This window comes from Bordetella flabilis, from assembly GCF_001676725.1.
Classification (GTDB): Bacteria; Pseudomonadota; Gammaproteobacteria; order Burkholderiales; family Burkholderiaceae_B; genus Bordetella_C; species Bordetella_C flabilis.
The window spans coordinates 1,142,802-1,200,472 of record NZ_CP016172.1 but is presented as its reverse complement, the minus strand read 5'-3'; the positions used below and the strand labels follow the sequence as shown (position 1 = coordinate 1,200,472).

General features: G+C 67.9%; 42 protein-coding genes (2 of these 42 cut by a window edge). 25 read left to right on the top strand and 17 right to left on the bottom strand.

Annotation, left to right across the window (positions count from 1 at the left end):
• The 7 genes from BAU07_RS05190 to BAU07_RS05160 form a co-directional block, all read right to left on the bottom strand.
• A protein-coding gene (locus BAU07_RS05190; RefSeq protein ID WP_066654709.1) for a M81 family metallopeptidase crosses the window boundary here: on the bottom strand, window positions 1-339 show its beginning. The gene continues 1,167 nt to the left of window position 1, outside the view; the window shows 339 of its 1,506 coding nt (coding positions 1-339); the start codon lies at window positions 337-339; its stop codon lies off the left edge, out of view.
• Window positions 336-1,631, bottom strand: a complete 1,296-nt coding sequence (locus BAU07_RS05185; RefSeq protein ID WP_066654708.1) for a Zn-dependent hydrolase — start codon at window positions 1,629-1,631, stop codon at window positions 336-338. The genes BAU07_RS05190 and BAU07_RS05185 overlap by 4 nt, the downstream gene beginning before the upstream one ends.
• A gap of 62 nt (window positions 1,632-1,693) precedes the next feature.
• Window positions 1,694-2,392: an ABC transporter ATP-binding protein gene (locus BAU07_RS05180; protein WP_066654707.1), complete on the bottom strand. Its 699-nt coding sequence runs from the start codon at window positions 2,390-2,392 to the stop codon at window positions 1,694-1,696.
• Window positions 2,389-3,243: an ABC transporter ATP-binding protein gene (locus BAU07_RS05175; RefSeq protein ID WP_084025371.1), complete on the bottom strand. Its 855-nt coding sequence runs from the start codon at window positions 3,241-3,243 to the stop codon at window positions 2,389-2,391. The genes BAU07_RS05180 and BAU07_RS05175 overlap by 4 nt, the downstream gene beginning before the upstream one ends.
• Window positions 3,240-4,217, bottom strand: coding sequence for a branched-chain amino acid ABC transporter permease (locus tag BAU07_RS05170; protein ID WP_066654706.1), 978 nt, complete (start codon window positions 4,215-4,217; stop codon window positions 3,240-3,242). The genes BAU07_RS05175 and BAU07_RS05170 overlap by 4 nt, the downstream gene beginning before the upstream one ends.
• Window positions 4,217-5,074: a branched-chain amino acid ABC transporter permease gene (locus BAU07_RS05165; protein WP_066654704.1), complete on the bottom strand. Its 858-nt coding sequence runs from the start codon at window positions 5,072-5,074 to the stop codon at window positions 4,217-4,219. Before BAU07_RS05165 ends, BAU07_RS05170 begins: the two co-directional genes overlap by 1 nt.
• A 69-nt stretch (window positions 5,075-5,143) precedes the next feature.
• Window positions 5,144-6,343, bottom strand: a complete 1,200-nt coding sequence (locus BAU07_RS05160; RefSeq protein WP_066654697.1) for an ABC transporter substrate-binding protein — start codon at window positions 6,341-6,343, stop codon at window positions 5,144-5,146.
• Between the two features lie 182 nt (window positions 6,344-6,525).
• Here BAU07_RS05160 and BAU07_RS05155 point away from each other — a divergent pair, with 182 nt between their 5' ends.
• The 10 genes from BAU07_RS05155 to BAU07_RS05110 all read left to right on the top strand — a co-directional run bounded on the left by BAU07_RS05155 (window position 6,526) and on the right by BAU07_RS05110 (window position 29,167).
• Window positions 6,526-7,365 (top strand): FadR/GntR family transcriptional regulator, encoded by an 840-nt coding sequence (locus tag BAU07_RS05155; protein ID WP_066654696.1) that lies wholly within the window; start codon window positions 6,526-6,528, stop codon window positions 7,363-7,365.
• 236 nt (window positions 7,366-7,601) lie between these two features.
• Window positions 7,602-9,125, top strand: coding sequence for an efflux transporter outer membrane subunit (locus tag BAU07_RS05150; protein ID WP_066654695.1), 1,524 nt, complete (start codon window positions 7,602-7,604; stop codon window positions 9,123-9,125).
• Window positions 9,118-10,302 carry an efflux RND transporter periplasmic adaptor subunit gene (locus BAU07_RS05145; protein ID WP_084025369.1) on the top strand — a complete coding sequence of 395 codons (1,185 nt, stop codon included), beginning with the start codon at window positions 9,118-9,120 and terminating at the stop codon, window positions 10,300-10,302. The genes BAU07_RS05150 and BAU07_RS05145 overlap by 8 nt, the downstream gene beginning before the upstream one ends.
• A complete protein-coding gene (locus BAU07_RS05140; protein ID WP_066654693.1) occupies window positions 10,299-13,499 on the top strand; it encodes an efflux RND transporter permease subunit in 3,201 nt (1,066 codons plus the stop codon). Before BAU07_RS05145 ends, BAU07_RS05140 begins: the two co-directional genes overlap by 4 nt.
• Window positions 13,500-13,592: 93 nt before the next feature.
• Window positions 13,593-14,279, top strand: coding sequence for a heavy metal response regulator transcription factor (locus BAU07_RS05135; protein ID WP_066654691.1), 687 nt, complete (start codon window positions 13,593-13,595; stop codon window positions 14,277-14,279).
• The gene (locus BAU07_RS05130) at window positions 14,276-15,649 is read left to right on the top strand and encodes a heavy metal sensor histidine kinase (protein WP_066654689.1); all 1,374 of its coding nucleotides are present in this window, start codon (window positions 14,276-14,278) and stop codon (window positions 15,647-15,649) included. Before BAU07_RS05135 ends, BAU07_RS05130 begins: the two co-directional genes overlap by 4 nt.
• A gap of 317 nt (window positions 15,650-15,966) precedes the next feature.
• Window positions 15,967-17,514, top strand: a complete 1,548-nt coding sequence (locus BAU07_RS05125; RefSeq protein ID WP_084025366.1) for a TolC family outer membrane protein — start codon at window positions 15,967-15,969, stop codon at window positions 17,512-17,514.
• Between the two features lie 31 nt (window positions 17,515-17,545).
• Complete coding sequence (locus BAU07_RS05120) at window positions 17,546-19,723, top strand: type I secretion system permease/ATPase (protein WP_084025364.1); 2,178 nt, start codon at window positions 17,546-17,548, stop codon at window positions 19,721-19,723.
• Entirely contained in the window at window positions 19,720-21,153 is a 1,434-nt protein-coding gene (locus BAU07_RS05115) for an HlyD family type I secretion periplasmic adaptor subunit (RefSeq protein ID WP_066654688.1), read from the top strand. Before BAU07_RS05120 ends, BAU07_RS05115 begins: the two co-directional genes overlap by 4 nt.
• Before the next feature lie 289 nt (window positions 21,154-21,442).
• On the top strand, window positions 21,443-29,167 hold the full coding sequence (locus tag BAU07_RS05110; protein ID WP_084025362.1) for a retention module-containing protein: 7,725 nt from the start codon (window positions 21,443-21,445) through the stop codon (window positions 29,165-29,167).
• 75 nt (window positions 29,168-29,242) lie between these two features.
• Here BAU07_RS05110 and BAU07_RS05105 read toward each other — a convergent pair whose 3' ends face one another.
• On the bottom strand, window positions 29,243-30,169 hold the full coding sequence (locus BAU07_RS05105) for a dihydrodipicolinate synthase family protein (protein ID WP_066654683.1): 927 nt from the start codon (window positions 30,167-30,169) through the stop codon (window positions 29,243-29,245).
• 216 nt (window positions 30,170-30,385) lie between these two features.
• Between BAU07_RS05105 and sodC the strand changes: the two genes are divergently transcribed.
• The 3 genes from sodC (at window position 30,386) to BAU07_RS05090 (ending at window position 33,481) form a co-directional block, all read left to right on the top strand.
• Complete coding sequence (gene sodC / locus BAU07_RS05100; RefSeq protein WP_066654681.1) at window positions 30,386-30,928, top strand: superoxide dismutase family protein; 543 nt, start codon at window positions 30,386-30,388, stop codon at window positions 30,926-30,928.
• Between the two features lie 163 nt (window positions 30,929-31,091).
• Complete coding sequence (locus tag BAU07_RS05095; RefSeq protein WP_066664866.1) at window positions 31,092-31,691, top strand: hemerythrin domain-containing protein; 600 nt, start codon at window positions 31,092-31,094, stop codon at window positions 31,689-31,691.
• A 173-nt stretch (window positions 31,692-31,864) separates the two neighbouring features.
• Entirely contained in the window at window positions 31,865-33,481 is a 1,617-nt protein-coding gene (locus BAU07_RS05090; RefSeq protein WP_066654679.1) for a methyl-accepting chemotaxis protein, read from the top strand.
• A 229-nt stretch (window positions 33,482-33,710) separates the two neighbouring features.
• Here BAU07_RS05090 and BAU07_RS05085 read toward each other — a convergent pair whose 3' ends face one another.
• Entirely contained in the window at window positions 33,711-34,565 is an 855-nt protein-coding gene (locus BAU07_RS05085; RefSeq protein WP_066654677.1) for a DUF2243 domain-containing protein, read from the bottom strand.
• 334 nt (window positions 34,566-34,899) lie between these two features.
• Here BAU07_RS05085 and BAU07_RS05080 point away from each other — a divergent pair, with 334 nt between their 5' ends.
• From BAU07_RS05080 to chrA, 4 genes are all read left to right on the top strand, one after another.
• A complete protein-coding gene (locus BAU07_RS05080) occupies window positions 34,900-35,541 on the top strand; it encodes a diguanylate cyclase (protein WP_066654674.1) in 642 nt (213 codons plus the stop codon).
• Window positions 35,542-35,715: 174 nt separating this feature from the next.
• Complete coding sequence (gene groES, locus BAU07_RS05075) at window positions 35,716-36,033, top strand: co-chaperone GroES (protein ID WP_066654672.1); 318 nt, start codon at window positions 35,716-35,718, stop codon at window positions 36,031-36,033.
• Window positions 36,034-36,069: 36 nt separating this feature from the next.
• The gene (gene groL, locus BAU07_RS05070) at window positions 36,070-37,689 is read left to right on the top strand and encodes a chaperonin GroEL (RefSeq protein WP_066654671.1); all 1,620 of its coding nucleotides are present in this window, start codon (window positions 36,070-36,072) and stop codon (window positions 37,687-37,689) included.
• Between the two features lie 295 nt (window positions 37,690-37,984).
• Window positions 37,985-39,358: a chromate efflux transporter gene (gene chrA, locus BAU07_RS05065; RefSeq protein WP_084025360.1), complete on the top strand. Its 1,374-nt coding sequence runs from the start codon at window positions 37,985-37,987 to the stop codon at window positions 39,356-39,358.
• A gap of 57 nt (window positions 39,359-39,415) precedes the next feature.
• Here chrA and BAU07_RS05060 read toward each other — a convergent pair whose 3' ends face one another.
• Window positions 39,416-39,979 carry a sugar O-acetyltransferase gene (locus tag BAU07_RS05060; RefSeq protein WP_232338250.1) on the bottom strand — a complete coding sequence of 188 codons (564 nt, stop codon included), beginning with the start codon at window positions 39,977-39,979 and terminating at the stop codon, window positions 39,416-39,418.
• Window positions 39,980-40,244: 265 nt separating this feature from the next.
• On the opposite strand from BAU07_RS05060, the gene BAU07_RS05055 reads away from it, so the two are divergent.
• Window positions 40,245-41,222 carry a Bug family tripartite tricarboxylate transporter substrate binding protein gene (locus BAU07_RS05055; RefSeq protein WP_066654667.1) on the top strand — a complete coding sequence of 326 codons (978 nt, stop codon included), beginning with the start codon at window positions 40,245-40,247 and terminating at the stop codon, window positions 41,220-41,222.
• A 72-nt stretch (window positions 41,223-41,294) separates the two neighbouring features.
• On the opposite strand, the gene BAU07_RS05050 is transcribed toward BAU07_RS05055, so the two are convergent.
• On the bottom strand, window positions 41,295-41,903 hold the full coding sequence (locus BAU07_RS05050; RefSeq protein ID WP_066654665.1) for an SAM-dependent methyltransferase: 609 nt from the start codon (window positions 41,901-41,903) through the stop codon (window positions 41,295-41,297).
• Window positions 41,904-42,086: 183 nt separating this feature from the next.
• Here BAU07_RS05050 and BAU07_RS05045 point away from each other — a divergent pair, with 183 nt between their 5' ends.
• The 4 genes from BAU07_RS05045 (at window position 42,087) to BAU07_RS05030 (ending at window position 46,513) form a co-directional block, all read left to right on the top strand.
• Window positions 42,087-43,043 carry a LysR family transcriptional regulator gene (locus tag BAU07_RS05045; protein ID WP_066654663.1) on the top strand — a complete coding sequence of 319 codons (957 nt, stop codon included), beginning with the start codon at window positions 42,087-42,089 and terminating at the stop codon, window positions 43,041-43,043.
• An 89-nt stretch (window positions 43,044-43,132) separates the two neighbouring features.
• Entirely contained in the window at window positions 43,133-44,017 is an 885-nt protein-coding gene (locus BAU07_RS05040) for an amidohydrolase family protein (protein WP_066654661.1), read from the top strand.
• A 42-nt stretch (window positions 44,018-44,059) separates the two neighbouring features.
• A complete protein-coding gene (locus BAU07_RS05035) occupies window positions 44,060-45,052 on the top strand; it encodes a Bug family tripartite tricarboxylate transporter substrate binding protein (RefSeq protein WP_066654659.1) in 993 nt (330 codons plus the stop codon).
• Between the two features lie 276 nt (window positions 45,053-45,328).
• A complete protein-coding gene (locus BAU07_RS05030; protein WP_066654657.1) occupies window positions 45,329-46,513 on the top strand; it encodes an MFS transporter in 1,185 nt (394 codons plus the stop codon).
• A gap of 67 nt (window positions 46,514-46,580) precedes the next feature.
• Here BAU07_RS05030 and BAU07_RS05025 read toward each other — a convergent pair whose 3' ends face one another.
• Window positions 46,581-47,555, bottom strand: a complete 975-nt coding sequence (locus BAU07_RS05025) for a tripartite tricarboxylate transporter substrate binding protein (RefSeq protein ID WP_066654655.1) — start codon at window positions 47,553-47,555, stop codon at window positions 46,581-46,583.
• A gap of 309 nt (window positions 47,556-47,864) precedes the next feature.
• Between BAU07_RS05025 and gcvA the strand changes: the two genes are divergently transcribed.
• Complete coding sequence (gcvA, locus tag BAU07_RS05020) at window positions 47,865-48,752, top strand: transcriptional regulator GcvA (protein ID WP_066664861.1); 888 nt, start codon at window positions 47,865-47,867, stop codon at window positions 48,750-48,752.
• A 94-nt stretch (window positions 48,753-48,846) separates the two neighbouring features.
• Here gcvA and BAU07_RS05015 read toward each other — a convergent pair whose 3' ends face one another.
• Both BAU07_RS05015 and BAU07_RS05010 read right to left on the bottom strand, forming a co-directional pair.
• Window positions 48,847-49,839 (bottom strand): tripartite tricarboxylate transporter substrate binding protein, encoded by a 993-nt coding sequence (locus BAU07_RS05015; protein ID WP_066654653.1) that lies wholly within the window; start codon window positions 49,837-49,839, stop codon window positions 48,847-48,849.
• A gap of 81 nt (window positions 49,840-49,920) precedes the next feature.
• Complete coding sequence (locus BAU07_RS05010) at window positions 49,921-50,802, bottom strand: amidohydrolase family protein (protein ID WP_066654651.1); 882 nt, start codon at window positions 50,800-50,802, stop codon at window positions 49,921-49,923.
• 161 nt (window positions 50,803-50,963) lie between these two features.
• On the opposite strand from BAU07_RS05010, the gene BAU07_RS05005 reads away from it, so the two are divergent.
• Window positions 50,964-51,854 carry a LysR family transcriptional regulator gene (locus tag BAU07_RS05005; protein WP_066654650.1) on the top strand — a complete coding sequence of 297 codons (891 nt, stop codon included), beginning with the start codon at window positions 50,964-50,966 and terminating at the stop codon, window positions 51,852-51,854.
• Window positions 51,855-52,034: 180 nt separating this feature from the next.
• Window positions 52,035-52,931, top strand: coding sequence for a LysR family transcriptional regulator (locus BAU07_RS05000; protein WP_066664858.1), 897 nt, complete (start codon window positions 52,035-52,037; stop codon window positions 52,929-52,931).
• A gap of 691 nt (window positions 52,932-53,622) precedes the next feature.
• Here BAU07_RS05000 and BAU07_RS04995 read toward each other — a convergent pair.
• The 3 genes from BAU07_RS04995 to BAU07_RS04985 all read right to left on the bottom strand — a co-directional run.
• Window positions 53,623-55,167: a M81 family metallopeptidase gene (locus tag BAU07_RS04995; RefSeq protein WP_066654649.1), complete on the bottom strand. Its 1,545-nt coding sequence runs from the start codon at window positions 55,165-55,167 to the stop codon at window positions 53,623-53,625.
• A 13-nt stretch (window positions 55,168-55,180) separates the two neighbouring features.
• Complete coding sequence (locus BAU07_RS04990) at window positions 55,181-56,770, bottom strand: ABC transporter substrate-binding protein (protein ID WP_066654648.1); 1,590 nt, start codon at window positions 56,768-56,770, stop codon at window positions 55,181-55,183.
• Between the two features lie 150 nt (window positions 56,771-56,920).
• Window positions 56,921-57,671, bottom strand: the end of a protein-coding gene (locus tag BAU07_RS04985; RefSeq protein ID WP_066654647.1) for a dipeptide ABC transporter ATP-binding protein. The gene runs 1,226 nt beyond the window's last position; 751 of the gene's 1,977 nt are visible here — the last part of the coding sequence; its start codon lies beyond the right edge, outside the window — the gene reads right to left on this strand; it ends in the stop codon at window positions 56,921-56,923.

Genomic DNA, 57,671 nt, shown 5'->3' with positions numbered 1-57,671 from the left:
GCCGTCGTCGCTGTTCTGCGCCACCATCGCGCCGTGCAGGTCCAGGAATATCGCGTCGCAGCCGGGCACCGCGGCCAGGATGCGCGCGCACATCTCGTCGTAGGCGTCGGCATGGACCGGCCCGCTGGGATAGGCCCACGCCGATAGCGGCGTCACGATCTCCGCCCCGTGCTCCCTGGCCAGGTCGATGAAGGCGCCCATGGCCGTGCGCGCGCCCTCGTTCTCGCGGCGCGCATCGTCGCCGTAGGCCGGCCCATGGCGCCCGAAGGCCGCCAGCGGGGTGGGCACCGGGGAAAACGTATTGGTTTCGTGGTTCATCCGGGCGATCAGCGCTTTCATGCCGCGTCCTCCCGCCCGGCTGCGACGCCGGCGGCGCGCAGCACCGCCTGCAGCAGCACATTGCATCCGGCTTCCAGGTGCTCCGGCTGCGCGTCCTCGATCTCGTTATGGCTGATGCCATCCTTGCAAGGCACGAAGATCATGGCGGTCGGCGCGACGCGCGCCAGGTAGACGGCGTCGTGGCCGGCTCCGCTCACCACCTCCATCGACGGGTAGCCCAATGCGTCGGCGCTTGCGCGCAAGGCGCCCACCAGGCCGGCGTCGAAAGGCTGCGGCGGGAAATACACGACCTCCCGCACATCCGCCGTCACGCCGGCGAGCCCGGCGCAGAACTCGCGCAGCGCTGCGGACATGGCCGCAAGCGTGGCGTCGTCGGCGGCGCGCAGGTCCACGGTGAGCTGCACGCGGCCCGGGATGACGTTGCGCGAATTGGGATAGGTGTCCAGGCAGCCCACCGTGCCGCGCGCATGCGGCGCGTGGTCCAGCGCGATGCGGTTCACCTGTTTGACGATATCGGCCGCCGCCAGCAGCGCGTCGTGGCGCAGCGCCATGGGCGTCGGGCCGGCATGCGCCTCCATGCCGGTGACCGTGACGTCGAACCAGCGCTGGCCCAGGGCGCCCTGCACCAGCCCGATGACCTTGCCGTTGGCTTCCAGGATGGGACCCTGCTCGATGTGCGCCTCGAAGTAGGCGCCCACGCGCCGGCCGCCCACGGCTGCGCTGCCGTCCTGGCCTATGTCCCGCAAGGCTTCGGCCACGCTGATGCCGTCGCGGTCGCGCTGCGCCAGGGCGTGTTCCAGCGTGAAGGCCCCGACAAATACGCCCGAGCCCATCATGACGGGAACGAAGCGCGAGCCCTCCTCGTTGGTCCATACCGCGACTTCGAGCGGCGCTTCGGTGACGATGCCGTGCGCGTGCAGCGTGCGCAGTACCTCGATGCCCGCCAGCACGCCATAATTGCCGTCGAACTTGCCGCCGGTGGGTTGGGTGTCGATATGGCTGCCCGTCACCACGGGCGGCAAATCGTCGCGGCGGCCCGGGCGCCGCATGAAGATATTGCCGATGGCGTCGATGCTGACGGCGCAACCCAGTTCGCGCGCCCACCGCATGACCAGTTCGCGGCCCTGGCGGTCCAGGTCGGTCAGCGCCAGCCGGCGCACGCCGCCCTTGTCGGTGGCGCCGATGCGCGCCAGCGTCATCAGCGTATCCCAGAGGCGGCCGCCATCGACGCGCAGCTGTTGCAAGTCGCGCAGGTCATGCTGCGCGCGTGCGGAAATTTCAGGATCGGACATGTTCGGTTCCCATGGATGTTCGGCGGGACAGCCCGGCTGCGGCCGCCCCGCGGCGGTTCGGATCACACCCCGACGCCGAGGTAGCGGTCCTTGACCGCATCGTCCGCGACGAAGTCGGCGTTGCCGGCTTCATAGACGATGGCGCCTTGCTCGATGATGTAGTGACGATCGGCCAATTGCGTGCAGACCTCCAGATTCTGTTCCACCAGGAGGATGGGCACGCCCTGCTCGCGGATCAGCCTGAGCTGCGCCACGATTTCCTCCACGATGACCGGCGCCAGGCCTTCCACCGGTTCGTCCAGCATCAATAGCCGCGGATGGTTCATCAGGGCACGGCCGATTGCCAGCATCTGCTGCTCGCCGCCCGACAACTGCGCACCGCCGTTGCGGCGCCGTTCCTTCAGGCGCGGAAAGATGCGATAAACGTCGGCCAGTTGCCAGGGTGACGCGCGGCGCGCGCCCAGCAACAGGTTTTCCTCCACGGTCAGCAGGCGAAAAATGCCGCGGTGTTCCGGCACCAGGCACAGGCCGCGCCCGGCCACGCGGTGCGCCGGCAGCCCGCTGACCCGCGCGCCGTCGAAACACACTTCGCCGCGCGCCGCGGGCAAGGCGCCGGCGATCGTCCGCAGCGTGGTGGACTTGCCCGCGCCGTTGCGGCCCAGCAGCGTCACCAGTTCCCCTTCACCCACGGCCAGCGACACGCCTTGCAGGATGTGGCTCTTGCCATAGTAGGTGTGCAGGTCGCGCACTTCCAGCTTCATGCGCCGCCTCCGGTAATCATGTTGCCCAGGTAGGCCGCCCGCACGCGGGGGTCGTCGCGGATGGCGGCCGGCGGGCCCTCCACCAGGATGCGGCCCTGCTGCATCACGGTCACGGTGTCGGAGATATCCATGACGATGTTCATATTGTGCTCGATCAGCAGGACGGTATGGTCGGCCGCCAGGCCGCGGATCAGCGCCTTCATACCGTCCAGGTCGTCCACGCCCATGCCCGAGGTCGGCTCGTCCAGGAAGATCGCGCGCGGGCGCGCCGCCATGGCCATCCCCACCTCCAGCCGGCGCTGCTGGCCGTGCGACAGCGCCGCGGCCTGAACGCCGGCGCGCGCACGCAGGCCCAGGCGTTCCAGCAAGCCGTCAACCAGTTCGTTCAGCGAGGCGTCGCGGCCCGGCGGACGCCACATGTCGAAGGCGCCCGACGGGTGCGCGCCCTGCGCGGCCAGGCGCAGGTTCTCGCGCACGTCCAGGTTGGCGAACAGGCTGGTCACCTGGAACGAGCGGGCGATGCCGCGGCGCACGCGCACGTTGTCCGGCTCGCGGGTAACGTCGTGGCCGTCGAAGACGATGCGCCCGGCGCTGACCGGCACGGTACCCGTCAAGGTGTGGAACAGCGTGGTCTTGCCCGCGCCGTTGGGCCCGATGACCGAGTGCACCGTACCCGGCATGACGCACAGGTCCACGCCGGCCAGCGCGGTAAACCGGCCGTAGCGCTTGACCACGCCGCGCGCGTCCAGGATGGGGACGGCGCCGGCATGGGCGCCGGCATGGGCGCCGGCATGGCCGCCGGGGCCAGGCACGGACGCCGGCTTGCGGGCGGAGTCGGCCGCGTTGCTCATGCCTGGTCCTCCTTGGCCATCCCCGACGCGCCACGGAGCGCGCTCCACAGCCGCTGGCCCAGGCCCCACAGCCCTTTGTGCATGAACAGGCTGACGCCGATCAGCAGCAGCCCCAACAACAGCAGCCAGCGTGGCCACAGGGTCGACAGCCAGTCCGACACCAGCACGTAGAAAGCCGCGCCCAGCACGGACGCGAACAGATTGCCCGTGCCGCCGATCACCGTCATCACCAGGATCATTTCACTGGTGTGGTATTCGATATTGGACAGCGGCGCGATGCCGGTCATCAAGGCATGGAAGGCGCCCGCCAGCGCGGTCACCGCGCCGGACAGCGCGAACACGGCGAGCTTGAGCGCCCGCGTGTCGTAGCCCACGGCGCGCGCGCGCGCTTCGTTCTCGCGGATCGCCAGCAGCGTACGGCCGAACACCGAATTGGTCACGCGCTGCAATAGCCAGAACACGAGCAGGAAGCACACGCCCACCAGGGCATAGAAACGCCACGGCGTATCCAGCGGCAGGCTTGCCAGCCCGCCCAGGGACAGCGGCGGCCGCGGGATGTCCAGCAGGCCGTTGTCGCCGCCGGTCCAGCTCGGCAGGCTGTAGGCCAGGAAGTAGAACATCTGCGCGAACGCCAGCGTCAGCATGACGAAATAGGTGCCGCGCTGCCGGATGGCGAACCAGCCCACCAGGCCTGCGGTCAGTGCGCCGACGACGATGGCGGCGAGCACCGCGGCGGGCAGGTGCAGCCCGCCTCGGGTCATCAGAATGCCCAGGGTATAGCTGCCCATGCCGAAGAAGATGCCTTGGCCGAAAGACAGCAAGCCGGTATAGCCCAACAGCAGGTTGCAGCCGAGCACCGCCAGCGAATACACCAGCACTTCGGTGGCCAGCGTGCCGGAATCCAGCACCAGCGGCAGCAACAGCACCACGGCCGCCGCCAGCAGCAGGCCGGCATGATCGCGCAACGCCCGCATCACCCTCTCCCCAACAGGCCGTGCGGACGCAGCAGCAGCACCGCGGCCATGGCGACATAAATCATCAGGCGCGCCCCTTCGGGCCACAGCGTACTCATCACGCTTTGCACGATGCCGATCAGCAGCCCGCCCGCCAGGGCGCCGGCGAAGCTGCCCATGCCGCCCACGACCACGATGACGAAAGCCACGCCCAGGGCCTCCAGCCCCATGAACGGGTCGACGCCGCGTATCGGCGCCGCCAATGCGCCGGCCAGCGCCGCCGTTCCGGCGCCCAGCGCGAACACCAGCCCGAACACCCGGAACACGTTGATGCCGAGCAGGGACACCATCTCGGTCGATTCGCTGCCCGCCCGGACGGCGCTGCCCAGCCGCGTCCCTTCCAGCACCCACCACAGCAGCACCGCGAACACCGCCGTGAAGGCGATGACGAACAAGCGGTACTTCGGATAGACGAAGCCGCCCCACATGACCACGCCTTGCAGCAGGCCGGGCGTGGCCACGTTGTCTCCCAGCGGCCCCCAGACCAGGATTACGGCCTCCTGCAGCACCAGGGCCAGGCCCACGGTGACGAGGATGTGGAATTCATGCGCCTGGTCGTAGATGCGCCGCAGCAGCGTGCGTTCGGTCAGCCACGCCAGCAGCGCGACGACCAGCGGCACGGCGAACAGCGCGAGCCAGAAGTTCAGTCCCCAGGCCACCGCCTGGTAGCAGAAGTAGGCGCCCAGCAGATAGAACGCCCCATGCGCGAAGTTGACGAAGCGCAGCAGCCCGAAAATGATGGACAGGCCGACGGCAAGCAGGAAATACAGCATCCCGATGCCGACGCCGTTGACGAGTTGCAGCAGATAAACGTTCATGGGTTCAGCGAGCGGCCTCGTAGGCGCGCGGCGCGGCCGCAGCCCGCACCGGCGCGCGGCCCAGGGCGATCAGAGCTTGCAGCCGGTCTGCGCCACGGGCAGGAAGGACTGCCCGGAACTGAGGATATCGGCGTAATCGTCCTTGTCCTTCATGGCCGACTTTGCCTTGCCGCGCAGCAGGTAGTAGTTCTTCAGCACCTGGTGATCCTCGGCCCGGATGCGCTCCTCGCCCGTCAGGCCGGTGTATTGCATGCCTTCGAGCGTGGCGATGACCTTGGCCGGATCGTCGGTGCCCGCCTTGACGATGGCGTCGATCAGGATCTTGGTGCAGATATACGAGCCCGCCAGGCTGTAGTTGGGATTGGACTTGAAGGCGTCCTGACTGCGCTTGACCAGATCCTTGTTGCCCGGGCTGTCTATGCCGTGCCAGTACTGGGCGCCGAAGTAAACGCCTTCGCACAGGTCGGCGCCAAGCGCCTCGAACTGCTCCAGGCCGGAGGCCCAGGCCATGAGGATGGTGGTGTTCTGCTTCATGCCGAAGCTGACCGCCTGGCGCAGCGCGTCCGAAGACTGCGAGCCGAAATTGAGCAATAGCAGCACGTCGGGCTTGGCCGCCATCGCGTTGGTCAGGTAGCCGCTGAATTCCTTTTCCGTCAACGAATGGTAGCTGTTGCCGACGTGCTCGATGCCCTTTTCCTTGAAGATGTTCTTGGCGGCATTGAGCAGGCCATCGCCGAAGACGTATTGCGGCGTGATGGTGTACCAGCGCTTGGCCTTGGGTAGCTTGTCGATGAGCGGCCGCACGGTCTGCTCGATGGCGCCATAAGTGGGCACCGACCAGCGGAATGTCGCCTTGTTGCAATCCGAGCCGGTGATCTCGTCCGCGCCCGCCGTGGTGATGAAGACGCCCTGGGCCTTCTGCACTTCCTTGCCCATGGCCAGGGCCTCGGAGGACAGGATGCCGCCGGCGAAGTAGCGCGCGCCTTTCTGCTGCGCGAGTTCCTGCACCTTGCGCACCGCGGTGGCGGGCTTGCCCTCTGTATCCAGCGTCGTATAGGCCAGCGGGCGCCCGAGGATACTGCCGTACTGCTGGATGGCCAGCTTCATGCCCAGGTCGGCGTACTTGCCGTTGGCCGCGAAAGCGCCGGACATGGGAACGGGGCAACCGAACTGGATGGCCTGCGCGGCCTGCGCATAGGCGTGGCGCCATGCCATGGAACCGGGCAGGGCCGACAAGGCGGCGATTTTCAGGAGGTCACGGCGGTTCAAGGCACTCCCCTTATTTATCATGATAAATACGATGAGCTGATAATATTGGGGCACAAATTGCGCGTCAACACGACGAGCGCCGCAAAGGGGGCGTAATTACCCTAGTCCCGTTTGATGGCATTTCAGTGCCGCGCAGGATACCGGGCACGACATCGCCCGACGTTCCAGGAGAGAGACCACACATGGCTCGGCCACCCGCCGCGTCCGCGCCCGCCACGCAGCGAAAATCCAAGCGGGCGGACCTGGTCGCCGAGGAGATCAAGCGGCTGATCACGGAACGCGACCTGCGTCCAGGCGACAGGCTGCCGCGCGAACCCGAACTGCAGCAGCTGTTCGCCGTCAGCAAAAGCACCATGCGGGAAGCCCTCAAGTCGCTGGAGGTGCAGGGCCTGGTCACCATCAGTACGGGTCCGGCCGGCGGCGGCCGCATCGTCGAAGTATCGCTGGACCGGACGTTCCAGCTCATGCAGAACTACCTGTTCTTCAAGGAAGTCACGATCGACGACATCTACACGGCGCGCAAGCTGCTCGAACCGGAGCTTGCCGCGGGCGCCGTGCCGCACCTGACGGAAGCGGACCTGGAAGCGCTGACTCACAGCATCGAATGCTGCGACCCGTCCTCCGGCAAGACGGCCGATGTCGTGGCCCAGCGCAAAGAGGACCTGAACTTCCACGACATCCTGGCGCTGGCCAATCCCAATCCCTTCCTGCGCTTCACCTGCCAGCTGATCAACGAAATGCTGCGCCAGCTGACGGTGTTCGAGAACGACACCCCGGTGACCACGCAGCGCCGCTTCGGCCAGGCCAACGTACGCCTGCACCGGGCCATCGTCACGGCCGCGCGCGCCGGCGATGCCGACGAGGTACGCCGGCTCATGGCCGAACACATGGTCGAGGCGTCCGGCTTCGTTAAGAAACTTAACGGCAAGCTGCGCGGGCGGTTGATCCTGGATTCCGAGATGTCGCGCCGCGCCGCCACGCGGCGCAAACCGGCACGGCCGGTGTCCCCCATCGAGGACTGAGGCAGTCATGGCGTGCCGCGGCGGGTGTCCGCGGCGGCGGAGCCGGCGGCTTCCAATGGCGCCGTGGCGACACGCCTGGCAAGCCATGACGGCCCGACGACGGGCCTTCGCTCGATGAGGACGCCCCCACAGTGTGGAACTTGCGCCTGCCCTTCCCGGGCGCGCCGCTGTAACTGACAGGAATGTCAGTTTTCCGACAGCGTACGGTCACGGGGTCCTTCGTAAAGTCGCGCCTCATGACCACCCCCACCTTCCCGCCATCCCGCCGCAGGCCCCGCCGCGCACCGCTCGCCGGCGCCGCGCTGTGCGCGCTCGCGTTGCTGTCCGGCTGCATGGTGGGGCCGGACTACGTGCGCCCCACCATGCCGCTGCCGGCCGCCTACAAGGAGGCTGGCCCGTGGAAAACCGCCACGCCGGGCCAGATCGATGCCAGCCGGAACTGGTGGGAGGTCTATGGCGACACGACGCTGGACGCGCTGATCGAACAGGCGAACCAGGCCAACCAGACCATCGCCCAGGCCGCCGCGCAATACCGCCAGGCGCGCGCGGTGGCGGCGCAGGCGCGGGCCGCCTTCTGGCCGCAGGTCTCCGCCGGGATCGCGGCGGGCCGGGCTCGCACGCAAAGCGCCAGCAGCGGCGCCAGCAGCGGCAGCCGGCTGGACAACACCTACACCGCGTCGCTGGATGCCAGTTGGGAACCGGACCTGTGGGGCGCGGTGCGCCGCTCGGTGCAGGCCAGCGACGCCAGCACCCAGGCCAGCGCCGCGCAACTCGCCGCGGCGCGGCTCAGCGTACAGGCGAGCGTGGCGCAGGACTATCTGCAACTGCGCATCACCGACCGGCAGAAGGCGCTGTTCGGCCGCACCATCGTCGCCTTCCAGCGTTCGCTGCAGCTCACGCAAAGCCAGTACGCAGCGGGCGTGGCCCTGCGGTCGGATGTCGCGCTCGCCCAGGCCCAATTGAAGACCACGCAGGCGCAGGCCATCGACCTGGACACGCAGCGCAACCAGCTGGAACACGCGATCGCCATCCTGCGGGGCCGCTCGCCCGCGGAATTCTCTCTGCCGCCGGCCGGCGACGACTGGCAGCCGCGCCTGCCGCGGATCCCGACGGGCGTGCCCTCGCAGTTGCTGGAGCGACGGCCCGACATCGCCACGGCGGAACGCCTGGCCGCATCGGCCAACGCGCAGATCGGCGTGGCGCGCGCGGCCTGGTACCCCGACGTGGTGCTGAGCGGCGGCGTCGGCTTCGCCAGCGGCGTGGCCGGGCTGGCGCAGTGGTTCAACACACCCAGCCGGGTGTGGTCGCTGGGCGCGACCCTGGCCCAGACCCTGTTCGACGGCGGGCTGCGCGGGGCCCGCGTGGATGAGGCGGTGGCGGCCTACGACGCCGCGGTGGCGCAGTACAAGCAGACCGTGCTGGGCGGCTTCCAGGAGGTCGAGGACAACCTGTCCAACCTGCGCGTGCTGGCCGACGAGCAGGTCGCGCAGGAGCAGGCCGTCGCGGCATCGCGGTTGTCGGAGCAACTGGCGACGGCGCAATACCGGGCGGGCACCACGACCTATCTGTCGGTGGTCACCGCGCAGGCCCTGACGCTGTCCAACGAGCGCACCGCCACCGACCTGCTCGGCCGCCAGTTGCTGGCAAGCGTCGCGCTCGTCAAGGCGACGGGCGGCGGCTGGACCACCGCGCAACTGGACGATCCGATGGGAAATACCGCCCCACGCGGTCCGCAACACGAGAGCAAAGACCATGGCTAATGCAATGTTCCGGCGCCGCGCCGGCTGGACGGCGGTTATCGTGACGCTGGCCGTCGCCGCGGGCGCGTTCTGGGGCATGGCCCGCAAGGCCGCTTCCGCCGACGCGCCGGCCCCGCGCACGCCGCCGGTCATCGTCACCTCCGCGTCCGTCCGCCAGCAGGACGTGCCGATCTACCTGACGGGCGTCGGCACCGTGACGGCCAACCAGTCGGTCACCGTCAAGACGCGGGTGGACGGCGAACTCGACAAGGTCGGCTTCGTCGAAGGCCAGGACGTGCGGGCCGGCCAGTTGCTGGCGCAACTCGATCCGCGGGCCTTGCAGGCGCAACTGGCGCAGGCCAAGGCCACGCAGGCCAAGGACCAGGCGCAACTGGTCAACGCCCGCCTCGATCTGCGCCGTTTCACCGAACTCACCAAGGAGGATGCCGCCACCCGGCAGCAGCTCGACACGCAACGGGCGCTGGTCGCACAACTGGAAGCCACCGTGGAGATGGATGTGGCGCAGGTGTCCTTCGCCCAGGTCCAGCTGGGCTATACCACCATCACCGCGCCCATCGGCGGCCGGGTCGGGGCTCGCCTGGTCGACCCGGGCAATATCGTGCACGCCACCGATGCCGGCGGTCTCGTGGTGATCAACCAGATCGACCCGATATCCGTGGTCTTCACCCTGCCGGAATCGGCCGTCGGCGCCATCAATGCCGCGATGGCCGACACGCCGGCCGGCCTGCCCGTGACGGCGCTGGGCCGCGAATCGAACCAGGAGCTGGGCGCGGGCAAGCTGGTGCTGGTGAACAACCAGATCGACACGACGACCGGCACGGTGCAGCTCAAGGCGGTATTCCCCAACCCGCGCCATGCGCTGTGGCCGGGGCAGTATGTCAACGCACGCCTGCAACTGGGGACCCGCAGGCAGGCGCTGACCGTACCGGCCGCCGCGGTCCAACGCGGCCAGGACGGCACCTATGCCTATGCCCTGGACGACCACGGCGTGGCCCGCATCGCGCCCATCCGCGTCGCCGTGATCCAGGACAACGTGGCGGTGGTTGAGGGCGGCCTGAAGCCCGGCGAACGCATCGTGGTGGACGGCCAGTACAAGCTGCGGCCCGGACTGCACACCGTCGAATCCAAAGCCCCGACCTCGATGGCCGAGGCGACCGCCCCGGGAGCAGGCCAATGAGCGTCTCCGCCGCCTTCATCAAGCGCCCCATCGGCACCAGCCTGCTGGCGCTGGCCATCCTGCTGGTCGGCATCGCGACCTGGCCGCTGTTGCCCGTGGCGCCCCTGCCCCAGGTCGACTTTCCGACCATCCAGGTCACCGTCAACCTGCCGGGAGGCAGTCCCGAGACCATGGCGTCGAATGTCGCGCAACCCCTGGAGCGGCAGTTCTCGCTGATCGCCGGGCTGTCGCAGATGACATCCGTCAGTGCACAGAACCAGACGCAGATCACCCTGCAGTTCGACCTGGACCGCAGCATCGAATCGGCCGCGGTCGACGTGCAGGCCGCCATCAATGCGTCATCCGGGCAACTGCCGGCCAACCTGCCCAACGCCCCCACCTTTCGCAAGGTCAACCCGGCGGACGCTCCCATCCTGGTGCTGAGCGTGCAGTCGACCACGCTGCCGCTGACGCAAGTCAACGACTACGCCGACAACATCCTGGCGCAGCAGATCTCGCAGATCAAGGGCGTGGGCCTGGTCAACATCGCCGGCCAGCAGAAGCCGGCCGTCCGCATCCAGGTGGATCCGGACAAGCTGAAGTCGCTGGGCCTCAGCCTGGAGGACATCCGCAATGTCATCGCGTCGACGACGGTCAACCAGCCCAAGGGCACGCTGGACGGCCCTACGCAAAGCTTCACCACCTACACCAACGACCAGTTGCTCAAGGCCGCCCCGTGGAACGACATGGTGCTGGCCTACCGCAACGGCGCGCCCATCCGCGTGCGCGACGTCGGCGTGGCGGTGGACGGCCCCGAAAACAACAAGCTGGCGGCCTGGGCCTATGCCGGCCCCGCCGCCGCGCCGGGCAACACCCTGACGAACGGCCGCGGCATCGTGCTGCAGGTGAGCAAGCAGCCGGGGGCGAATGTGATCGACACGGTCGACGCCATCAACGCGGCCATGCCGCGCCTGCGCGCCGCCATCCCGCCGACGGTACAGATCAATACCGTCATCGACCGCACGCAGACCATACGGGCCTCGGTGGCCGATGTGGAGTTCACCCTGGTCCTGACCATCGTGCTGGTGGTCATGGTGATATTCCTGTTCCTGCGCGACATGGCCGCCACGCTGATTCCCTGCGTGACGGTGCCGCTGGCGCTGATGGGCACCGCCGCCATGATGTATGTCGCCGGGTTCAGCCTGGACAACCTGTCGCTGATGGCATTGACCATCGCGGTCGGATTCGTCGTGGACGATGCCATCGTCATGCTGGAGAACATCTACCGCCACGTCGAGGAAGGCATGTCGCCCCTGCAGGCGGCATACAAGGGCGCCGGCGAAATCGGCTTCACCATCATCTCGATCTCGGTGTCCCTGGTCGCCGTCTTCATCCCGCTGCTGCTGATGGGCGGCATCGTGGGCCGCCTGTTTCGCGAATTCGCCGTCACCGTGACCCTGACCATCCTGGTATCGGTGATCGTTTCGCTGACCCTGACGCCCATGCTGTGCTCGCGCTACCTGAAGAACCAGCACGGCCGGGGGCATGGCCGGCTATTCCTGCTGTTCGAACGCGGTTTCGACGCCATGCTGGGCGGGTACAAACATGGCCTGCACTGGGTACTGCGCCACCAGCGCGCCACCCTGGCGGTTTTCATCGCCACGGTGGCGCTGACCGGCGTCATGTTCGCCACCATACCCAAGGGATTCTTCCCGCAGCAGGACACCGGCTTCATCTATGGCTTCGCGCAGTCGTCGCAGGATTCCTCGTTCGCGGCGATGAACCGCCGCATGCTGGAACTGGCGGACATCGTGCGCCAGGACAAGGACGTATCCGCCTTCGGCATGAACGGCAACCAGACCCAGTTCAACACCGGCAACTTCTACATCGGCCTGCGGCCCAAGGAGGACGGGCGCACCGCCAGCGCGGACGAAATCATCCGGCGCCTGCGGCCCAGGCTGGCCCAGGTGGAAGGCGTCACCCTGTATATGCAGGCCGGCCAGGACATCAATGTGGGGGGGCGGCTGTCGCGCACCCAGTACCAGTACACGCTGACCGACTCCAACCTGGACGAACTGAACCAGTGGGCCCCGCGGCTGCTGGCGCGGTTTTCGCAACTGCCCGAACTGGCGGACGTGGCCTCCGACCAGCAAAGCAACGCGCCCACCGCCACATTGACCATCGACCGCGCCCGCGCATCGAGCTTCGGCATTTCGCCGGCCCTGATCGACTCGACGATCTACGACGCGATCGGCCAGCGGCAGGTGGCGCAGTACTTTACCCAGTTGAACAGCTATCACGTGGTCCTGGAGGTCACGCCCGCGCTGCAGCGCGACCCCTCGCTGTTCAGCAAGCTGTACCTGACCTCGCCGCTGACCGGAACCCAGGTGCCGCTGTCGACCTTCGTCACCCTGGACACCACGCGGACGGCCTACCTGGCCATCAACCACCAGGGCCAGTTCCCGGCCGTCACGCTGTCGTTCAACCTCGCGCCCGGCGCCTCCCTGGGCGACGCCGTCAAGGCCATCGACGCCGCGAAGGCGCAGATGGGCGTGCCCGACACGCTGACCGGTTCCTTCCAGGGCGCGGCCAGGGCCTTCGGCGACTCGCTCAAGTCGCAGCCCTACCTGATCGCCGCCGCGCTGATCGCGGTGTATATCGTGCTGGGCCTGCTTTACGAGAGCTACATACACCCCATCACCATCCTGTCCACCCTGCCTTCGGCCGGCCTGGGCGCGCTGCTTATCCTGCGGGCTGGCGGCTACGACCTAAGCGTGATCGCCCTGATCGGCATCATCCTGCTGATCGGCATCGTCAAGAAAAACGGCATCATGATGATCGACTTTGCCCTGCATGCGGAGCGTGAACGCGGCATGCCGCCGCAGGAAGCCATCTACCAGGCCTGCCTGCTGCGCTTCCGGCCCATCATGATGACCACGATGTGCGCCCTGCTAAGCGGCCTGCCCCTGATGCTGGGCAACGGCCAGGGCGCCGAATTGCGCCGTCCCCTGGGCTACGCCATGGTGGGCGGCCTGCTGGTGTCGCAGGCGCTGACCCTGTTCACCACGCCGGTGGTCTACCTGTACCTGGATCGCGCCCACCACTGGTACATGCGCCGCAAGCAGGGGCGCGCCGCTGCCCGCGCGGGGGCCGCCGCGCCGCCCGCGCACCCGGACGTTCCCCGGGACGGCCCGCCTGAACCGCTGGTGCAGAAATAGAGTAAAAGAGGTGCGTCTCCAGCCCAGGGCCCGTTCGCACCCGAAGGACGCCGGCGCCAGGCTCCCGACTCCGCGTACAGACCCTGACCCGCCATGAAGATACTGATCGTCGAAGACGAGCTCAAAACGGCCGACTACCTGCACAAGGGCCTGACCGAGCAGGGCTGCGCCGTCGATCTCGCCCACAACGGCATCGACGGCCAACACCTGGCGCTGGAGCACGGCTACGACGTGATCGTGCTCGACGCCATGCTGCCGGGCATCGACGGCTTCCAGGTGCTGCGCGAGCTGCGTCGCGTGCGCCAGACGCCGGTCATCATGCTGACCGCGCGCGACACCGTTGAAGACCGCATCCGCGGCCTGCACGACGGCGCGGACGACTACCTGGTCAAGCCGTTTTCCTTCCTGGAACTGCTGGCCCGCCTGCAGGCGCTGACCCGCCGCGGGCGCGCCCAGGAGCCCATGCATCTGCGCATCGGCGACCTGCACATCGACCTCGCCAGCCGCAAGGCGCAGCGCGGCGGGGTACGCATCGACCTGACCGCCAAGGAGTTCGCGCTGCTGGCCGTACTGGCCCGGCGCAAGGGCGAGATCCTGTCGAAGACCGCCATTGCCGAACTGGTCTGGGACATGAACTTCGATAGCAACGTCAACGTGGTCGAAGTCGCCATCAAGCGCCTGCGCGCGAAGATCGATGGCCCCTTCCACACCCGGCTGCTGCATACCATCCGCGGCATGGGCTATGTATTGGAACAGCGCGACGAAGGGCCCGCGGAATGAAGCGGTCCATCACCACCCGGCTGGCCCTGATGTTCGCCTCGGTGGCCCTGCTGACCTTTTCGCTCATCGGGGTCGCGCTGTATGGCGTGCTGCGCAACGAACTGGCGCGCCAACAGGCCGATGTGCTGACCACCACGACGACGGAAATGCTGTTCTCGCTGGTGCGCATGGGCAACACCGAACGCTGGTCGCACGCCGAAACCAAGATGGACACCCTGACGCCCGCGGACGGCAGCCTGCGCTTCTGGATCATCAGTCCCGACCCGCGCTATGCCTATGGCAAGGACCTGCCCCTGCCCGCCGGCACGACGGCGCCGGCGGATGGCTTCGGAACCGTCACCATGCCGCAGCGCGAATATCCCATGCGTATCCTGACCCGCACGGTCCCGGCGCTGCTGGATCGCCCGGAGGTGAAGCTGGTCATCGGCATCGACACGGCGCCCTACTTCCATACCCTGCACACCTTCCTCACCGCGCTCGCCGGCCTGCTGCTGAGCGCGGTGCTGCTGATCATGCTGCTGGGGCATTGGGTCGCACGCGTCGGGCTGCGGCCGCTGCAACGCCTGTCCAGCGAGGCCCGCATGCTCAGCCCCCGCCACCTGGCGCAGCGGCTGGACACGACCACGCTGCCGATCGAACTGGCGGACCTGGCCAGCGCCTTCAATGGCGCCCTGAGCCGGCTGGAGACCGCCTACACGCGGCTGGAAGCCTTCAATGCCGACGTGGCGCATGAATTGCGCACGCCGCTGACCAACCTCATCGGCCAGACCCAGGTGGCGCTCTCGCGGCAGCGCTCGGCGCGGGACTTCGAGGAAGTGCTGCAATCCAATCTGGAAGAACTGGACCGGCTGCGCGCCATCGTCAACGACATGCTGTTCCTGGCCCGCGCCGACCAGGGCGAGGCCGCCACCGGACTGGTGCGCACTTCCGTGGCGGACGAGGTCGCCAAGACGATCGAGTTCTTCGAGTTCGTGCTGGACGACATGCGCCTGACGGTGGACATCGAGGGCGACACGCGTGCGCAGGCAGCCCTGGACACGGCGCGCTTCCGGCGCGCCATGACCAATCTCCTGCAGAACAGCATCCAGCACACGGCCCGCGGCGAACGCATCGTTGTGCGCATCACGCGGCAGGCCGCCGCGGTGGTCATCGCCGTCTCCAACCCGGGGCAGCCAGTCGACCCCGTCCACCTCCCCCGCCTGTTCGACCGCTTCTATCGCGTCGACGCGGCGCGCCATGATGCCGGCCAGACACACGGCCATGGCCTGGGGCTGGCCATCGTCAAGGCCGTGGCCACCATGCATGGCGGCGAAGTGTTCGCCGCCAGCAGCGACGGCGTCACGACGGTCGGCTTCAGCGTTCTGGCCTGAGCGCCCGCCGCGCGGCCTGCGCACGGGACTACCGGCAGCGGCGGCGCCGCGCGGACACCGCGCCGCGCAGGAAAACCGGACTGCCAGGGCGTACGACCTGGCGTCGGCCGGCCCCATCCGCCGCGCTCCGCCTTTGCACGCCGAGACCGAAAAGGTCCGAATTTCCGACTAGGGAAAGCCCCTAGCGGCCGACCCAAGCAGAATCGCGGGTTCCCGTTTTCTGGCTGCTGCACGCATCGTCCCTCCGCGCCGCGCCATGGCGCGCGCCGCCGGCTCGTGCAGCCCTCAGCAGAACATCCCTCACCCCCGACAAGTTCATGGACCGCACCCACACCGCCCAGGCCTACGCCGCGCTCGTCGCGCTTCTGCTTACCGCATCCGCCACCGCCCAAACGGCCCTGCCGGCGGAGCCGGCGCCGTCCGCGCAGCCGGCGACACAGCAGGACGGGGGCACGACGCTGCAGCAGGTCGTCGCCCAGACCCTGCTGGGCAATCCCGAGATCAAGGCCCGCTACAACGACTTCAAGGCCGCCCTGGAAGGCCAGAGCATCGCACGCGGCGCCTTCCTGCCCCAGTTGAACGGACGCGCCTACCTGGGCCGGGAATGGCGCAGCAACCTGCCCGGCCAGGGGTCGGCCAGTTGGAATCGGCCCGGCTACAACCTGGAACTGCGCCAGTTGCTGTTCGATGGCTTTCGCACCAGCAGCGACTACGAGCAGGCCGGCTTCGACAAGCTGTCCCGGTACTACGACCTGCTGGCCACCAGCGACAACATCGCCCTGCAGGCGGCACAGGCCTACCTCGACGTGCGGCGCTACCGCGCACTGGAGGCGCTGGCCCGCGAGAACTACGCGCTGCACGAGCAGACGCTCGAGCAACTGCGCACCCGCGCCGATTCCGGCGTCGGCCGCCGCGTCGATCACGTGCAGGCAAGCGGACGCCTGGCCCTCGCGCAGACCAATCTGATGACCGCGAGCGCCAATCTGAACGACGTCCTGCAACGCTTCCAGCGCATCACCGGCCTGAGCGCCCCGGCCGATCTGCCCGAGCCGCCGCAGGTACAGGACCGGCTGCCGTCCCGTCCGGGGAATTTCGATCCTTCGTTGCGCATCAACCCGGGCCTGCTTGCCAAGCAGGCCCTGCTGCAGGCCGCCGATGCGGGCACCCGTTCGGCACGGGGCGCGCTGGCGCCCAAGTTCGAACTGGTCGGGTCCACCGGCACGGACACCTCCCAGCCTGGACCGGAATACAGGAACGTGCGGGGCAGCAACGTGCAGTTGGTCATGTCCTACAACCTGTACCGCGGCGGCGCGGATTCCGCCCGCATCCGCCAGTCGGCCGCGCAATCCTATGCCGCGCGCGACGTGCGGGACTATACCTGCCGCAATATCCAGCAGGACCTTGCCATCGCCTTCAATAACGACGCGCACCTGCGCCGCGCCCTGCCTTTCCTGCGGGATCACGAGGTCGCCACGGCCAAGGTCCGGGAAGCCTACCGGCAGCAATTCCAGATCGGGCAGCGCAGCCTGCTGGACCTGCTGGACACCGAGAACGAGCTCTTCGAATCGCGCCGCGCATTGACCAACGCCACCTATGACCTGCAACTGGCGCAATACCGCTGGCTCGCGCTGTCGCACAAGCTGCTGCCCACCCTCGGCCTGGTGCCGGCGCAGCAGGACTCGCCGCAAGAGTCCCGCAAGCTGCAGATCGGCGATGACGTCATCAAACTGTGCAACTCCACCGTACCGGATGCCGCGCGGCTGGAACCCGTGCGCGTGCACTACAGCGAGGGCACCCTGCCGCCCACGCTGCTGCCCGCCACGGCGGCCCTGACGGACGGCCGCTCCCGCCCGGCCCGGCCCTGAACGCCACCGCCCCCCGTGACTGCCTGCCGCGATGACAACGGACGAATTGCTGGACCAGCCTGTACATCCGCGGCACGCCGACCCGGCGATTCCGCATGAAGACCCGCTGCTCGATTGCCTGGCGGAACTGGCCCGCATCCTCGGCGTGCCCAGGACACCGCAGGCCCTTGCCGCCGGCCTGCCGCTGGCCGACCAGCGCCTGACTCCCGCGCTGCTGCCGCGCGCGGCCGCGCGGGCGGGGCTGGCCGCACGCTGGGTCAAGCGCGCGCTGGCCGACATCCCGGCCGACATCCTGCCCGCCATCCTGCTGCTGCGCGGTGAACGGGCCTGCCTGTTGCTCGAGGTCCGCCAGGACAAATACCTGATCAGCGATCCCGAGCTGGGCGGCGGCATCGTCGAAGTCGATGCGTCGAGCCTGGCCCGCGAATACCGCGGCATCGCCTGCTATGCGCGGCCCGTGTTCAAGTTCGACGCCCGCTCGCCCGAGCCGGTCCGCACGCGGGGCCGCCACTGGTTCTGGTCCGCCATCATCCAGAACCGGCGGCTGTATCGCGACGCGCTGCTGGCGGCCCTGCTGATCAATATCTTCAGCCTGGCCATGCCGCTCTTCACGATGAATGTGTACGACCGTGTCGTCCCCAACAACGCCGTCGAGACCCTGTGGGTGCTGGTCGCCGGCATCGGCATCGTGGTGGTGTTCAACATGGTCCTCGGCGCGGCGCGCGGCCATGTCGTCGACAGCGCGAGCCAGCGTATCGACGTCGGCCTGTCGTCGGCGATCATGGAGCGCGTGCTGGACCTGCGCATGGAAGCCCGGCCCCCGGCGGTCGGGTCCTTCGCGGCAAATCTGCGCTCCTTCGAGGCGATCCGCGACTTCATCGCCTCGGCCAGCCTGACCACGCTGGTCGATCTGCCCTTCATCATCCTGTTCCTGGCGGTGCTGGCATGGATATCGCCATGGATGATCTTTCCGCCCCTGCTCGCCGCCATGATTGCCGTGCTCGTGTCGATCGCCGCACAGTTCCGGATGGGGGGACTCACCGCATCGTCCTACCAGGCGTGCTCGCAGCGCAACGCCATCCTGGTCGAAGCGCTCGCCGGTCTCGAAACCGTGAAAATCCTGAATGCCCAGGGCATCATGCAAGGCCACTGGGAGCGCGCCACCCAGTACATCGCGCACATCAACGGCCAACTGCGGCTGATCTCCAACACCACGGTGGGCCTGGTCGGCGGACTCCAGCAACTGGTCTCCATCGCGGTGATCGCGATCGGCGTCTACCTGGCGCGCGACGCCAGCCTGTCCATGGGCGGCATCATCGCCGCGTCGATGATCGCCGGCCGCTGCCTGGCGCCGCTGGGCCAGGTGGCCAGCCTGCTGATGCAATACCAGAACGCTCGCGCGTCGCTGGAGTCCATCGACAAATACATGCGGCTTCCCGTTGAGCGTCCCCCGGGCGGCGCATTCCTGCACCGGCCTGTCGTCCGGGGCGCCATCGAATTCCGCGACGTCAGCTTCACCTATCCCGGCGCGACGCAGCCGGCGTTGCGCAATGTGTCATTCACGATCGGGCCCGGTGAAAAAGTGGCCTTCATCGGCCGCATCGGTTCGGGCAAGAGCACGCTGCAAAAACTCATCCTGGGACTTTACCAACCCACGCAGGGAACCGTGCTGGTCGACGGCGTCGACATACGGCAGATCGACCCGGCGCAGCTGCGCGGCGCCATCGGCCATGTGCCGCAGGACCCTCTGCTGTTCTACGGCACGCTAAGGCAGAACATCGCCATGGGGGCGCCGCATGCCGACGACGCAAGCATCCTGGCCGCCGCCGAGGTCGCCGGGGTCAGCGAGTTCGCCAACGTCCACCCTGAAGGGTTCGACATGGTCATCGGCGAACGCGGCGAATCCCTGTCCGGTGGCCAGCGTCAGTCCGTCTCGATCGCGCGGGCCCTGGTCAACGACCCGCCGGTTCTGCTGCTGGACGAACTCACCAGCAACATCGACAGCCAGACCGAAGCCCTGTTGCGCGTGCGGCTGCACAAGGCCAGTGCCCGCAAGACCATGCTGATGGCCACCCACCGCACCGCGCTGCTCGACCTGGCCAGCCGCATGATCGTGCTGGACAGCGGCAAGCTCGTGGCGGACGGACCCAAGGACGCTGTCGTCGAGGCCATGCGTACCGGCCGCCTGCGCGCGGAGGCGACGCGATGACCCGACCCGCCGCCATGCCGGGCAGATTCACGGCCGGGCATCTGCTGCGCGCGCCGGCACGGTTCTTCGTGGCATCTTTGGCTTTCCTGTCGGACCTTCTGCTGGAAGGGCGCAAACGCGTGCACCCGCCCCCGGGCCTGGCGCCCGCGAGCGGTCCGGAATGGACCCTGCACCACGGCGGCGCGCGTGGCGCGAGACTGCTAGTCTGGTGTTCGCTGGCCGCCGCGGCCGCGCTGCTTGCCTGGGCCGCGCTGAGTCCCATCGACGAAGTCGTGCGCGGCGAAGGCAAGGTCGTGCCGTCGCGCCAGGTGCAGATCGTGCAGAGCCTGGACGGAGGCGTGGTCAAGGAAATCCTGGTGCAGCCGGGCCAGGCGGTGGAGCCGGGCCAGATCCTGCTGAAGATCGACCCGACCCGGTTCAATTCTTCCCTGGGCGAGAACAACGCCGAATACCTGTCGCTGCTGGCCAAGGCCGCGCGGCTGCGTGCCCTGGCCACGGGCCAGCCTTTCCAGGCCCCGGAGGAGGTGATCGCGCAATTGCCCGTCGCCGTCGAGGCCGAGCGCAATGCCTGGATCCAGCGCACCAATGAATTGAACGCCACGGTCAGCGTGGCCAGGGAGCAGGTCAAGCAGCGCCAGGAAGAACTGCGCGAGACGCAGGCCAGGCGCGACCAGGCCGCCACCACCTGCAGCCTGACCTCGCGCGAGCTGACCGTGACGCGGCCCTTGCTCAAGAGCGGCGCGGTGTCCGAGGTCGACCTGCTGCGCCTGCAGCGCGACGTGGCCAAGAGCTGCGGCGAGCAGAAGGCGGCCGAGGCGCAGATCGACCGCATCGAGGCCTCGATCAAGGAAGCGATGAGCAAGACCGAGGAAGCGGAACTCAATATCCGCAACCAGGCGCGCAGCGAGCTCTCGGACACGACCACCAAGCTGCGCACGCTGAGCGAAGGCAAACTGGCGCTGGCCGACAAGGTCAAGCTGGCGGAGATCCGCTCGCCGGTGCGCGGCACGGTCAAGACCCTGCTGGCCAACACGGTGGGCGGGGTGGTGCAGCCGGGCAAGGACATCGTGGAGATCGTGCCCACGGACGACTCGCTGTTGCTGGAAGTGCGCGTGCTGCCGCGCGACATCGGTTTCCTGCACGCGCAGCAGAAGGCGGAGGTCAAGTTCACCGCCTACGACTACGCGATCTACGGCGGGCTGGAAGGCGTCGTGGAGCAGATCGGCGCCGATACCATCACGGACGAACGCGGCAACTCCTTCTACATCGTGCGGGTGCGCACGGCGCGCTCTTCGGTCGGCGAAAAGCACTTGCCCATCATCCCCGGCATGGTGGCCGAGGTGCATATCCTTACCGGCAAGCGGACGGTCATGCAGTACCTGCTCAAGCCCATCCTGCGCGCCAAGGAAAACGCCTTCACGGAACGTTGAAGGCCGCGCACTACGAAGCGCCACGGAGCGCCACGAAGCGCCGCCTCGCGCGCGTCCCGGGCCTCCCTGATCCCTACACCGCCAGCCCGACATGGTGGCGCCGCATGCGCGCCATGCCTTTCACCGGCTTCGTCACGCCCGTGCATGCCTGCTCTGCTAGGACCAATCCCCGACACGCGCCGCAATCTAACCGGATTTGTCATCCGCGCACGAAAAATCAGATCAAGCGCTCTGTGAACGCGCGATACCTGCTTCTAGGATTACCCATTTTTCAATTTGGAGATTGGACATGGCTTTTGCCACTCCTGCGGTTGTGATGAACGTCACTGGCCAAGCCTGGATACGCAATCCCGACGGCTCCCTGTCGATGCTTCAAGCAGGCAGCCGTATTCCCCCGGGCGCCGAGATGTTCACTGCGCCGGGCGCCTCCGTCGCCGTGCGGATGGAAGGCGGCATGCCGGTGCTGATCGGCGGCGATCCCCAACCCGCCACCGACGCCCACCAGGCCGGCCGGAACGAGCAGGCGCCATCCACGGCCGTCGCGGCGCCGGTCGAAGACGAATGGCCCGATCGCACGCCGATCGCGCATGTGCAGCAGGCCCTAGCCGATGATGAACAGCGCGCGCGCGTGATCGCGAGCGGGGACAATGACGGCGGCAACAGCTTCGTGCGCGTCGGCCGCATCGTGGAAACCGCAGGCAATCCCCTGCTGCTCGGATCCCTTCGGGCGGTGCACCCGGACGTTCACGGGTCCCTCGAATCCAGATCCGCTGCGTCCATGCCGCCGCGCGCCGGCAAGGAGCTCGAGGCCACCGACGCAGGTGCCGAAAAGACCACGGTCGCGCATCATGCGGTGGTCGGGCAAGGCGCACTGGAGGTCCCGCCAAAGCGCGAGGCATCCATGGCGGAAAACCATATACCGCGCTTGACCGGCGGAACGGCCGAATTGACCGAGGACGTGGACGTCGACGCATCCACCGGGCTGCTGGTCTCCGGCGGTCGATTGGGCATCGTGGACGAGGACGCCGGCCAAAGCAGTTTCCGGCCGGACGCGCGCTTCGAGGGCGGCACGGGCAACGGCGACATGCCGCTGGGCATACTCGTGTTCAATGCCGATGGCTCGTACACCTACAGCGTCGACAACGCGCATCCCACGGTCCAGGCCTTGAATGCGGGCGAACGCATCGTCGAAACCTACATCGTCACCAGCCAGGACGGCAGCGCCACCAGCACCATCACCGTGGTCATCAAGGGCACGAACGATGTGCCTGTATTGCGCAGCGGCACCGCGGAGCTGACCGAAGACCTGGACGTGGACGCGGCCAGCGGCCTGCTCACCGCCAGGGGCCAGCTCATCATCGCCGACGCGGATGCGGGCCAAGGCCGCTTCCAGGTGGACGCGCGCTTCGACGGCAGCACCGCCAATGGCAACGCGCCCCTTGGAACCCTGGTGTTCAACGCCGACGGTTCGTACATCTACAGCGTCGATAACGCCACGCCCGAAATCCAGGCCCTGAAGGCCGGCGAACGCATCGTCGAGACCTACTCCGTCACCAGCGTGGACGGCACGGCCACGGGGACGATCACCATCGTCATCAACGGCACGAACGACGTGCCCCACCTGAGCAGCGGCACGGCCGAACTCACCGAAGACCAGGACGTGGACGAAGCCACCGGCCTGCTCACCGCCACGGGCCAGCTCACCATCGCCGACCAGGATGCCGGCCAGGACAGCTTCCGGCCGCACGCGCGGTTCGACGGCAGTACGGGCAACGGCAACGCGCCGCTGGGCGCACTGGTCTTCAACGCCGACGGGTCCTATACCTACGCCATCGATAACGCCAATCCCGCGATCCAGGCCTTGAATGCCGGCGAGCGCATCGTCGAGACCTACACCGTCGCCAGCGGGGACGGCACGGCAAGCAGCACGATCGGCATCGTCATCCACGGCACCAACGATCTGCCGCAATTGAGCAGCGGCACGGCCGAACTGACGGAAGACCTGGACATGGATGCAAGCACGGGCCTGCTCAGGGCCCAGGGCCAGCTGACCATCGTCGATGCGGATACGGGCCAAAGCCGCGTCCGCCCGCAAGCGCACTTCGACGGCAGCACCGGCAATGGCAATACTCCGCTGGGCACGCTGGTCCTGCGCAGCGATGGCTCGTACACCTACAGCGTCGACAATGCCCATCCAGCGATCCAGGCCTTGGATGCCGGCGAACGCATCGTCGAAAGCTACAGCGTCACGAGCCTGGACGGTACGACCACCAGCACGATCACCATCATCATCCACGGCGCCCGCGACACGCCCCGGTTGAGCAGCGGCACGTCGGAGCTGACCGAAGACTTGGGCGTGGACGAGGCCACCGGCCTGCTGACAACCACCGGCCGCCTCTCCATTACCGACCAGGATGCCGGGCAAAGCAGCTTCCAGCCGGAGGCGCGCTTCGAGGGCAGCACGGGCAACGGCAACCTGGCCTTGGGCGCGCTGGTTTTCAATACCGACGGTTCCTACACCTACAGCGTGAGTAACGCGCATCCCGCCGTCCAGGCACTGAAGGCGGGCGAGCGCATCGTCGAAACCTACACCGTTACCAGCCTGGACGGCACCGCCACCAGCACCATTACCATCGTCATCCACGGCGCCAACGACGTGCCGCAATTGAGCAGCGGCACGTCTGAAATCACCGAAGACCTGAACGTAGACGAATCTACCGGCCTGATCACCGTCAAGGGCCAGCTCACCATCGCCGATGCGGATGCCGGTCAGGGCAGCTTCCAGCCCCACGCACGGTTCGACGGCAGCACCGGCAACAGCAACGCGCCCCTGGGCGTGCTGGCGTTCAATGCCGACGGCGCCTACACCTACACCATCGATAACGCCAAACCCGAAATCCAGTCCCTGAAGGCCGGCGAGCGCGTCGTCGAAACCTACACCGTCACCAGCCTGGACGGCACAGCCACCAGCACGATCACCATCGTCATCCACGGCACCAACGACGTGCCGCAATTGAGCACCGGCACGTCGGAAATCACCGAAGACCTGGACGTGGAAGAGACCACGGGCCTGCTCACCGCCAAGGGCCAGCTCACCATCGCCGACCAGGACGCCGGGCAGGACAGCTTCCAGCCTCAAGCACGCTTCGACGGCAGCACCGGCAACGGCAACGCGCCGCTGGGCACGCTGGTGTTCAACCCCGACGGCTCCTATACCTACACCGTCGATAACGCCAGGCCCGAGATCCAGGCATTGAAGGCCGGCGAGCGCATCCTCGAAACCTACACCGTCACCAGCCTGGACGGCACCGCTGCCAGCACCATCACCATCGCCATCAATGGCGCGAACGACCCTGCCGACATTACGGTCCGTTATATGCGCCATCCCTTCGGCCGTGGCGGCGCGAACGACCACGGCGTGGTGGTGGAAGACGAAACCATCAGGACCAGCGGCACGCTGCAGGTCAGGGACGTCGACGCGGGCGAAGACAGGTTCGCCGCCCAGGACAAGGTAGCCGGCCTGTACGGCGCATTCTCCATCGCCGAGAACGGCAGTTGGTATTACCTGTTGAACAACGACGATCCGGCCGTGCAGGCGCTGGGCGCCGGGCAAACGATGATCGAGCGGTTCACCGTGTCATCGCTGGACGGTACCGCCCTGCACACCGTAACGGTGACGATCAAGGGCAGCAACGACATCCCTGGAATCGGCAGCGGCGCCAGCGCCGTCACCGAAGACCATGATGTCGCCGACGGTCGGTTGACGACCCACGGCCAGCTCACCATCGCCGACCGGGACGAAGGCGAAAGCCGGTTCCAGCCGCACGCGCGCTTCGACGGCAGCACCGGCAATGGCAATGCGCCGCTGGGCACGCTGGTGTTCAACCCCGACGGTTCCTACACCTACACGGTGGACAATACCAACGCGGCGGTGCAGGCGCTGAAGGCCGGCGAAAGCATCATCGAAACCTATACGGTCACCAGCCTGGACGGCACGAAGACCGGCACCATCACCATTACCCTCCACGGCACGGACGACGGCGCGGCCATCGCCCCGCACGATCCCGGCGATCCGCGGATACCGGGCAGCGCCAGCGACCACGGCATGGTCACCGAGGACGTGCAGGACACGACCGGCGGCAAGCTCGACATCCACGATGCCGATGCGGGCCAGAACGGATTCGTGGCGCAGACCCTGCACGCGGGCAACCATGGCAGCTTCTCCATCGACGAAAGCGGCAACTGGACGTACACGCTGGCCAATAGCGACCCGGCGGTGCAAGCCCTGGGGGCGGGCCGGACCCTGACGGAGAAGTTCACGGTTTCGTCGACCGACGGCAGCGCGCAGCATGCGGTGACGGTGACTATCGTTGGCACCAACGACGTGCCTGTGCTGAGCAGCGGCACCGTAGACCTGACCGAGGACTTCGGCGTGGACGAGGCCACAGGCATGCTCAGCGCCAGGGGCCGGCTCACCATCGCCGACCACGATGCGGGCCAAAGCGCTTTCCAGCCCGAGGCGCGCTTCAACGGCAGCACGGGCAATGGCAATCTGCCGCTGGGCACACTGGTGTTCAGCGCGGACGGCTCCTATACCTACAACGTCGAGAACGGTCATCCCAGCCTGCAGGGCCTGAAGGCCGGCGAACGCATCATCGAAACCTACACCATCACCAGCCAGGACGGCACCGCCACCAGCACCATCACCATCGCCATCAACGGCACGGAGGATGGCGCCACCATCACGCCGCACAGCCCGGACAGCGACACGGGCCAGGTGGTGGAGGACGTCGCCTACACGACCGGCGGCAGGCTGGACGTGCAGGATCCGGACCCCGGCCAGTCCCAGCTCGTGGCGCAGCCGAACACCCCCGGCCAGCACGGCACGTTCACCATCGACGCCAACGGAAACTGGACCTACGACCTGAACAACAGCGATCCGCTCGTGCAGCAGCTGAGCAAGGGCGAGACGCTGGTCGAGAAGTTCACCGTATCGTCGGTCGACGGCAGCGCGCGGCATGAAGTGACGGTCACCATCGTCGGTACCAACGACATCCCGACGATCAGCGGCGTCAGCACCGGCGCCACCGCCGAGGATGGCGCCTCCAAGGTGACGGGGCAGCTCAGCGTGGCGGACGTCGACATCCGCGACGGCCACACCTGGACGGTGGATGGCAATCCGAAAGGCACCTACGGTTACCTGGCGGTGGACGCCACCGGCAAGTGGACCTATGCGGTCGACACCCCGGCCACGCAGGCCCTGGCGGCCGGCCAGGAGGTTCAGGATGTCTTCACGATCAAGACCGACGACGGCCATGGCGGCACGGCGACGCAGACCATCACGGTGAACATCACCGGCACCAATGACATCCCGGTCATCAAGCCGCATGCCAGCGGCGGCGATCGCGGCCTGGTCATCGAGGACGCCCGGCCCAGCGCGCAAGGCAAGCTGGACATCACCGATGCCGACCAGGGTCAAGCCTTCTTCAAACCGCAGACCGTGCAGGACGGCTACGGCACCTTCACCGTGGACGCCAACGGCAACTGGACCTACACGCTGGACAACGACCATCCGGCGGTGCAGGCCCTGTCCGGCAACGACACGCTGGGCCCGCGCACCTTCACGGTGACCTCGCAGGATGGCACGACGACGCACACCGTGACGGTGAACATCGCTGGCACCAACGATGCGCCGAGCTCCGCGGACAACGCGGCCACCGTGCGCCTGGGCCAATCCCATACCTTCGGGATCAACGAGTTCGCCTTCAGCGACAGCCATGGCGAGCACGACAGCCTGCAAAGCGTCGTCGTCACCCGCACGCCGGACAGCGGCGGCCTGGCGCTGAACGGCCAGGCCGTGACGCAGGGCCAGGTCATCCGGGCGGCCGACATCGCGGCCGGCAAGCTGGCCTACACACCGGCCACCGACGGCAAGGACACGTCCTTCGGTTTCGCGGTGCGCGACACCGGCGGCACGGATCAAGGGGGGCGCGATACCTCTGCCGGGTACAGCTTCGGCATGGCCACCCATAACCTGGTGGTCGGCGGCAACGAAGGCAGCGGCGGCGGCGGCCAGGGCGGTACGGTGCCCCTGAGCGGCGGCTCGGGCGACGACGTCATCGTCGGCGACAAGGGAGGTGCGCAAACCACCGTCATTCCGGGCAAGAGCTACAACATCGCCTTGATCGTCGACCTGTCCGACAGCATGGCCGCCGGCCTGGACAGCAGCCAGAAACCGGCGCCAGGGCAGGAGAAAATCTCGCTGCTCAAGGCGGCCCTGGTCAACCTGGTCAATAACCTGGAGAAGTATGCGGATGGCGCCGTGAACCTGACACTGATCGGCTTTGGCCAGACCGCGCATACCATCAAATCCATCTCGGGCCTGAGCGCGTCCAACGTCAAGGAACTTATCGCCGAGATCGGCAAGATATCCGCCGACCACGGCGAAACGAACTACGAATCGGCCCTGGCCATGGCGGTCGCCTGGTTCAAGGAACAACGCGCCATCGATCCGGCGGGGAACCAGTACGAGAACGTGACCTACTTCCTCAGTGACGGCATGCCGAGCAGGACGAACGGCCTGCGCCCGGACATCGCGGACGACGAACGGGTCCTGGCCGACACGCTCAAGGCGTGCGAACCCCTGAAGGAAATCAGCGCCGTGCGGACCATAGGCGTGGGGGTTCCGCCCAGCAGCGAACCCTTCTTCCGACTCATGGGCAATACCCCGGAACGTGGCCCCGAATCCGCCCGGGCCTACCGCCAGACGCAGATATGGGATCCTTTCGAACTCGCCGATCCAGATCCGCGGCACGGCGAACGGCCGGAGCCCGCCGTCGCCCATACACCGTCGGTGCACCTGGATAGCGGGTCGGCGCTTATCTTCATGGTGAAATTCCAGCCGCGCGGCGAGGACGGCTATACATGGGTGCTTCAGCGCGCGACGGCGAACGGCTGGGAGGAAGTCCATCCCGAGCATGGCATATACCGGGGCAGCAATGTCAATGCCGTCCGCACCCCTTCCGTCACGGAGGCCGGCGAGTACCGGCTGATGTTCGAGCTGCACGACCGTACGCCCGACGGACACGCCGCGACGATTGCCGTTTCCGGGCTATCGCGGGTCGACGTTACGACGATCACCGGACCGGCGGGGGAAACCCTGAACGTGCATAAAGCCGCCGACCTGGAAGCAGCGCTGAACCGCGGCCTGATAAAAACCGAGCGGCTGGCGCCCGGCGACGACACCATCGTGGGTGGTGACGGGGCGGATCTTATCTTCGGCGACACACCCAACACCGACGCCTTGTCCTGGGCGGGACATCAGTCCGGCACGCACGACGGCCAGGGCATGGACGCACTTGCCGGCTACCTGGCCGCGGCTACCGGGCATAGCCCCACCGCCGAGGAGCTGTACGACTACATCAAGCAGCATACGGACACGCTGAACGTCCGTGACGACACGCATGGCGGCAACGACAGCATCCGTGGCGGCAACGGTGACGACTCCATCTATGGACAGGGCGGCAATGACCACCTGCACGGCGAAGCGGGCCGGAATTTCCTGCATGGCGGCGCCGGGAACGACACACTCATCGCCGGCGATGAGGGCGATGTGCTGATCGGCGGCAGGGATCACGATCTGCTGCTCGGCGGCAAGGGCGGCGACAGCTTCCGTTGGGAACAAGGAGACCAGGGCACTCGCGAAGCACCGGCGCTGGACACGATCCGCAATTTCTCCACCGATGCGGTCTCGCGCGGTGGCGACGTGCTGGATCTGCGCGACCTGCTGGACGATCCGGCCGAGGGTGACCTGACGCGCTATCTGCACTTCACCAAAGAAGGCAACGGCACGGCCATCCAGGTCAATACGGCGGGCACCGGGCCCAACAACGGCTTCGACCAGAAGATCACTCTGGAAAACGTGGACCTGACGAACAACGGCATGTTGCACGATGCCGCCATCATCAAGGACCTGATGCTCAAGGGCAACCTGCTGTGCGAAGGCCAGGTTTGAAGAGCCCCGGCGCGCCGCTGCGAAGCACCGCGCGCCGGGGCGGGCGCGCGGCCGCGCGTGCCGTCTTCCCGCGCGTCAACGCCAGCGCAATACCAGGGGATCCAGCCGGCGAGCGGTTGCCATCAATCCCTCGCGGGTCTGCGGATGCAAGGAAGGCCAGGGGTGCCGGGGCGCATCGCAGGCGATGATGCCGCCCTCCTTCATCAGCGCCTTGGCGGCCAGGAAGCCGGCCTGCCGGTTCTCGTAATTGATGAGCGGCAGCCACCGCTGATACAGCCGGAAAGCCTCTTCGTGGTCGCCCCGGCGATGCGCCTCGATGATCGGCCGGATACCGTCGGGATAGGCGCCTCCGGTCATCGAGCCTGTCGCGCCCGCGTCCAGGTCCGGCAGCAGCGTAATGGCCTCCTCGCCGTCCCACGGACCTTCCACCGCCTGCCCGCCCAGGCGGATCAGCTCACGCAGCTTGGCGGCCGCGCCGGCGGTCTCGATCTTGAAGTACGAAACCTGCTCGATCTCGCGCGCCATGCGCGCCAGCAGGGACGCGGCCAGCACCGTACCGCTGGCGGGAGCGTCCTGGATCATGATGGGAATGCGCAGCGCATCGGATAGGCGCTGATAGAACTCGAAGATCTGCGTCTCCGGCACGCGGAACGTGGCGCCATGGTAAGGCGGCATCACCATCACCATCGCGGCGCCCATCTCCTGGGCCTGGCGGCTGCGCGCGATACAGGCGGTCGTGCTGAAGTGCGTCGTCGTGACGATGACCGGCACCCGTCCGCCCACGTGCTCCAGGACCGTGCGCGTCAGCACTTCGCGTTCGTCGTCCGTCAACAGGAACTGCTCGGAAAAATTGGCCAGGATGCACAGGCCGTCCGAACCGGCGTCGATCATGAAATCGACACAACGTTTCTGGCTTTCCAGATCCAGTTCGCCGGACTCGGTGAAAGGGGTGGGCACGACGGGGAAAATACCGCGGTACCGTGGCGCATCTGAGGTAGGCATGGTGCTCCGACATGGACAAATGAAGTCAGGAATGGCGCGTCCGCGCCGCGTAGCCAGCTTGCCCAGCGGTTAGAGGGCCGCGTCCGCCACGAAACTAACCACAATGGAGGACACCGGCATGGCCGCCAAAAAGTATAGTCCCCGGGTAGGCCCGGCTCGCCGGCGGCGCCGGCACGGGCTGGCGCATACCGCGCCGGCTTTCCAGAAGGAGGTGCAATGAAGAAATCCACGCAAGGTCTGACACTGGCGCTTGCCGCCATGGCCGCAAGCACGGCCGCCCTCAGCACGACGGCCCTGGCCGACGTCGCCGTGCCCATGTTCCTCGCCACCGAGCAAGGCCCCGGAGCGCGCATCGGTACGGTGTCCCTGTCGGACAATAAATACGGGCTCGTGCTTACGCCCGACCTGAAGGGCCTGCCGCCGGGCCTGCATGGTTTCCACATTCACGAGCACGGCGACTGCGGCCCCAAGGAGCAGAACGGCAAGGCCGTAGCCGCCGGCGCGGCGGGCGGGCACTACGATCCGGACGGCAGCAAAAAACACGGCACGCCCTGGGGCGACGGACACCGCGGCGACCTGCCCGCGCTGTACGTGGACGCGCAAGGCAACGCGGCCAACCCCGTCCTCGCGCCGCGGCTCAAGCTGGACGACGTGCACGGCCGTGCATTGATGGTCCATGCCGGCGGGGATAACCACAGCGACCACCCTGCCGCCCTGGGCGGCGGAGGCGGACGGGTAGCCTGCGGCGTGGTGCCCTGACGGCTTTGCGGGGCGCGCGTCGTTGGCGCGTCAAGGGACAGGCCCGGCGCGGATCCGGCCAGGATGGGAACGTCGCTTGCGCGACGCCCGCGCCGGGCTCCGACCCGTTCGCCAACGACGATCAGCGAGAAACGCCATGGACAATACCGAGATGCACGCCGACATGCCGGGCGGCGCCGCCCACCCGCATGACGCCCGCCAGCCGCTGTACCAGCGGCTGCTGCCCCGCGCCACCAGCATGATCCGGCTCGACCACACCCATGTCCTGACCACCTTCCACCGTTATCGCGCGGACCTTCCGTCGTCGCGCAAGGCGGGGCTGGTGGGCATGATCTGTACGGCGCTGGAGATCCACGCCACCCTGGAAGAGGAAATCTTCTACCCCGCCATGCGAGCCGTCGCGGACAACGATGTGATCCGCAAGAGCGTGCCCGAACATATGGAGATGCGGCGGCTGATCGGTGAACTGCGCGGCATGCGCCCCCAGGACCCGCGCTACGACGAAACCCTGATGGCGCTGATGCGCGATGTCATCCACCACGTTGCCGACGAGGAAACCGTCATGCTGCCGGAGGCGGAACGCCTTTTCTCCGAAGAGCGGCTGCAGGCGCTAGGCCGCGAAATGACCCGGCGGCGCTTCCAGCTGGCCGGCCCGCGCGCGCCGCAAATCGCCCGTGACATGGCGCGCGGCATGCCCTTCGCCACCTTCGCGCTGGGCGCTATCGCCGTCCTGGCAATGGGCTGTGCGCTGCGGCCGCGCTAGCCGCCACGGCAGAGCACGGCGCCGCGCATCGCGAGCGCTATTGGCGGCGCGGCACCCTTGTTGCGTTTCGGCCACTCAGTTTCCCGTCGCCGTGCCCATGCATTGTCTTCTAGTAACATCACATTTCCGATGTTTACAGGACCGGCGGCGGTGGACGCTTGCCGGGGGAAGGCATGCGTATCAATCAGCCGGTCACGCAGACCGAGTATGTGTTTTCCGACGCGGAGATGCTGGTGTCCGCGACGGACCTGTCCGGCAATATCGCCTATTGCAATCCTGCCTTTATCGAAGTGTCGGGCTTCAGCAAGGATGAACTGGTCGGGCAGCCGCACAACACCATCCGCCATCCCGACATGCCGCGCGAAGCCTTCGCCGATATGTGGCAGACCATCCGCGCCGGCCGCACCTGGACGGCGATGGTCAAGAACCGCCGCAAGAACGGCGACCACTACTGGGTGCGTGCCAATGTCACGCCGGTGATCGAACACGGCACGACAGTGGGCTACCTGAGCGTGCGGGTGCGGCCCAGCCGCGAAGAGGTGGAGGAAGCCGGCGAACTGTATGCCCGGATGCGCGAGGGCAATCTGCGGGGATGGCGCCTGCAGGAAGGCATGCTGGTACGCACCGGCATCGGCGGCGTGTTCCAGAAACTTGCTCGCATGCCGCTGGCGGCGCGTATCGGCACCGGCTACGCGGTCACGCTGGGCGCGCTGGCGCTGGCCGGCTGTGCCGCCTACGGAGGGATTGCGCCCCCGCCCTTCTGGATCGCGGGTGGCGTGGCAGCCGGCGTCAGCGCCCTGGGATGGGCGCTGCTGGCGCGCCAGGTGGGCGCACCCGTACGCACGATGTCCGAATTCGCCGGACGCATGGCGGCCGGGGACCTGACCGCCGAGCCGCCGGAGGGCGGCAATGACGACATGGGCGAAGCCGTCCGTGCCCTGCGCCAACTGCAGGCCAACCTCACCGCCATCGTGCTGGATGTGCGCGGGCAGATCCGCGGCGTCATCGACGCATCGCGCGAAATGTCCAGCGGCAACCTGGACCTGTCGCAGCGCACCGAAGAGCAGGCGAGCTCGCTGCAACAGACGGCGGCCACCATGGACGAACTGACGCGATCCGTGCAAGGCAACGCCGACGCCACGGTGCGCGCGCTGGACCTGGTGAAGCAGGCGCAGGCCGCCGCGGCCGACGGAGGCCGCATCGCCAACCAGGTGGAAGACACCATGCTCGGTATTACCGGCGCATCGCAGCGCATCGCGGACATTACCGGCGTCATCGACGGCATTGCCTTCCAGACCAACATCCTGGCGCTGAATGCGGCGGTGGAAGCGGCTCGCGCCGGCGAGGTCGGCCGCTCCTTCGCGGTGGTCGCCAGCGAGGTCCGCAACCTGGCGCAGCGCTGCGCGGCCTCGGCCCGCGAGATCAAGGAGGTGGTGCAGACCAGCGTGGCGCAGATCGCCGCGGGAACGGAACTGGTGGAGCGCACCACCCGGCAAATGGCCACCATCGACGCAGCGGTACATCGCGTGGCCGAAGTCATACACGAGGTCGCCGACGCCAGCGGCAACCAGGCCAATGGCATCCTGCAGGTCAATCAGGCGGTGAGCCAACTGGACGGGGCGACCCAGCAGAACGCCGCGCTGGTCGAGCAGGCCGCCGCCACCGCGGCGCGGTTGTCGGAACGCGCAGCCGTGCTGGACGAAGCGGTGCGCCTTTTTACGCTGGCACCCGCCGACGCCGCGGCGCAGGCGCGACCCGCGCAGACCCGGGCGGCGCTGGCGCATGCCTGATCCAATCAGCCTGTCCTGCGCGGGCCTGGCGGGTCCTGTCCCGGCTTCAGGGGGTCTGGCGGGTCCTGTCCGGGCCTCAGGGCTCCTGCCCGGGCCTGCCCGGTCCTGACGACTGAAGCAGTGGCGCCCGACAACCGTCGAAACCCCTTCCGTTCGATCCTGGCGCCCCTCGTCTCCTGATGCGACGACACCGGCGCGGGCGTGCCGCGATGCAGGCGGCCCTGCCCTGTCAGGTTTCGGTCGGGGAGGCGGAGCGGATGGCAGAGGGACTGGCACCCGGACCCGGGACAATCCAGGCCGCGCAGCCGGCAGGCCCGCCGCCGGTGGCGACATAAAGCGCGCCGTGGCGATAAAAGCGCCAGGTGTCGATTTCGCCGTCCCCGGACAAGACCCAGACGGCGCCCGCCCGATCGGTCCAGACGACGCGCGCACCCGTGCCGTCCAGCGCCCGCAGCACATCGGCGCCACTGGCGCCGGGACGCACCACCACCGTGACCGTGTTGCCGGCCTGGCGTACGGGCAGCAGGCTCAATGCCCCCGCGAGCAGGCAGGCGCCGGCCAGGCCCAGCGCCATGCCGGTGTGGCCGTGCCCGCGCCCACCGCGGCGGCGCCGCAGACGCCATCCCGCCAGCAGCGGGATCACGCCGAACAAAAAGAGCCAGGCCAGATCCCAGGCCAGCGGGTTCGACACATCCATGCGGATGCGATGAATCCGCGTGACCCAGTGCGACAGCACCGCATCCAGCACATGCCACACGCCGAAGCCGATCCAGAAGTTCGCCATCAGGCGCCGCCCGCCGCGCGGCAGCGACAGGTCGGCGCGCGCACGGTAAAGCATGTAAAGGCCCGCTGCCGCGACCAGGTACATGGCGGCGTGGAACAGGCCGTCGGCCATGATCTGCACGCGCAGATCCCCGAAGCGCGCCGACTGCACGCCGGACAGCAGGTGATGCCATTGCAGGATCTGGTGCAGCAGAATGCCGTCGAAGAAGCCGCTCATGGCGAATCCCAAGGCATAGCCTGCCCAGGTGTAGGAAGCGGAATATCGGGTTTCCGCGCGGAAGGTCGACTGCGTCGCGTTCATACGGTCCTCGTCCCGGTATGGAGACATTCCCGCGGTACGCCAAGGGCCTCTTGCGCCGCCCTGCGCGCCCGCGCGTCAAAGCGGGCCGGCAGCACGTTCCGGGCCCGCGGATTGGCGGCTACCGGACGGGCGCGCGCCGGCATGCGGTTTGCAAAACCGCTCCGGTCCGCCGCCGGGCAACCGGGACAGGCGCCTATTGCCGTGTCGCCCCGGAATGCCTACATTTTTCGGCGTACGCCACGCGGCATCCGCGCCGCCGCAAAACGCCACCGCCGTTCCGCCGACGATGCCGATGCCGACGCGGACGGTTGCACCAAGCATTTCAGGAGGCCCCATGGAGCTGCTCGAAACCATCCAGTCCCACCATGGCGCGATGCGCCTGCCTTTGTACGCCGTCACGGTCACCGCGCCTGCCCGCGCGCACACGCCGGTGCTGCTGATGCTGCACTGGCACGGCTTTCGCCGCGAAACCGCGGTGCGGGTGCCGGGGGTCGATCTGCCCCCGCATGCCGTCCCGGGCTCGGCCGTGCAGATCGACGAGGACTGGGATACGGTCGCGACCCTGGACCAGGCCATGCTGGACGCGGCCTGGCAGCTCGGCGCCTGGGATGTGGAACGCGAGACCCGGCCGCCATGGTGGCGCCTGGGCGCGCCCGCCAGCGAAGCGCTGGCCTGCCGCCGCGCCTTCGGAGACTACCCGGACGCGCAAAACGAGGAAACGGTGGTCGCGCACGCGCCCGACCGCGAAGACATGCTGCGCATGGCGGCCAACCGCGGCTATATCCGCTGGATGTTCCGCCCGCGCAAGGGCGGCGTCTGGGCGGAACTGGACGATGAGGACAGTACCGTTGACCCGGCGGGCGGACGCAGCCTGCCCTGCCCCGTGCCACCGCAGCCCTGCGTGGCCGGGCGCACCGGCCGGACGGTGTATCGGCTGGGTCGGGTGGATCACCTCATCCTTCCTGAATCAAACTGATACAAACTCGCGCTCACAACCGGTCTTGAAGATTCTTTTCCCGATCCATACATCATGACCGCAGCCGGACGGGCTGCGTGATGGCGTGACGATCCGCCGCGACGGCTGCGCGGCGGGCGCCGCCGGATTCCCTCTTGGGTGAGCTGTCATTTGTCATCGATCAGGAGATCAATCATGAAGATTCGTCCCCTTCACGACCGGGTCATCGTCAAGCGCGTCGAAGAAGAGCGCAAGACGCCCTCCGGCATCGTGATCCCGGACTCCGCCGCTGAAAAACCCGAACAAGGCGAAGTCATCGCCGTCGGCAACGGCAAGGTGCTGCAGGACGGCACGGTGCGCCCCCTGCAACTGAAAGTGGGCGACCGCATCCTGTTCGGCAAATACGCCGGACAGACCGTCAAGGTGGATGGCGAAGAACTGCTGGTCATGCGCGAAGAAGACGTGTTCGCCGTCTTCGATGCCGGCACCGGCGAACTGAAGAAAGCCGCCTGATCCCGCCACTCGTCATTACGCATCCGGAGCAAGAACATGAGCGCGAAAGACGTCAAATTCCATGACACCGCCCGTGCCCGCGTGGTCAAAGGCGTCAACATCCTGGCCGATGCCGTCAAGGTGACGCTGGGTCCCAAGGGCCGCAACGTCCTGCTGGAACGCAGTTTCGGCGCCCCCACCATCACCAAGGACGGCGTGTCGGTGGCCAAGGAAATCGAGCTGAAGGACAAGTTCGAGAACATGGGAGCGCAGATCGTCAAGCAGGTCGCCTCCAAGACCGCCGATGTGGCCGGCGACGGCACCACCACGGCCACCGTGCTGGCGCAGGCCATCGTGCAGGAAGGCATGAAATACGTGGCCTCCGGCATGAACCCCATGGACCTGAAGCGTGGCATCGACCAGGCCGTCACGACCGTCGTCGAAGCCCTGCGCAAGCAGTCCAGGCCCATCTCCACCAGCAAGGAAATCGCCCAGGTCGCCGCGCTATCGGCCAATGCCGATGAAGCCATCGGCAAGATCATTGCCGACGCCATGGAAAAGGTCGGCAAGGAAGGCGTCATCACGGTCGAGGACGGCAAGTCGCTGGACAACGAGCTGGACGTGGTCGAGGGCATGCAGTTCGACCGCGGCTACCTCAGCCCCTACTTCATCAATGACCCGGAAAAGCAGGTCGCCACACTGGACGATCCGCTGGTGCTGCTGCACGACAAGAAGATCTCCAACGTGCGCGACCTGCTGCCTGTCCTGGAAGCGTCGGCCAAGGCCGGCAAGCCGCTGCTCATCGTGGCCGAGGACGTGGAGGGCGAAGCCCTGGCCACGCTGGTGGTCAACTCGATGCGCGGCGTGCTGAAAGTGGCCGCGGTCAAGGCGCCGGGCTTCGGCGACCGCCGCAAGGCCATGCTGGAGGACATCGCCATCCTCACGGGCGCGACGGTGATTTCCGAGGAAACCGGCAAACAGCTTGAAAAAGCCACGCTGGAAGACCTGGGCAGCGCCAAGCGGGTCGAGGTGCAGAAGGAGAACACCATCATCATCGGCGGCGCGGGCGAACAGTCCCGCATCGATGCCCGGGTGAAGTCCATCCAGGCGCAGATCGAACAGGCCACCAGCGACTACGACCGCGAGAAGCTGCAGGAGCGCGTCGCCAAGCTGGCCGGCGGGGTGGCCGTGATCAAGGTGGGCGCCGCGACCGAAGTCGAGATGAAGGAGAAGAAGGACCGTGTCGACGATGCGTTGCACGCCACGCGGGCGGCCGTCGAAGAGGGCATCGTCCCGGGCGGCGGCATCGCCCTGCTGCGCGCGCGCACGGCCATCGGCGAGCTCAAGGGCGCCAACGCGGACCAGGAAGCCGGCATCAAGATCGTGCTGCGCGCGCTCGAAGCGCCGCTGCGCGCCATCGTCGCCAATGCCGGCGAAGAACCCTCCGTGGTGATCTCCAAGGTCCTGGAAGGCACCGGCAACTTCGGCTACAACGCCGCGACCGGCGAATACGGCGACCTGCTGCAGTTCGGCGTGGTCGACCCGACCAAGGTCACCCGCACGGCCTTGCAGAACGCCGCTTCGATCGCCGGCCTGATCCTGACCACGGACGCGACCGTTGCCGAACTTCCCAAGGAAGACAAGGCCCCCGCGCCCGCGCCCGAAATGGACTACTGAGCATGATGCGCTGAGCACGGCTTCGCCCATCGCTCGCGATGGGCTGCGCCGACACGATGCGGACTGCCGCGTGGCCGCCGAGGGCCACGCGGTTTTTTTTTTACCGCACGGGTGCCGGGTGACAGAAATCCGACGCGCTACGGTGCGACAATCGCGCACGTCGCGCGCGCGCCGTCGCCACACCGCGGATCGCCTCCATTTTTGGAGACGGCCCGCACCGCCAACGCGCCGGCCCGAAGACTGCCCGCGCTATCCGCCCCCGAGCCCCTGCTGCACTTGCGTCAAGACCCATCCCATGACTGCCTCGCCCGCCGCCGATATACCCACGCCCGACACGCCGGCAGATGCCGCGCCGGCGCCGATCAGTTTGCGCGAGGCCTTTTGGTTCTGGCTCAAGCTGGGATTCATCAGCTTCGGCGGACCCGCGGGCCAGATCGCCATCATGCATACCGAACTGGTGGAGCGCAGGCGCTGGATCAGCGAGCGGCGCTTCCTGCACGCGCTGAACTATTGCATGGTGCTGCCCGGCCCCGAGGCGCAGCAACTCGCCACCTATATCGGCTGGCTGATGCACCGCAGCGCCGGCGGCATCGTGGCCGGCGGCTTGTTCGTGCTGCCATCGCTGTTCATCCTGGTGACGCTGTCCTGGATCTACATGGCGTTCGGCCACTTGCCGGTCGTCGCCGGCATCTTCTACGGCATCAAGCCCGCCGTCACCGCGATCGTGGTCCACGCCGCGCACCGCATCGGTTCGCGGGCGCTGAAGAACGGTACGCTGTGGACCATCGCCGCCGTGGCCTTCGTCGCCATCTTCGCGCTGAATGTTCCCTTCCCGCTTATCGTGGCGGGCGCGGCGCTGGTGGGCTACCTGGGCAGCAGGCGCTGGCCGGCGCGCTTCTCGGCGGGCGGCGCCCCGCATGCCGCGGCACGGCGCTACGGCCGCGCCATCATCGACGACGATACTCCCACGCCGGCGCACGCCCGCTTCCGCTGGTCGGGACTCGCGAAGATCTGCGTGGTCGCGCTGGCGCTGTGGGCCATTCCCATGGCCATACTCGCCGCGCTCTACGGCTGGACGGGCGCCTACACCCAGATGGCCTGGTTTTTCACCAAGGCGGCCCTGGTCAGCTTCGGCGGCGCGTACGCGCTGCTGCCCTATATCCAGCAGGCCGTGGTGGCCAACTACGGCTGGCTGACGCCGATCCAGATGGTCGATGGCCTGGCCCTCGGCGAAACCACGCCGGGACCATTGATCATGGTGGTCGCCTTCGTCGGCTATGTCAGCGGCCATGCGCAGGCGTTGCTCGGCCCCGATGCGCTATTCCTGGCCGGCGCGTTGGGCGCGCTCATCGTCACCTGGTTCACCTTCCTGCCGTCCTTCGCCTTCATCCTGGCCGGCGGACCGCTGGTGGAAGCCACCAAGGAAGAAATGGCCTTCACCGGCCCGCTCACCGCCATCACGGCGGCAGTCGTCGGCGTGATCCTGAACCTGGCGGTCTTCTTCGGCTACCACGTGCTGTGGCCGCAGGGCCTGCACGGACGCTTCGACGTCTTTTCCGCCCTGCTGGCCGTGGGCGCCGCCATTGCGCTGTTCCGCTACAAGCGCGGCGTGATCCAGGTCATCGCGGCCTGCGCCGTGCTGGGCCTGGCGGCCACCCTGCTTCGTTGATGGCGGGGGGCCGGCGCGGTCGCCGGACGGCTCGCGCGGAGCATCCTGCCGCCTGCGTCACAGGGTCCGGATCACGCGCGCCGGATTGCCCACCGCCACCGAGTTCGGCGGAATACTGCGCGTCACCACCGCGCCCGCGCCCACGACGCTGTTGCGCCCCACCGTGACGCCGGGCAGCACGATGGCCCCGCCGCCCAGCCACACATTGTCCTCGATGACGATGGGCTCGGCGGCCTCGTACTTGGCGCGGCGCAGCTCCGGATCCACCGGATGCGTGGGGGTCAGCAGCTGCACATTCGGCCCGATCTGCACGTCGCGGCCTATCGTGATCGCCGCCACATCGAGGGCGACCAGCCCGTAGTTGATGAAGGTTCCCTCGCCGATCGTGATGTAGCGCCCGTAGTCCACGTAGATCGGCGGCTTCACATGCGCATCCGCGCCGAGCCCGCCCAGCAGTTCGACCAGGATGGCGCGGGCGGCCTCGCGATCCTCGACGTAGCGCGCTTCGTACTGATGAGCCAGGCGATGCGCCCGCCGCGATGCCGCCTGCAATTCCGGGTCGTCCGCGATGTACAGGTCGCCTGCTTCCATCCTTTGCCGCTGCGTGCGGCCATCGTCCATGGGTCCACTCGTTCGCATCGCGCACTCCTTCCGCGTTTAACCGCGTTCAACCCGCGTTTACCCTGATGCGAACCAGTATAGGGCGCGGCCCAATCCACGCTGCCACCGTATATGCTATGGCGTCGCGGCCGCGGCGGCCCACGCACCACGGGGCGCCACGCGCGGCGCGCATGTGGAGGCAACGCCCCGCCACCATGGCATGCACGGCCCTGCCTCGATATGCGGCACGACCCATAACGCGTCCAACAACGACCGAGGAGACACCATGCACGTTGCCATCCGACTTGCCCTGTCCGCCGCCTGCGCATTCGGCGCAGCCGGCGCCGCCCATGCCGATGACGCATGGCCTGCCGGCAAGCCCATTACCTACGTCGTTCCCTTCGCACCCGGCGGCGCCACGGACATCATCGGCCGCCTGGTCGCCAGCAAGCTGGGCCCCGCGCTGGGCACCACCGTCGTCGTTGAAAACCGCCCGGGCGCCGGGGGCAACATCGGGTCGGATTACGTCGCCAAGGCCAAGCCCGACGGCTATACCCTGGTGGGAGGCACCATCAGTTCGCACTCCATCAACGGCAGCCTGTACAAGAACATGCCGTACGACGCACAGAAGGACTTCGTCCCGGTAGCGCTGACCGGCAAGCTGGGCAACGCGCTGCTGGTCAACGCCGACAGCCCCTTGCGCAGCGTCGCGGACGTGCTGGCCGCGGCCAAGGCCAAGCCGGGCGCGCTGAGCTACGGGTCTTCCGGCAACGGCACGTCGCAGAACCTGTCCGGCGAACTCTTCAAGGTCACGGCCAAGGTCGACATCATGCACGTCCCGTTCAAGGGTAGCGCGCCGCTGCTGCAGGCCTTGCTGGGCAACCAGCTGTCGATGGCCTTCGACAACATCCCGCCGGCCCTGCCCCTGATCCAGTCGGGCAAACTGCGCGCCCTGGCCGTGACCTCGGCCAAGCGCGACCCGCATCTGCCGGACGTGCCGACCCTGCAGGAGCTCGGCCTGAAAGACTATGAGGTCGTTTCCTGGCAGGCGGTCTTCGCCCCGGCGGGCACACCCAAGCCCATCGTGGAGCGGCTCAGCACCGAGATCATGAAGATCCTCAAGGAGCCCGACGTCAAGAAGAAGTTCGACGACATGGCCATCGATGGCAGCGGCATGAACTCGCAGCAGCTCGCCGTTTTCCAGAAGGCCGAAATCGAGAAATGGCGCAAGCTGATCCAGGCCGCCGGCATCAGGGTTGAGTAGCCAGCACGGCAAGGGCCGCGGCCGTCCCGCGGGGCCGCCGCGCGTCCGGGCGGCCCCGCGGATGGACCGCGACTAGCCGCCCGCCACGATGCCTTCGCGCCGCGCCACCGACCGCCCGTCCCGGCTCCACACATGGACCACGAAATCCTCTTCCTCGTGGCGGACCAGGCAGGGCCAGCCCAGGGCCGTGGCCAGTTCTTCGTGCAGCGCGTCACCCAGTGGAATCGCAGGGTCGATCCTTCGCTTCCAATGACACCCGACCAGGGTTCCCCCTTCCGTGCTCGTTTCCCTGGCCCGCAGCGCCAGTTGCGCGCGGTCCTCGGCGGACAAGTAGTAGAGGAACTCGCTGAACACCATCAGGTCGAAACGCCCCTCGGGCCATTGCGCCGGTACCTGCAGGCGACGCACGGCAACGTTCGTCGACCCGCGCAGCCGTTGCGCCGCACGCGTTACGGCGTCCTCGCTGACATCCGCCGCCAGCAATTCATCGCAACGAGCGGCCAGCGCCTGCGTCAGGACACCCGTTGCGCACGCCGGCTCGAACGCCCTTCCATAGCGGGCCGACGGCAAGGCGGCCAGCACCACGGCTCGCTTGCGGGCTTCGTAGAAGTGGCGTTCCAGTCCCCAGGGATCGGCTTCCCTGGCAAAGATCTCGTCGAAATAACTTTGGTCGAATTTCATCGGCGGATCTCCTTCGGACGGTAAGGACCAGGCGGATGCGCCGGCACGCGATCGAAGCCGGGGCCCTGGGCACGGGCGCGGCGGACCGTAGCACGCTGCATACCCATGGCGTCGGGCCCACGCGCGGCATGTTGTATCGTCGCCCTTGCCCGCCGCCCGCACGGCGGCGCGCCGGAGAAACGCATGGACCTACGCCAGCTCGAATACTTCGTCCACGTCGCCGAACTGGGCAGCTTCACCAAGGCCGCAGCCATCCTGGACGTCGCGCAGCCCGCGCTCAGCCGCCAGGTGCGGCGCCTGGAAATCGAGCTGCGCCAGACATTGCTTTACCGCAACGGCCGCGGTGTCAGCCCGACCGAGGCGGGCAAGCGCCTGCTGGCGCACGGGCGCGGCATCCTGCTGCAGTTCGACCGCGCGCGCCAGGAAGTCGAAGACGCGCGTGGTTCGCCAGTGGGCCGCGTGGTGGTCGGCCTGCCGCATTCCATCGGCCGCCTTATCACCGCACCCTTCGTTGCCGAGTTCAAGCAGGCCTTTCCACGGGCCACGCTATCCATTACGGAAGGCTTGACCGTCCATCTGCACGAATGGCTGCTGTCCGGGCGCATCGACGTGGCCGTGCTGCACGATCCCATCCCCTCGCCCGGCCTGGAATTCGTGCCGCTGCGCGAGGACCCGCTGTTCCTCGTCGAACAGCGCGGCACGCGGCGCAGCGCCAGCGGGCCGTCGATACCGGTCAAGGCGCTGGCCGACATCCCGCTGATCATCCCGAGCCGGCCGCACCCGCTGCGCATGCTGGTCGAGACACGACTGGCCAACCTCGGCAAGAAGATTTCAGTCGCGCTGGAGATCGACGCCGTCGGGGCGATCGTCGACCTGGTCATGCAGGGCTATGGCCGCGCCATCGTTACGCAGAACGCCTTGCTCATAGGCGCCGACGCGGCCAAGTTGACCGCGCGCCGCATCGTGTCGCCGCGCATGACGAGCCTGCTCGCGCTGGCGACGTCGGCCGAGCGACCCGCCACCGCCCTGGGCCGCGAGACCGCCGCGCTGATCGCCGCCTTCGTGCCGAAGGCGCTGGCGCGCGCGGCACGCGGCAGGTCGATGCCCGCGCGGGATATTCATTCCGGGAATAGCAGCTAGATCAGTAATGCCGTTCCGTTCTGTCTCACTCCTCCGTATAGTTCTCGGTTGTTACTTTTACATACGATCGACGAGACGGGAGACAGGACGTGCTCATCACGGATACACAGGTCCACTTGTGGGAAGCCCACCGGCCGGACCGGCCCTGGCCCCCGGAGGAAGTGGAGCGCAAAGTCTTCGTCGCCGTGGACGGCGCCCGGCCGCACCGCGAAGAACCGCTGGGCGCGGAGGAATTCCTGGCCACCATGGACGCGGCCGGCGTGCAGCGCGCCATCATCGTTCCGCCCTCGCCGGTCGGCGACAACAACCTGACGGCGCTGGAAGCCGCTGCCCGCCATCCCGCCCGCCTGGCCATCATGGGCCGCTTCAACCCCGAAGCGCCGGACGCCCGCGAACGGTTGGAACGATGGCTGGACCAGCCCAATATGCTGGGCATACGCCTGACCTTTCACAAGCCCAGGTGGAGCGGCTGGCTGGAGCAGGGGGCCATGGACTGGTTCTGGGCCGACTGCGAGCGGCACGGCATTCCGTTGATGGTGTTCGTGCCGGGCCATGTCGATAAAATCCCCGGCCTGGCGCAACGCCACCCGGGCTTGACGCTGATCCTCGACCACATGGCCCGCCGCAGCAATCTGCGCGACGAAGCCGCCTTCGCGGACCTGGACGAACTGCTGGCGCTGGCTCGCCATCCGAATGTGCACGTGAAGGCGTCTGCCGCCCCTTGCTACAGCAACGAGCCCTATCCCTTTGCCAACCTGACGCCTTTCCTCAAGCGCATCTTCGACGCCTTCGGTCCGCAGCGGACCATGTGGGGCTCCGACTACACGCGCCTGCCCTGCACCTACCAGGAATGCGTGGACCATTTCCGCGTCGCGCTGGATTTCCTCGACGACGACAGCCGGGCATGGGTCATGGGCAAGGCGGCGGCGCAGGCGCTGCGCTGGCCGGAATCCGCCTTCGATGATGCCCGCTGACACCAGCCGCCCCCTCAATCACCAGAACGAAGAGAGACCGACATGAAAGCCGCACGATTCCGCACGCCCACCTGGCTGCTGGCCGCCGCCCTGGCCGCCACGACGCTGATGCCCCTGGGCGCGGCGCAGGCGCAGGCCAACTATCCCGACAAGCCGATCCGCATGGTCGTGCCGTTCCCGCCCGGCGGCGCGGTCGATATCCTGGGCCGCCTGGTCGCACAGCACCTGGGCGAGCAGATGAAGCAGGCCATCGTGGTCGAGAATCGGTCCGGCGCCAACGGCAGCGTGGGCAACGAAGCGGCCGCCAAGGCTGCGCCGGACGGCTACACCATCCTGCTGGGCGCCAACGGGCTGGCCACCAACGCCTGGCTGTATCCCAAGCGGACTTTCTCCGAACTGAAATCGCTGGCGCCGGTCGCCTACGTGGGCTCCGCGCCGCTGATCATGGTGGTGCCGGAGAATTCCCCGGCCAAGTCGCTGAAGGACATCATCGACGTGGCCAGGGGCGATCCATCCCGGATCAGCTATGCGTCGGCCGGGCCGGGCAGCTCGGCGCACCTGGGTTCGGAACTGCTGAAGTCGGTCGCCAAGGTCGGCATGCTGCATGTGCCCTACAAGGGTGGCGCCCCCGCGTTGGTGGACCTGACGGCGGGCCGCGTGAACTTCATGCTGCTCGATCCGCTGCAGGCCATGCCGCAACTCAAGTCGGGCCGCCTGCGCGCCATCGTGGTCGGCAGCAAGGAGCGGTTGCCCCTGCTGCCCGATGTGCCGTCGGCGGCCGAAGCCGGCTACCCCGACTTCGAAGCGACGGTGTGGTGGGGATTCATGGCGCCCAAGGGCACGCCGCAGGAAATCGTCGACCGCTTGAACAGCGAGATCAACAAGGCGCTGACGAACCCGGACGCGCAGAAAATCCTGGAAGGCATGGGCGTGCGCACCAAGCCGGAATCGCCGCAGGCTTTCGGAGACTTCCTTCAGGCCGAATCGGACAAGTGGTCGGGCGTGATCAAGTCGGCGGGCATCACGGCGGATTGAACGGGCCGCGCCCGCGTTTTGCGTGACGCGGCCATGGCTTGCCGACAGCGGCATTGCGCGGTCGGCAAGCCATGGCGCACACCGCGGCCTGTACGCGGATGGCTTGCGCGTCCCTGCGCTGCAGTCCGGACCGCGACGTGCAGAGGCGGCAGTCAGCATATTGACCGGCCACTGCTATTGGCAGGTAGCTGAAGCCGGTGGCAAGGTCGGCATGCCGCATAATCGGTGTTCGCCGTATCGTTCCCATCACGCGCATCACACCGAACCTGCCGCTTCATGTGGACTACCCTCCGGACCGCACTGCCCCTGGTGGGCTTGACGGCCGTCGGCCTGCTGGCGACCGACCTCTATCTGCCCGCCCTGCCCGGGCTGCCATCCGCGCTGAACGGCACCATCGCCTCTGCCCAGGCCACGCTTACCGCCTTCACGGCCAGCCTTGCCATATCGCAATTGCTCTGGGGCGCCGCTTCGGACCGGTTCGGCCACCGCGCCGTGCTGGCCGCGGGCATGCTGCTCCAGGCGCTCGGCGGCTTGGCATGCGCGCTCGCGCCAGGAATGACCGCGCTGATCGTTGCCAGGGCCGTCCAGGGGCTGGGCGTCGGGGCGGCGATGGTGGTCGTTCCCACCGTCCTCCGAAGCGCGTTCCACGGCACGCGAGCCGTCAGGGCCCTATCGTGGCTCGGCATCGCGGAAAGCATGGTTCCCGCCCTCGCGCCGATCGCGGGAGCGCTGTTGCTGACGCGGTCGGACTGGAGATTCAGCTTCTGGATCGTACTGGCGGCGCTCGTGGTGGTGTGGCCGTGGGCCTGGCGCGCAATACCGCCCCACCAGCGCGCGGCCGCGCCGCCCACCCGCGGCGGCTACGTCGAGTTGCTTGCCCATCGGGCCTACGCCGGCTATGCGCTGGGCCACGCGCTTTGCTTCGGCGCGCTCATATCCTTCGTGGCGAGTGCGCCGCAAGTGGTCGCGGTCTGGCTGGGCGCGGGCCCGGCAACGTTCGCGCTCTTGCAGGCGTTCGGCGTCTCCGCCTTCGTACTCATGGCGGCCTCCAGCGGATTCTGCGCGGACCGGTATGGCGTGGATCGCATCATCATGGCCGGTGTCGCGCTGCAGGTCGTGGCCGCGGCCGGCTTCCTGGCGCTGGCATGGCTGGACATTAGGTCCCTGGCCGGCCTGATCGCGGGCTGGTCGATATTTTGCGGCGCCCTGGGCCTGCGCGGGCCGGCCACGATGACGCGCGCCCTCGATGTCCCGGGCCGTCTCGCCGGCCGCGCCGCGGGCTTGATGATGTTCATGGCCTTCTGCCTCGCGGCCGTGGCGACCCAGGGCGTGGCGGATTACCTGACGCTGGGCCTTATGCCGATTGCAGCAGTGTGCCTGGGCTTCACCATCGCCAGCGCGCTGCTCATCATCGTCGGAATAACGGGCCGGGAGAAACGCGCCGAATCAGCGCCGACCTGAGTCGAACTTCGCTTTCCTGCCCGGCTGCGGCACCGCCGGCATAGCCACCCTAGCTGCGCGGCCCCGGCTAGCTGCGGGGTTCCGCCACGGCGGCGATGCCGCGATATTTTTCGGCGGCGCGCTGCAGATAGGCGCGAAAGGCGGCCGGGCTTGCGCTGGTCTTGACCTCGATGCCCTGCTTGGCCAGTTGACCCGAGACTTCGGGCCGTTGCAGCACCTTGGCGATGGCCTCGTGCAGGCGGGCCACGATGGGCGCGGGCGTACCCACCGGGACCAGGATGGCGTTGAAGGTGTCGTCCTCGAAGCCCGGCAGGCCGGACTCCGCGATGGTCGGCACGTCGGGCAGCATCCTGGAGCGCGACGCCGTGGTGACGCCCAAGGCGTTCAGCTTGCCCGCCAGCACGTAGGGCCCCGATGTGCTGACCTGGTCGAACATCACCATCACCTGCCCGCCGACCAGATCGGTGATCGCCTGCGCGTTGCCCTTGTACGACACGCCCAGCATCTTGATCCCGGCCTGGCGGCTGAAAAGCTCGGCGGCGATATAGCCCGTGGACCCCACGCCGGAAGACGCGAACGACACCTCGCCGGGATGCGCGCGGGCGCGGTCGATGAGGTCTTTCACGGTCCGCTGCGGCACGGAAGGATGCGCCACCAGCACCATGGGGATCTGGCAGGTCTGGGTGACCGGTTCGAAATCGCGCAGGGGATCGTAGTCGGCGTTGGGGACGAAGGCGGGCGCGGACACGAAGGTGTTGGCCACGGCAAGCAGCGTATAGCCATCCGGCGCGGCGCGCGCCACCTCGCGCGTGCCCAGCAGGCCGCTCGCGCCGGGCTTGTTCTCCACGATCACCGATTGCTTCAGGTCTTCCGACAGGCCCTTGGCGACCAGCCTCGCGACCTGGTCCACGGTGCCGCCCGCGGCCACCGGGACGACGATGCGTATGGGCTTGGCGGGATAGGTGTCCGCGGCATACGCCGGGGCAGCCAGGCAGGCCAGCGCGCATGCCAGCATGAAATGGCCCGGTCCTTTGAAAGTCATGGGTGTCTCCCGCCTGTGTTGTTTTATGTAGGCGACGCGCGGCCGAAGACCGAGGGGCGCGCGTCGTGGTCTCTGGCCAGACGCAGTAAAACTAATACCAATCCGGACCTTGTCCGAAACGCCGTGCCGGGCCATGATGGCGCGAGCCGGTTTTATGGATGTTAGGCGCGGCACACCGACAGGGCCATCGAGAATTTCTCAATGGCACATGAATAACCCTAATAGCAGAGACCACGGCGGACGACCGCGACAGGAAGCCCGAGCGGTTTCCCGCGACAGCGCGGGGCCGCGATGCCGTGCATGAAGGCCATGAATCCCCAATTGCCTCCGCTCAATCCCTTGCGCGTGTTCGAAAGCGCGGCACGCCACCAGAGCTTCAGCGCGGCCGCGCAGGAGCTGCACATCACGCAAGGCGCCGTCAGCCACCAGATCAAGGCCTTGGAAGAGTGGCTGGGGTTCGACCTGTTCGAGCGGGCCGGGCGGCGGCTGCGGCTGACGCGCGGCGGCGCGAGCTACGCCGCCGCGCTATCCGGCGCCTTCGCGCAGATCTCGCGCGCCACGCGTGAAGTGGTATCGACGGGCGCCAAGCAGGTGCTGACGGTCCGCGGCCATACGACCTTGTTCGTGCGCTGGCTGATTCCACTGCTGCCGGCCTTCCAGGCCGCGCATCCCGACATCAACGTGCGGCTGACCAGCAGCGTGGAAGGCGTGGACTTCAAGCGCGAGAACGCCGACATGGGGATCATCTACGGCGACGGCCCGTGGGATGGGCTGCGCGACGACCTGCTGTTCAGCGACGCGCTGACGCCGGTGATGGCGCCCGAACTGGCGGCGCGCCTGCCGTCGCCCTGTACCACCGAAGCCGTGCTGGCCCTGCCGCTGCTGCACTCGAACCGCAGGCCGCAGCACTGGCCCGACTGGATCCGGCTGGCCGGCGCGACGCGCGGGCTGGCGCTCGGCGACATGTACTACGAAGACCTGAGCATCATCTACCAGTGCGCCACCGAAGGCCTGGGCGTGGCGCTGGGACAGTTGCGCTATCTGGAGAAAGACCTGGCGCAGGGCCGCCTGGTGGCCCCGCATCCGCTGGTGCTGCGGCGCCCGCGCGGCTACCACCTGGTGTGCCCGGAAGGCCGCTCGGACGAGCCGAAGATCGCCTGCTTTCGTGAATGGCTGGTGCGCCAGGCGGCCGGCTGAGGCGCAGCGCCGGGCGCGCGGACGCTAAGCATGCCGCGCGCTTGTCCGCTCGCCAGCAGCCCGGCGGCCTGCTGATGGCCGCCGCATGGGCAGGTCAATCCAGTTGCAGATGCGCCTCGGAAACCACCTTCTTCCACTTGTCGATTTCGGCGCGACGGAAGGTGTCGAGCGCGGCGGGCGTGGAGCCGACGATCTCCGCGCCCATGTCCTGCAGTTGCGTGGCGACCTGCGGGTCCTTCAGCACCTGGGCCAGCGCCTGGGAGACCTTGTCGGTGACGGCGGTCGGCGTGCCGGCCGGCGCGAACACGGCATTCCATTCGTACGAGGCGTAGCCCGGCACACCGGATTCCGCGATGGTCGGCAGGTCCGGCATGGCCGGGGACCGTTGCGCGCCGCCGGACGCGATCGCGCGCAGCTTGCCGCCCTTCACGTGCGGCCACGAGGAGGCCATGCTGGCGAACATCACGGGCACCTGGCCGGCCATGACGTCGACCATGGCCGGACCGCCGCCCTTGTAGGCAACGTGCTGCAGATCCGTGTGCGCCAGCAGGTTGAACAATGCGCCGGCCAGGTGCTGCGCGGAGCCCGGGCCCGCCGATGCGAAGTACACCTTTTCGCCATCGGTCTTCTGGCCCAGCTTGATCAGGTCCGCCACGGTCTTGACCGGATACGAGGGCGTCACCACCAGTATGTTGGGCACGCGCAGCAGCAGCGACACCGGCGCGAAATCGCGCAAGGTGTCGAACATCATCTTGCTGTGCAAGGCCGGGTTCTGCCCATGGTTGGACGCGTCCAGCATCAGCGTGTAGCCGTCCGGCGCGGCCTTGGCCACGACTGCGCCGCCTATCATGCCGCCCGCGCCGCCACGGTTTTCAATGATGACCGGCTGTCCCAGCACGGCCGCCAGCCGTGGCCCGAGCAGGCGCGCCACGACATCCACGGTACCGCCGGGCGGATAGGTCACCACCAGCGTGATGGGGCGCTCGGGGTATGCCGCGGCCGCGGCGGCCGTCGCGGTGGCCATGACGGCCGCCGCAAACCAGCGGCCGGCGCGGCGCGCCAGCCGGGGCAAGGTATTGAGGTTCATCTGGAGTCTCCTTGGGGGTGGTATCGCTGCGAGGCTATCGCCTTCACTCGGGAACAGGGGCCGGGCGCGGCCAGCGCGCTCCTAGGTTTCGGATGGCGTGCCGGGCCGGGCGGGCGGCAGGACTGGCGACGCCGGGCGGGCCAATCCGAACAGGCGCGCGGGTGTATCGCCCAGCACCGCGGCGCGCTCGTCCGGGTCTTCCACCCAGGCGTCCAGCCAGCGGCGCACGGGTGCATAGGCAATGTGCCGGTGTTCGGTGTGCGGCCAGTCGCTGCCCCACATCAGGCGGGCCGCGGTATACGCGCGCATCAGCTGCCGCGCGGCCGCGCGGCCCGCATCCGCCGCCTCGCCGGCGGGCCAGTTGCGGTAGGCGCCCGACAGCTTCACCCACACGCGGCCGCTGTCGGCCTGGCGCAGCAGATAGGCAAAGCCCGGATCGGCGATACCCGACGCGGGATCGGGCCGCCCGAAGTGGTCCACCACGATGGGGCAGCCCGCGGCCAGCAGCGCGGGCATGACTTCGGGCAGGCGCGCGGCGGGCAGATGCACTTCCACGTGCCAGCCCAGGGCCGCGACCCGTTCCAGCGTCCCGCGCCACGGCTGGTCCTGCAGCGCGGGCGTGGGCTGGCCCATCAGGTTCAGCCGTATGCCCACCACGCCCGCCTCGGCCATTTCGGTCAGTGTGTCCTGGGCGGCCCCGGGGGCGACCACCGCGACCCCACGCAGCGCGGAAGGGCAAGCGCGCAGCGCGCGCAACAGGTATGCGTTATCGGTGCCCAGGAAACTCGGCTGCACCAGCACGCCGTGCGACAGGCCATGGGTGCGCAGCAGCGCCAGGTAATCCTCCGGCCGCGCCTCGTAGTCCGGCGTGTAGCGCCGGCCCTCGGACAACCCCAAGCCCCGTACGAAGACATGGGCATGCGCGTCGACGGCGGGCGCGGCAGCGGCGGGAACGGCGGGCAATGTGGGCTCCAGGACAGGTGGCAGGCCGGCGAGACGATAAGGACGCTGAGTACTCGGTACAGGCTTGATGCGCTCGATACACCCCGCCCGATCGCCGCATTCTAGGAAAGCCAGCTATAGTCATCTATCCATCCAATTGGCTTTTTATATATCGCTTCGATATGGAGACCCGGCATCTCCGCTATTTCCTGGCCGTGGTCGACCACGGCAGCGTCAGCCGTGCGGCCGCGTGGCTGGGCCTGGCCCAGCCGGCGCTCAGCCAGGCGCTGGCCCGCATGGAAAAGGACCTGGGCGTGCGGCTGTTCGAGCGCTCGCGGCGCGGCGCCCTGCCGACAGCGGCCGCCCGCGCCATCCTGGAGGACGTGCGCGCCAGCGTGGCGCGCATCGACGCCGCGCAGCAGCGCGCCCGGGACATCGGCCGCGGCAGCGCCGGCCAGCTCAACGTCGGCCTGGTTTCCTCCGCCCTGTTCGATACGCTGCCGCGCGCGCTACGCCAGCTGCGCGAGCGCGCGCCCGGCGTGCGCGTCATCCTGCACGAAATGAGCAATGCCGCGCAGGCCGAGGCCCTGCAGAACGGCGAGATCGATATCGGCCTGATGCACACGCCGGTCGCCGTGGGCGGCCGCATGCGCGAACGCCAGTTGCTGCGCGATCGGCTCGTCGCCGCGGTACCCGACGAGTTCGACGTGGCGCCCGACGGCACCGTCACGCTGGCGCAGGTGGCGCAAGCCGGCCTGGTGCTATACCCCCAGGCCCAATTGCCCGTGCTGTATGCCGGCATCATGGACGCCCTGCGCAAGGCCGGCCACGCGCCCTTTGTCGCGCAGGAAGCCAACCGCACCCTGACCGTGCTGGCCTGCGTGGCCGGCGGCTGCGGCGTCGGCCTGCTCCCCAGCTGGATACGCTCCCTGGACTTCCGCGGCGTACGCTTCTGCGAGGTCGCCGATGGCGGCGATCTGCCCAGCTTCGACCTCAGCGCCATCTGGCCGGCCCGCTCCGTGCCCACCCTGGCCGATCTCTTCGCCAGCCTCGACCTGGGCGCGACGCCCTGACGGCGGATTCGTCCCGGCCCGCCCCCCCGTACAAGCCAAGGCCCGAGTGCGCCACCCGTTGCGCCAGGTATTAGCCAGCGCCGCTCCTTTCCGGCCATCGGGATGTGCCCCATGGCGGCCCCGGCCCTTTTACGCCATAGTCTGTCGGCCGGCGCGATCCAGCCCGGCACCCCGCCGCCCATGCTGAACACCGCGCTCAAATACTTCCTCGAAGTCGTCAACACCGGATCGCTGACCGTGGCCGCGCAGGCCCTGCACGTCGCGCCCTCTGCCGTCAGCCGCATGATCCGCAAGCTCGAAGACGAATACAGCACCGTCCTTTTCGACCGCCATGCGCGGGGCATGGTCCTGACCGAGTCCGGCGAACTCCTGGCCGCCTACGCGCGCCGCGCGTACCTCGAGGCCGAACGCGCCCGCTCCGACATCCGCGACCTGAGCCAGGTCGGCCAGCGCATGGTCAAGATCTCCGCCAACCAGGCCTTCGGCCGCGACCTGCTGCCGCGCCTGATCGGCGAATTCCGCCGCATCGAGCCCAGCGTGCACTTCCAGCTGGACATCCTGCAGTCCGCGGAAGTGAACCGGCGCGTGCGCGAAGGCAAGGACGACATCGGCGTCAGCTACGGCCTCTCCGCGCCCGAAGGCGTACACGTCCAGTATGTCGGCATCCTGCCCGTCTGCGCCATCATGCCCCCCGAACACCCGCTGGCCGCCCGCGCCACGGTCTCCATGCAGGAAGTCGCGGCCCATCCGGTCGCCCTGATGGGCCACGGCAGCACCATCCGCTTCATCGTCGAACTCTGCTGCATGCACGAAGGCATCGACCTGAACGTCATCATGACCAGCAACAACATGGGGGCCCTGCAAAACTTCAGCCGCACCTACGGCCCGATCATCTTCGGCAGCCGCCTCACCGTCCAGGCCGCCATCCAGCGCGGCGAGCTCGTCGCCGTCCCCATCACCAACGCCGACCTGCACCAGCGCCACTTCCACATCCAGACCATGCTCGGCCGCGAACTGCCCGCCAGCATCACCCGCTTCGTCCAAGCCATCATCAAAGAAGTCGCCGCGGAAACCTGAGCAGCCACGCCCCAGGCCCCGCACCGCCCATGCCCCAGCCGTCGCACGAGCCGCAGCCGGGCACAAACTGCAGACGGCACAAATTGCAGACGCGCACAACCCGCAACGCACGTCACATCTACACCACGCCCACACCTCCACCCCAAGTGCACCAGACGCCCCAGATGCACCCGATGCACCCGATGCACCAGATGCACCAGATGCACCAGATGCACCAGATGCACCAGATGCACCAGATGCATCCCCCGCGTAAGGCCGTGACCGCCCCGCTGGGGGGCGGTCACGGCCGGGCACCGACCACTCTTCCATCAGCGCACACCGCACAGCGAAGCGGCAAGAACCCACCCCGTCTCCAGCAGCCGTGGCGGGCTGGCACCGTAGTCTGGCGGGGTGGTCGCCTGCCGGGGCCGGGCCGTGAAGGCCGAGCTAGCTGGCGCGAAGGGAGGCGCGCCGCACGGGTCCGGACCGGGACACCGGTGCGCAGCGGCCGCCGGACGAGCGTGCGACGCGGTGTCCGGCGCCCCGGGGCGCCAGACCGGCCGCCCGGCACGGCCCCGGCAGGCGACCACCCCGCCGGACGGGCCAAGCAAACCACCGCCACTCCTACGTGGCCAGTCAGACCACCCGACCAATCCCACCCACCCCACACGGCTCGCCAAAGCGGTGCCACGGGCCCAATGAAGAACAAAAGCTAATCACCCATCTCCGCGGCCCACGCAGGCTCCACCCAACCCACCTCCGTATCGATCGGCCACACCGGACGCGGCAGGCGCTTGAAATCCATCCGCTTCAGGTTGGGCGTCGTCAGCCCCGGACTATCCACATCATGAATCCGATCCGGCGTAAAGAACTCATCGAACCCCGCCCGATAATGCCCCCGGCTTTTCACGATCAGGCACCGCACGGAACCCAGATCCACCCCATGCATCTCCACCATCCCCGGCTCCGCAAGCTGACGCCGCAGGCTTCCCACCACCACCCGCATCCCTGAATCCTCCAACCGCAGCAACGCACTAGGGCCCAGAGAAAACTTCCGGCCCTGCATCACCCCGCGCCGCCCCACACCCTCCCCGTCCGTCAAGCGCACCACGGTCGCCCGCGCCTCGAACCGCCGCGAATACTCGGTCTCCTCCGAATTGAACACCGCGTCCAGCACCGCCCCCTCCCCCGCCGCGTGCGCTCGTCCCGCCAGCGCCGGGTCCACGAAAACCCCCAGCACCGCACCCGGTATCCGCGCCTCGTGGAACGCCGCCAACAGCCACGACGTATTGCCGCGCCCGCCACCGCCGGGGTTGTCCGCCACGTCGGCGAACAGCAGCGGCACCGTGGACCCGCGCGCCAAGGCCACTGCCCGCTCCACATCGATCATGTCCGGCACATAGCGATGCCGGTCTGCCCAAGCCGCGCGCGCCAGCGCCAGCGCGGTGCGGCGCGCCGCGCGCTCGTCCCCGCGTGCCGTCACCGTAACCGTCAACCCGCATTTGGGAATATCCGCGAACACGAAACCGCCCATCACCGACACATTCGCGATAGGCCCTTGCCCCGGCGCAGCCATACAGGCCTGCGCCTGCGCGATCAGGTCGGCATAAGGACCCTGCCGTGTGCCCAGCGTCACCGAAGGCGGCGTCAACGGCAGCCGGATGTGCGCGGTGGCCGTCTTCATCCCGCCGAACATCTCGTGCAGCAGGTCGGCCGCCTCCGCCGCGCGCTCGCGCTGGTCCACATGCGGATTGGTGCGATAGCCGATCAGCGCGTCCAACGCCTGCACCGTGCGCGCCGACACATTCGCGTGCAGGTCATGCGTGGCGACGATCGGCACGTCCGGGCCCACCATCCGCCGCAGCATCTCCATCAATACCGCTTCCGTATCGTCCTCGCCTTCGGCGCTGGACGCCCCGTGGTTCGCCACATAGATCGCGTCCACCGGCAACGCCGCCTGCAGGCGCGCGCGCACCTGGTCCAGGAATTCCCGCCATACGTCCGCGCTCGCCGGACCGCCGGGTGGGGCGCCCACCACGATCAGCGGCACCGGCTGCCACGCGCCGCGCGCATCCATGCGCTGGTAGAACCCCGGCAATTCGCTGGGCAGATGGCTTACCTGGCGCGCCAGCTCGGTAATGCGCTCGCCCTCTTCCCAGCACTGCGCGCGGAAATCCGCCTCCACGGACAGCGGCGCGAAGGCGTTCGATTCGAGATGGAAGCCCAGGATGGCAACCCTTGGATCATCGACGGTCATCGCGGTAGCTCCTTCACGCCTTGCGCACGGTGTAGAACAGCGGCAGTTGCGGCTGGAAGTCCTTCCATTCCGAGCCGATGGCGCTGACCTGGTACGACGCCCCCAACGGGATGTACGGCACATCCTCGATCACCTGCAGCTGGATCTGCTCGCAGATCTTCTTCTGGCTTGCCAGGTCCGGCGCGTTGAACCAATCCTGTCGCAGTTCCTCCAGCCTGGCGCTGGTCGGCCAGCCCCACCAGGCCTGCTTGCCATTGCCGCGCAGCGCAAGATGGCCTGCCGGATCCAGGTTGTTGGGCCCGGTAAGCCCGGTGAAGGCGACGTTCCATCCGCCCTTGGAGATCGGCTCCTGGCTGTTGCGGCGCTGCACCGCGGTGCCCCAATCCATGGTCTGCACGTCCACGTTCAGGCCGATGCGCTTGAACAGGTCCGCGGTCACCAGCGCCGCCGCGTGGTAGGCCGGGAAGTCCGCCGGATCGATCAGCACGATGCGCTCGCCCTTGTAGCCGGCCGCCTTGATGGCGGCACGCACCTTGTCCAGGTCGCGCTTGCCCGTCAGCTTGTCCATGCCGGCTTCCGTGGCCATCGGCGTGCCGATCACGAACACGCCCATGCGGTCGCTCCAATACTCCGGGAACTCGGTGCCGTTGATCGCCGTCATGTATTCGGTCTGGTTGACCGACGCCAGGATGGCGCGGCGCATCAGGACGTTGTCGAAGGGCGGCTGCAACTGGTTGAAGCGCATGATGGCCACCGTGGGCAGGCTGCGCTTGACCAGCGCAATGCTGGGGTCGCTCTTGAGCATGCCCAGGAAATCGTTGTCCACCTGCTCGACGCCGTCGACTTCATGCGCCTGCAGGGCCGCGACGGCGGTGGCGCGGTCCGGCACCACGTTCCAGCGCACTTCGTCCATGTGGGCGATCTTCGGGCCCGCGCTGAACGACGGCGGGAAGCTGTCCTTGCGCGGCACATAGCCCTGGAATTTCTCGTACACCACGCGCGAGCCGGATACCCATTGGTCGCGCATGAAGCGGAACGGCCCACTGCCGATCATTTCCGTCACGGGCTTGTCCTCGGGACCGGTGGCCAGGCGTTCCGGCAGGATGGCCGCCATGCTGCCGGTCTGGCGGCCCAGGGCGTGCAGCAGCAGCGGGAACGGCTTCTTCAGCTTGAACTCCAACTGCTTGTCGCTCAAAGCCGTCATCTCCGCGGTGGCGCCCAGCAAGGATTTGCCCATCAGGTCGCGCAGCGCCCAGCGGCGGATGCTCGCCACCGCATCCTGGGCGCGCACCGGCGATCCATCGTGGAACACCAGGCCTTCGCGCAGCGTGATCACCCAGCGCAGGCCGTCCGCATCCATCTGGTGGCCGGCCGCCATCTGCGGATGCGGCTGATAGCTTGCGTCCATGCCGTACAGCGTGTCGAACACCATCTGGGCGTGGTTCTGGGTAATCGTGGCGGTGGTGAAGGTCGGGTCCAGCAAGGTCAGGTCGGTTTGCGGTATCCAGCGGAACTCGACGCGCGGCGCCGCCCTGAGGACGCCGGGCAAGGTAAACGCCGCCGCGCTGGCGGACGAAGCGATAAGGAATTTCCTGCGGTCCATGCTTAGCTCCAGGAAAGAAAGGATGAGGCCATCGCCGCGGCGGGGACGGCGCCAGGGGTACGACGGAAGCCTCGGCGTGCCGGCGCAAGACTCCTTGCCGCGTGGACTAGCCCTGGAGAACCAGGGGTGCAGCCTTCAACGCATAGAGACTCAATACAGCCCGCCGACGCGGTGGCGGGCCACGAAATGGCCAGGCCCCACCTCTTCGAGCGGACGGACTTCGGGTTCGTAGCCCAGCGGACGCACCGGGCTGGGCAGTTCGCTGTTGTCGGCGCGCGCAGGGCGCCGCCGCGTCGGGTCGGGCACCGGCACGGCCTGCATCAGCTTGCGGGTATAGGGATGCTGCGGGTTCTCGAACACCGACTGGCGCGGGCCGATTTCGACGATCTGCCCCAGGTACATCACGGCCACGCGGTGGCTGATGCGTTCGACGACCGCCATATCGTGGGAGATGAACAGGTAGGAGACGCCCAGCTCGCGTTGCAGGTCGATCAGCAGGTTGACGATCTGGGCCTGGATCGAAACGTCGAGCGCCGACACCGACTCGTCCGCGATCAGGACGCGCGGATCCACCGACAGGGCGCGCGCGATGCAGATGCGCTGGCGCTGTCCGCCGGAAAACTGGTGCGGCCAGCGGTCGGCCGTGGCGGGATCCAGGCCGACGCGCGCCATCAGCGACGCCACGCGGCGGTCGGCTTCCGCGCCGCCGGCCACGCCATGGATCAACATCGGCTCCTTGATCGATTCGCCCACCCGCATGCGCGGATTGAGCGAGGCGAACGGATCCTGGAAGACGAACTGCATGCCGCGCCGCAGCGAGCGCAGCGACACGGGATCGTCGCGGCGCACCGCGCGGCCATCGAATTCCACCGTGCCCGACGTGATGCGCGCCAGCTGCAAT

Coding starts and splice junctions, on each gene's coding strand:
- BAU07_RS05050 (WP_066654665.1), bottom strand. CDS start 41,903: ATGAAATTCGACCAAAGTTATTTCGACGAGATCTTTGCCAGGGAAGCC.
- BAU07_RS05180 (WP_066654707.1), bottom strand. CDS start 2,392: ATGAAGCTGGAAGTGCGCGACCTGCACACCTACTATGGCAAGAGCCAC.
- BAU07_RS05165 (WP_066654704.1), bottom strand. CDS start 5,074: ATGAACGTTTATCTGCTGCAACTCGTCAACGGCGTCGGCATCGGGATG.
- gcvA (WP_066664861.1), top strand. CDS start 47,865: ATGAATCCCCAATTGCCTCCGCTCAATCCCTTGCGCGTGTTCGAAAGC.
- chrA (WP_084025360.1), top strand. CDS start 37,985: ATGACTGCCTCGCCCGCCGCCGATATACCCACGCCCGACACGCCGGCA.
- BAU07_RS05130 (WP_066654689.1), top strand. CDS start 14,276: ATGAAGCGGTCCATCACCACCCGGCTGGCCCTGATGTTCGCCTCGGTG.
- BAU07_RS05015 (WP_066654653.1), bottom strand. CDS start 49,839: ATGAACCTCAATACCTTGCCCCGGCTGGCGCGCCGCGCCGGCCGCTGG.
- BAU07_RS05095 (WP_066664866.1), top strand. CDS start 31,092: ATGCCGGGCGGCGCCGCCCACCCGCATGACGCCCGCCAGCCGCTGTAC.
- BAU07_RS05125 (WP_084025366.1), top strand. CDS start 15,967: ATGGACCGCACCCACACCGCCCAGGCCTACGCCGCGCTCGTCGCGCTT.
- BAU07_RS05090 (WP_066654679.1), top strand. CDS start 31,865: ATGCGTATCAATCAGCCGGTCACGCAGACCGAGTATGTGTTTTCCGAC.
- BAU07_RS05060 (WP_232338250.1), bottom strand. CDS start 39,979: ATGGACGATGGCCGCACGCAGCGGCAAAGGATGGAAGCAGGCGACCTG.
- BAU07_RS05170 (WP_066654706.1), bottom strand. CDS start 4,217: ATGCGGGCGTTGCGCGATCATGCCGGCCTGCTGCTGGCGGCGGCCGTG.
- BAU07_RS05155 (WP_066654696.1), top strand. CDS start 6,526: ATGGCTCGGCCACCCGCCGCGTCCGCGCCCGCCACGCAGCGAAAATCC.
- BAU07_RS05045 (WP_066654663.1), top strand. CDS start 42,087: ATGGACCTACGCCAGCTCGAATACTTCGTCCACGTCGCCGAACTGGGC.
- BAU07_RS05140 (WP_066654693.1), top strand. CDS start 10,299: ATGAGCGTCTCCGCCGCCTTCATCAAGCGCCCCATCGGCACCAGCCTG.
- BAU07_RS04995 (WP_066654649.1), bottom strand. CDS start 55,167: ATGACCGTCGATGATCCAAGGGTTGCCATCCTGGGCTTCCATCTCGAA.
- BAU07_RS05135 (WP_066654691.1), top strand. CDS start 13,593: ATGAAGATACTGATCGTCGAAGACGAGCTCAAAACGGCCGACTACCTG.
- BAU07_RS05145 (WP_084025369.1), top strand. CDS start 9,118: ATGGCTAATGCAATGTTCCGGCGCCGCGCCGGCTGGACGGCGGTTATC.
- BAU07_RS05035 (WP_066654659.1), top strand. CDS start 44,060: ATGAAAGCCGCACGATTCCGCACGCCCACCTGGCTGCTGGCCGCCGCC.
- BAU07_RS05175 (WP_084025371.1), bottom strand. CDS start 3,243: ATGAGCAACGCGGCCGACTCCGCCCGCAAGCCGGCGTCCGTGCCTGGC.
- BAU07_RS05085 (WP_066654677.1), bottom strand. CDS start 34,565: ATGAACGCGACGCAGTCGACCTTCCGCGCGGAAACCCGATATTCCGCT.
- sodC (WP_066654681.1), top strand. CDS start 30,386: ATGAAGAAATCCACGCAAGGTCTGACACTGGCGCTTGCCGCCATGGCC.
- BAU07_RS05115 (WP_066654688.1), top strand. CDS start 19,720: ATGACCCGACCCGCCGCCATGCCGGGCAGATTCACGGCCGGGCATCTG.
- BAU07_RS05185 (WP_066654708.1), bottom strand. CDS start 1,631: ATGTCCGATCCTGAAATTTCCGCACGCGCGCAGCATGACCTGCGCGAC.
- BAU07_RS05005 (WP_066654650.1), top strand. CDS start 50,964: ATGGAGACCCGGCATCTCCGCTATTTCCTGGCCGTGGTCGACCACGGC.
- BAU07_RS05055 (WP_066654667.1), top strand. CDS start 40,245: ATGCACGTTGCCATCCGACTTGCCCTGTCCGCCGCCTGCGCATTCGGC.
- BAU07_RS05080 (WP_066654674.1), top strand. CDS start 34,900: ATGGAGCTGCTCGAAACCATCCAGTCCCACCATGGCGCGATGCGCCTG.
- BAU07_RS05105 (WP_066654683.1), bottom strand. CDS start 30,169: ATGCCTACCTCAGATGCGCCACGGTACCGCGGTATTTTCCCCGTCGTG.
- groES (WP_066654672.1), top strand. CDS start 35,716: ATGAAGATTCGTCCCCTTCACGACCGGGTCATCGTCAAGCGCGTCGAA.
- BAU07_RS05110 (WP_084025362.1), top strand. CDS start 21,443: ATGGCTTTTGCCACTCCTGCGGTTGTGATGAACGTCACTGGCCAAGCC.
- BAU07_RS05025 (WP_066654655.1), bottom strand. CDS start 47,555: ATGACTTTCAAAGGACCGGGCCATTTCATGCTGGCATGCGCGCTGGCC.
- BAU07_RS05150 (WP_066654695.1), top strand. CDS start 7,602: ATGACCACCCCCACCTTCCCGCCATCCCGCCGCAGGCCCCGCCGCGCA.
- BAU07_RS04990 (WP_066654648.1), bottom strand. CDS start 56,770: ATGGACCGCAGGAAATTCCTTATCGCTTCGTCCGCCAGCGCGGCGGCG.
- groL (WP_066654671.1), top strand. CDS start 36,070: ATGAGCGCGAAAGACGTCAAATTCCATGACACCGCCCGTGCCCGCGTG.
- BAU07_RS05030 (WP_066654657.1), top strand. CDS start 45,329: ATGTGGACTACCCTCCGGACCGCACTGCCCCTGGTGGGCTTGACGGCC.
- BAU07_RS05120 (WP_084025364.1), top strand. CDS start 17,546: ATGACAACGGACGAATTGCTGGACCAGCCTGTACATCCGCGGCACGCC.
- BAU07_RS05000 (WP_066664858.1), top strand. CDS start 52,035: ATGCTGAACACCGCGCTCAAATACTTCCTCGAAGTCGTCAACACCGGA.